At 39.9% G+C, this 57,671-nt stretch carries 49 protein-coding genes and 2 pseudogenes (1 of these 51 only partly in view); 30 read left to right on the forward strand and 21 right to left on the reverse strand.

The genetic code is table 11. The features are described 5' to 3' along the window. From B4U84_RS31120 to B4U84_RS06415, 4 genes are all read left to right on the forward strand, one after another. On the forward strand, nucleotides 1–259 hold a 259-nt coding region (locus B4U84_RS31120), incomplete at its 5' end, for a hypothetical protein (protein ID WP_207390904.1). A gap of 9 nt (nucleotides 260–268) precedes the next feature. Then, nucleotides 269–595: a YbjQ family protein gene (locus tag B4U84_RS06405; protein ID WP_017309178.1), complete on the forward strand. Its 327-nt coding sequence runs from the start codon at nucleotides 269–271 to the stop codon at nucleotides 593–595. A gap of 452 nt (nucleotides 596–1,047) precedes the next feature. Further along, complete coding sequence (locus B4U84_RS06410) at nucleotides 1,048–1,677, forward strand: hypothetical protein (protein WP_017309177.1); 630 nt, start codon at nucleotides 1,048–1,050, stop codon at nucleotides 1,675–1,677. A gap of 187 nt (nucleotides 1,678–1,864) precedes the next feature. Continuing rightward, nucleotides 1,865–3,157 carry a P-loop NTPase fold protein gene (locus B4U84_RS06415; protein ID WP_131116220.1) on the forward strand — a complete coding sequence of 431 codons (1,293 nt, stop codon included), beginning with the start codon at nucleotides 1,865–1,867 and terminating at the stop codon, nucleotides 3,155–3,157. Between the two features lie 134 nt (nucleotides 3,158–3,291). On the opposite strand, the gene B4U84_RS06420 is transcribed toward B4U84_RS06415, so the two are convergent. The 3 genes from B4U84_RS06420 to sufR all read right to left on the reverse strand — a co-directional run bounded on the left by B4U84_RS06420 (nucleotide 3,292) and on the right by sufR (nucleotide 9,106). Further along, nucleotides 3,292–7,962 (reverse strand): WD40 domain-containing protein, encoded by a 4,671-nt coding sequence (locus tag B4U84_RS06420; RefSeq protein ID WP_131116223.1) that lies wholly within the window; start codon nucleotides 7,960–7,962, stop codon nucleotides 3,292–3,294. 101 nt (nucleotides 7,963–8,063) lie between these two features. Beyond that, a complete protein-coding gene (locus tag B4U84_RS06425; RefSeq protein WP_131116226.1) occupies nucleotides 8,064–8,324 on the reverse strand; it encodes an NDH complex assembly factor CRR9 in 261 nt (86 codons plus the stop codon). Between the two features lie 107 nt (nucleotides 8,325–8,431). After that, the gene (gene sufR / locus B4U84_RS06430; protein ID WP_131116229.1) at nucleotides 8,432–9,106 is read right to left on the reverse strand and encodes an iron-sulfur cluster biosynthesis transcriptional regulator SufR; all 675 of its coding nucleotides are present in this window, start codon (nucleotides 9,104–9,106) and stop codon (nucleotides 8,432–8,434) included. 224 nt (nucleotides 9,107–9,330) lie between these two features. Here sufR and sufB point away from each other — a divergent pair, with 224 nt between their 5' ends. The 5 genes from sufB to B4U84_RS06455 all read left to right on the forward strand — a co-directional run bounded on the left by sufB (nucleotide 9,331) and on the right by B4U84_RS06455 (nucleotide 14,847). After that, a complete protein-coding gene (gene sufB, locus B4U84_RS06435) occupies nucleotides 9,331–10,767 on the forward strand; it encodes a Fe-S cluster assembly protein SufB (RefSeq protein WP_017309174.1) in 1,437 nt (478 codons plus the stop codon). Between the two features lie 98 nt (nucleotides 10,768–10,865). After that, on the forward strand, nucleotides 10,866–11,654 hold the full coding sequence (gene sufC / locus B4U84_RS06440) for a Fe-S cluster assembly ATPase SufC (protein WP_131116232.1): 789 nt from the start codon (nucleotides 10,866–10,868) through the stop codon (nucleotides 11,652–11,654). Continuing rightward, the gene (sufD, locus tag B4U84_RS06445; RefSeq protein WP_131116235.1) at nucleotides 11,654–13,012 is read left to right on the forward strand and encodes a Fe-S cluster assembly protein SufD; all 1,359 of its coding nucleotides are present in this window, start codon (nucleotides 11,654–11,656) and stop codon (nucleotides 13,010–13,012) included. The genes sufC and sufD overlap by 1 nt, the downstream gene beginning before the upstream one ends. 159 nt (nucleotides 13,013–13,171) lie before the next feature. Then, the gene (locus B4U84_RS06450; RefSeq protein ID WP_131116237.1) at nucleotides 13,172–14,440 is read left to right on the forward strand and encodes a cysteine desulfurase; all 1,269 of its coding nucleotides are present in this window, start codon (nucleotides 13,172–13,174) and stop codon (nucleotides 14,438–14,440) included. Nucleotides 14,441–14,544: 104 nt separating this feature from the next. Beyond that, nucleotides 14,545–14,847 (forward strand): acylphosphatase, encoded by a 303-nt coding sequence (locus tag B4U84_RS06455; RefSeq protein WP_017309169.1) that lies wholly within the window; start codon nucleotides 14,545–14,547, stop codon nucleotides 14,845–14,847. A gap of 108 nt (nucleotides 14,848–14,955) precedes the next feature. Here the strand turns inward: B4U84_RS06455 and B4U84_RS06460 are convergent, their stop codons facing one another. From B4U84_RS06460 to B4U84_RS06475, 3 genes are all read right to left on the reverse strand, one after another. Beyond that, nucleotides 14,956–16,413: a protein adenylyltransferase SelO gene (locus B4U84_RS06460; RefSeq protein WP_131116240.1), complete on the reverse strand. Its 1,458-nt coding sequence runs from the start codon at nucleotides 16,411–16,413 to the stop codon at nucleotides 14,956–14,958. A gap of 156 nt (nucleotides 16,414–16,569) precedes the next feature. Next, nucleotides 16,570–17,142: a ribosomal protein S5-alanine N-acetyltransferase gene (gene rimJ / locus B4U84_RS06470; RefSeq protein WP_131116243.1), complete on the reverse strand. Its 573-nt coding sequence runs from the start codon at nucleotides 17,140–17,142 to the stop codon at nucleotides 16,570–16,572. 21 nt (nucleotides 17,143–17,163) lie between these two features. Beyond that, nucleotides 17,164–17,895 carry a pentapeptide repeat-containing protein gene (locus B4U84_RS06475; protein ID WP_131116246.1) on the reverse strand — a complete coding sequence of 244 codons (732 nt, stop codon included), beginning with the start codon at nucleotides 17,893–17,895 and terminating at the stop codon, nucleotides 17,164–17,166. Between the two features lie 433 nt (nucleotides 17,896–18,328). Here B4U84_RS06475 and bioB point away from each other — a divergent pair, with 433 nt between their 5' ends. After that, nucleotides 18,329–19,333: a biotin synthase BioB gene (gene bioB / locus B4U84_RS06480; RefSeq protein ID WP_131116250.1), complete on the forward strand. Its 1,005-nt coding sequence runs from the start codon at nucleotides 18,329–18,331 to the stop codon at nucleotides 19,331–19,333. 132 nt (nucleotides 19,334–19,465) lie between these two features. Here bioB and petL read toward each other — a convergent pair whose 3' ends face one another. Beyond that, entirely contained in the window at nucleotides 19,466–19,561 is a 96-nt protein-coding gene (gene petL, locus B4U84_RS06485) for a cytochrome b6-f complex subunit PetL (RefSeq protein ID WP_016862386.1), read from the reverse strand. 379 nt (nucleotides 19,562–19,940) lie between these two features. On the opposite strand from petL, the gene B4U84_RS06490 reads away from it, so the two are divergent. Both B4U84_RS06490 and aroB read left to right on the forward strand, forming a co-directional pair. Beyond that, nucleotides 19,941–20,450: a superoxide dismutase family protein gene (locus B4U84_RS06490; protein WP_044450781.1), complete on the forward strand. Its 510-nt coding sequence runs from the start codon at nucleotides 19,941–19,943 to the stop codon at nucleotides 20,448–20,450. 72 nt (nucleotides 20,451–20,522) lie between these two features. After that, nucleotides 20,523–21,614, forward strand: a complete 1,092-nt coding sequence (gene aroB, locus B4U84_RS06495; RefSeq protein WP_131116252.1) for a 3-dehydroquinate synthase — start codon at nucleotides 20,523–20,525, stop codon at nucleotides 21,612–21,614. A gap of 44 nt (nucleotides 21,615–21,658) precedes the next feature. Here the strand turns inward: aroB and B4U84_RS06500 are convergent, their stop codons facing one another. Continuing rightward, entirely contained in the window at nucleotides 21,659–22,270 is a 612-nt protein-coding gene (locus B4U84_RS06500; protein WP_131116255.1) for a PAP/fibrillin family protein, read from the reverse strand. A 232-nt stretch (nucleotides 22,271–22,502) separates the two neighbouring features. On the opposite strand from B4U84_RS06500, the gene B4U84_RS31900 reads away from it, so the two are divergent. Next, nucleotides 22,503–22,628 carry a hypothetical protein gene (locus tag B4U84_RS31900; protein ID WP_278248302.1) on the forward strand — a complete coding sequence of 42 codons (126 nt, stop codon included), beginning with the start codon at nucleotides 22,503–22,505 and terminating at the stop codon, nucleotides 22,626–22,628. An 81-nt stretch (nucleotides 22,629–22,709) separates the two neighbouring features. Here the strand turns inward: B4U84_RS31900 and B4U84_RS06505 are convergent, their stop codons facing one another. Together B4U84_RS06505 and B4U84_RS06510 are read right to left on the reverse strand one after the other, a co-directional pair. Further along, nucleotides 22,710–23,315 (reverse strand): exopolysaccharide biosynthesis protein, encoded by a 606-nt coding sequence (locus tag B4U84_RS06505; RefSeq protein ID WP_017309161.1) that lies wholly within the window; start codon nucleotides 23,313–23,315, stop codon nucleotides 22,710–22,712. 411 nt (nucleotides 23,316–23,726) lie between these two features. Beyond that, a complete protein-coding gene (locus B4U84_RS06510) occupies nucleotides 23,727–24,221 on the reverse strand; it encodes an ureidoglycolate lyase (protein WP_131116258.1) in 495 nt (164 codons plus the stop codon). 535 nt (nucleotides 24,222–24,756) lie between these two features. Between B4U84_RS06510 and sodB the strand changes: the two genes are divergently transcribed. The 5 genes from sodB to B4U84_RS06535 all read left to right on the forward strand — a co-directional run bounded on the left by sodB (nucleotide 24,757) and on the right by B4U84_RS06535 (nucleotide 29,204). After that, complete coding sequence (gene sodB, locus B4U84_RS06515; protein ID WP_044450643.1) at nucleotides 24,757–25,359, forward strand: superoxide dismutase [Fe]; 603 nt, start codon at nucleotides 24,757–24,759, stop codon at nucleotides 25,357–25,359. Between the two features lie 156 nt (nucleotides 25,360–25,515). After that, on the forward strand, nucleotides 25,516–25,722 hold the full coding sequence (locus B4U84_RS06520) for a hypothetical protein (protein WP_131116261.1): 207 nt from the start codon (nucleotides 25,516–25,518) through the stop codon (nucleotides 25,720–25,722). Between the two features lie 105 nt (nucleotides 25,723–25,827). Next, the gene (purM, locus tag B4U84_RS06525) at nucleotides 25,828–26,856 is read left to right on the forward strand and encodes a phosphoribosylformylglycinamidine cyclo-ligase (RefSeq protein WP_131116264.1); all 1,029 of its coding nucleotides are present in this window, start codon (nucleotides 25,828–25,830) and stop codon (nucleotides 26,854–26,856) included. A gap of 343 nt (nucleotides 26,857–27,199) precedes the next feature. After that, on the forward strand, nucleotides 27,200–27,889 hold the full coding sequence (locus tag B4U84_RS06530) for a PHP domain-containing protein (protein WP_131116268.1): 690 nt from the start codon (nucleotides 27,200–27,202) through the stop codon (nucleotides 27,887–27,889). A gap of 178 nt (nucleotides 27,890–28,067) precedes the next feature. Beyond that, nucleotides 28,068–29,204: an ATP-binding protein gene (locus B4U84_RS06535; RefSeq protein WP_131116271.1), complete on the forward strand. Its 1,137-nt coding sequence runs from the start codon at nucleotides 28,068–28,070 to the stop codon at nucleotides 29,202–29,204. 188 nt (nucleotides 29,205–29,392) lie between these two features. Here the strand turns inward: B4U84_RS06535 and B4U84_RS30400 are convergent, their stop codons facing one another. Beyond that, nucleotides 29,393–29,539 carry a hypothetical protein gene (locus B4U84_RS30400; protein WP_165490252.1) on the reverse strand — a complete coding sequence of 49 codons (147 nt, stop codon included), beginning with the start codon at nucleotides 29,537–29,539 and terminating at the stop codon, nucleotides 29,393–29,395. A 272-nt stretch (nucleotides 29,540–29,811) separates the two neighbouring features. On the opposite strand from B4U84_RS30400, the gene B4U84_RS06540 reads away from it, so the two are divergent. Further along, a complete protein-coding gene (locus B4U84_RS06540) occupies nucleotides 29,812–32,352 on the forward strand; it encodes an AAA family ATPase (protein ID WP_131116274.1) in 2,541 nt (846 codons plus the stop codon). Between the two features lie 11 nt (nucleotides 32,353–32,363). Here B4U84_RS06540 and B4U84_RS06545 read toward each other — a convergent pair whose 3' ends face one another. The 4 genes from B4U84_RS06545 to B4U84_RS06560 all read right to left on the reverse strand — a co-directional run bounded on the left by B4U84_RS06545 (nucleotide 32,364) and on the right by B4U84_RS06560 (nucleotide 36,545). Continuing rightward, entirely contained in the window at nucleotides 32,364–33,563 is a 1,200-nt protein-coding gene (locus B4U84_RS06545; RefSeq protein WP_131116277.1) for an MFS transporter, read from the reverse strand. Between the two features lie 288 nt (nucleotides 33,564–33,851). Continuing rightward, entirely contained in the window at nucleotides 33,852–34,220 is a 369-nt protein-coding gene (locus B4U84_RS06550; RefSeq protein WP_131116280.1) for a hypothetical protein, read from the reverse strand. A 613-nt stretch (nucleotides 34,221–34,833) separates the two neighbouring features. Then, the gene (gene moeB / locus B4U84_RS06555) at nucleotides 34,834–36,006 is read right to left on the reverse strand and encodes a molybdopterin-synthase adenylyltransferase MoeB (RefSeq protein ID WP_017309151.1); all 1,173 of its coding nucleotides are present in this window, start codon (nucleotides 36,004–36,006) and stop codon (nucleotides 34,834–34,836) included. An 80-nt stretch (nucleotides 36,007–36,086) separates the two neighbouring features. Continuing rightward, on the reverse strand, nucleotides 36,087–36,545 hold the full coding sequence (locus B4U84_RS06560) for a M67 family metallopeptidase (protein ID WP_131116283.1): 459 nt from the start codon (nucleotides 36,543–36,545) through the stop codon (nucleotides 36,087–36,089). Nucleotides 36,546–36,743: 198 nt separating this feature from the next. Between B4U84_RS06560 and mnmH the strand changes: the two genes are divergently transcribed. The 3 genes from mnmH to B4U84_RS06575 all read left to right on the forward strand — a co-directional run bounded on the left by mnmH (nucleotide 36,744) and on the right by B4U84_RS06575 (nucleotide 41,641). Then, on the forward strand, nucleotides 36,744–37,793 hold the full coding sequence (gene mnmH / locus B4U84_RS06565; protein ID WP_017309149.1) for a tRNA 2-selenouridine(34) synthase MnmH: 1,050 nt from the start codon (nucleotides 36,744–36,746) through the stop codon (nucleotides 37,791–37,793). A gap of 391 nt (nucleotides 37,794–38,184) precedes the next feature. Continuing rightward, nucleotides 38,185–41,094 (forward strand): zinc-dependent metalloprotease, encoded by a 2,910-nt coding sequence (locus B4U84_RS06570; protein ID WP_026081755.1) that lies wholly within the window; start codon nucleotides 38,185–38,187, stop codon nucleotides 41,092–41,094. Between the two features lie 148 nt (nucleotides 41,095–41,242). Then, nucleotides 41,243–41,641 carry a helix-turn-helix domain-containing protein gene (locus B4U84_RS06575; protein ID WP_131116287.1) on the forward strand — a complete coding sequence of 133 codons (399 nt, stop codon included), beginning with the start codon at nucleotides 41,243–41,245 and terminating at the stop codon, nucleotides 41,639–41,641. Between the two features lie 8 nt (nucleotides 41,642–41,649). Here the strand turns inward: B4U84_RS06575 and dnaG are convergent, their stop codons facing one another. Then, the gene (dnaG, locus tag B4U84_RS06580) at nucleotides 41,650–43,581 is read right to left on the reverse strand and encodes a DNA primase (RefSeq protein ID WP_131116289.1); all 1,932 of its coding nucleotides are present in this window, start codon (nucleotides 43,579–43,581) and stop codon (nucleotides 41,650–41,652) included. A gap of 255 nt (nucleotides 43,582–43,836) precedes the next feature. On the opposite strand from dnaG, the gene tftA reads away from it, so the two are divergent. Further along, on the forward strand, nucleotides 43,837–45,186 hold the full coding sequence (gene tftA / locus B4U84_RS06585; protein WP_044450659.1) for a hormogonium tapered terminus morphoprotein TftA: 1,350 nt from the start codon (nucleotides 43,837–43,839) through the stop codon (nucleotides 45,184–45,186). A 141-nt stretch (nucleotides 45,187–45,327) separates the two neighbouring features. Here the strand turns inward: tftA and B4U84_RS31485 are convergent, their stop codons facing one another. Then, a complete protein-coding gene (locus B4U84_RS31485; RefSeq protein ID WP_017309143.1) occupies nucleotides 45,328–45,642 on the reverse strand; it encodes a hypothetical protein in 315 nt (104 codons plus the stop codon). Nucleotides 45,643–45,952: 310 nt separating this feature from the next. Between B4U84_RS31485 and B4U84_RS06595 the strand changes: the two genes are divergently transcribed. Next, nucleotides 45,953–47,032 (forward strand): WD40 repeat domain-containing protein, encoded by a 1,080-nt coding sequence (locus tag B4U84_RS06595; RefSeq protein ID WP_131116292.1) that lies wholly within the window; start codon nucleotides 45,953–45,955, stop codon nucleotides 47,030–47,032. 83 nt (nucleotides 47,033–47,115) lie between these two features. Beyond that, entirely contained in the window at nucleotides 47,116–47,391 is a 276-nt protein-coding gene (locus tag B4U84_RS06600; protein ID WP_044450662.1) for a hypothetical protein, read from the forward strand. Between the two features lie 263 nt (nucleotides 47,392–47,654). Here the strand turns inward: B4U84_RS06600 and B4U84_RS06605 are convergent. After that, nucleotides 47,655–48,483 (reverse strand): annotated as a pseudogene (locus B4U84_RS06605) (IS982 family transposase). 81 nt (nucleotides 48,484–48,564) lie between these two features. On the opposite strand from B4U84_RS06605, the pseudogene B4U84_RS06610 reads away from it, so the two are divergent. The 4 genes and pseudogenes from B4U84_RS06610 to B4U84_RS06625 all read left to right on the forward strand — a co-directional run. Continuing rightward, a pseudogene (locus B4U84_RS06610) lies at nucleotides 48,565–49,218 on the forward strand (AAA family ATPase); the annotation flags it as partial. Nucleotides 49,219–49,327: 109 nt separating this feature from the next. Continuing rightward, a complete protein-coding gene (locus tag B4U84_RS06615; protein ID WP_044450666.1) occupies nucleotides 49,328–49,990 on the forward strand; it encodes a methyltransferase domain-containing protein in 663 nt (220 codons plus the stop codon). Between the two features lie 33 nt (nucleotides 49,991–50,023). Then, nucleotides 50,024–51,130, forward strand: a complete 1,107-nt coding sequence (locus B4U84_RS06620) for an ABC transporter permease (protein WP_131116295.1) — start codon at nucleotides 50,024–50,026, stop codon at nucleotides 51,128–51,130. A gap of 283 nt (nucleotides 51,131–51,413) precedes the next feature. Continuing rightward, complete coding sequence (locus B4U84_RS06625; RefSeq protein WP_131116298.1) at nucleotides 51,414–52,535, forward strand: ABC transporter permease; 1,122 nt, start codon at nucleotides 51,414–51,416, stop codon at nucleotides 52,533–52,535. Between the two features lie 425 nt (nucleotides 52,536–52,960). Here B4U84_RS06625 and tsf read toward each other — a convergent pair whose 3' ends face one another. From tsf to B4U84_RS06645, 3 genes are all read right to left on the reverse strand, one after another. After that, nucleotides 52,961–53,620 (reverse strand): translation elongation factor Ts, encoded by a 660-nt coding sequence (tsf, locus tag B4U84_RS06630; RefSeq protein ID WP_017309132.1) that lies wholly within the window; start codon nucleotides 53,618–53,620, stop codon nucleotides 52,961–52,963. 94 nt (nucleotides 53,621–53,714) lie between these two features. Then, nucleotides 53,715–54,509: a 30S ribosomal protein S2 gene (gene rpsB / locus B4U84_RS06635; RefSeq protein ID WP_016861450.1), complete on the reverse strand. Its 795-nt coding sequence runs from the start codon at nucleotides 54,507–54,509 to the stop codon at nucleotides 53,715–53,717. Between the two features lie 275 nt (nucleotides 54,510–54,784). Continuing rightward, complete coding sequence (locus B4U84_RS06645; RefSeq protein ID WP_017309131.1) at nucleotides 54,785–55,744, reverse strand: glycosyltransferase family 2 protein; 960 nt, start codon at nucleotides 55,742–55,744, stop codon at nucleotides 54,785–54,787. 396 nt (nucleotides 55,745–56,140) lie between these two features. Here B4U84_RS06645 and B4U84_RS06650 point away from each other — a divergent pair, with 396 nt between their 5' ends. Continuing rightward, nucleotides 56,141–57,671, forward strand: partial view of a polynucleotide kinase-phosphatase gene (locus tag B4U84_RS06650; RefSeq protein WP_131116305.1) — the 5' portion only. 1,151 nt of this gene lie beyond the right edge of the window; only the first 1,531 of its 2,682 coding nucleotides appear in the window; it begins with the start codon at nucleotides 56,141–56,143; the stop codon falls past the right edge of the window.

The raw sequence follows: 57,671 nt of genomic DNA on the forward strand, positions 1-57,671 counted from the left end.
GAACCCAGAAATGATTTCGGCGAACCCAGAAATGATTTCGGTGAACCCAGAAATGATTTCGGTGAACCCAGAAATGATTTCGGCGAACCCAGAAATGATTTCGGCGAACCCAAAAATGATTTCAAACGGTTGCCCAAAAAGCTTGATGCAGACTAAAGTCTGCTACGGCTTCCTCCCACGCCTAAAAGAACGTGGGCTTTCGCCTTCAAACACTGTGAAAGGAAAATTTCTTTTCATTTTTTCTTTTAATTCCTTATGAGGTAGACTTATGATTTTGACTACAACTGACGTGATTCAAGGAGCTGTTATCCAATCATATTTGGGTATTGTGACAGCCGAAATCGTTTACGGAAGCAATTTTATACGAGATTTCTTTGCAGGCTTGCGAGATATTATTGGTGGACGTACTGGTAGCTACGAGCGCTTATTTGAAGAAGGTCAACGCAAAGCACTGGCAGAATTAGAACAACGGGCATTACGTTTAGGTGCAGATGCAGTCATTGGTATTGAAATTGATACAGGGACAATTAATGTTGACCAATCAGGAGTATTACTATTAATCACAGCTACAGGTACTGCTGTAAAAATGCGTTAATAGAAAGTAGAAACATGGATGTGGACTCCCTTTGGAAAGCTAATATAAACAGGACTATGGTCTACTTTGTAGAGTAAATGAAGGCTCAAAAACCACATCTTAAATTTATAACAATATTCTTCCCTTTCTCCTTTCCAAGTTATTTGTGATGGATGCTAGTATACACGCTTGATAACAGCTATATAACTAAAACAGTATATATTAATTTACGTTTTGCAATTAAATTTAATGTATTTTATGTTTTCAAATTTGCTTCCACTTTTGGAGTTTTTCCATAAAAACCTCAAGAATATCACATATATTACCTGTTAAATAAACCTAATACTCAAGGTAGATTTATTAACTCTTTCCGTTGATAGATATGAAAAACTAGAAATAACAATTTAATTTGAAGTTAACTAGCAAAATATTCAGAATAAACCATAAAAAATGAGTTAGGAGAAATTAGTTTTATGTCTTACGTAAATCGTGGTACTGGGGAAGTTATTAATGAACCTGTTGGAGTTACTCCAGTAGTTGATTATCATGATCGTGTTCGCTGGGGACCAATTATTTCTGGGTTACTAATTGCGATCGCCACTCAATTAATTTTAAGCGCGATCGTTGCTGCGCTTGGAGCAAGTACTATTGAAGCTTCTGGTAGACCGAGAACCATAGCACCTAACATTGCTGGTAACGTTGGTATTTGGTCAACTATAGCTTTGTTAATCTCCCTTTTCACTGGTGCTTGGGTGACAGCGCGCGCTTGTGGTCCTATGAACCGCAATACAGCTCTCCTCAACGGTGCAATTCTCTGGGCTACAACCTTAGCAGTTAGTTCTTGGTTAGTAGCAAGCGGTGTGTCAGGCGCTTTTGGTGTTGCAGCTTCTAATGCTGGAGAAGTGATTAATCAACTGCAACAGCAAGGTGGTGTAAATGTGCCACAAAGTAACGTCACTGCTCAACAAGCTCGTGAAATTGCGGCAAATATACGTTCTGGCTTATGGTGGTTTGTTTTTGGCTCTTTACTAGGTTTAATTGCTGCCATGATTGGAGCGGTTGTTGGCGCTCGTAATCCTCGTAATCAAGCAACCTACAGGTAAAACTTAGTTAAAAAAATAAAATTCCACTACTTAGTATATGCACCTTTTGAAGGTGCTTTTTTTCAGAGCAACCCGATTTTAAACAAAGACAACAACTATCGCAATCCTAAATTCCGAAATCATGGCTTTTTCATCTGTAGAATAACTGAAAAAGCAGTAATTCTGCACTGTTTTCGTGTTATTTGTCATGAAACTCGATTTAGGAAGATTTTTTAAAGCTTGTAATCCCAGTAAGACACTCGTTATAGGTAAACCTGAGGATCGCCAGTATTATATTGATTTTGCCAAAGTACGTGGTGGTAAAATTATCGAGGAATTGGGGCGAACCATTTCGCGATTGTCTCCTGATGAACCCACCTGTCAACTGTTTACAGGACACATTGGCTGTGGTAAATCTACTGAATTACTGCGGCTAAAAGCAGAGTTAGAAGAGCAGGAATTTCATGTAGTGTATTTCGAGTCCAGCCAAAGTCTGGATATGGCAGATGTAGATGTTACAGATATTTTACTGGCGATCGCTCGCGAGGTGAGTCAAAGCCTAGAAGCGATTCAAATTAAACTTAAACCAGGCTATTTTCAAAATCTGTTTACAGAAATTGTTGAATTTCTCAATACACCAATAGAATTATCCGCGGAAGCAGAGTTATCTGTAGGTATTGGCAAGATTACAGCTAAAACTAAAGATAGTCCCAAGCTTCGCAATCAGCTTAGACAATATTTAGAGCCACGTACAAATGGTATTTTAGAATCAATTAATCAAGAGTTATTAAAACCTGCTATAGAAAAACTCAAGCATAAAGGTAAAAAAGGACTAGTAGTTATTATCGATAATCTTGATCGAGTAGATAATTCTGTCAAACCATCGGGTTATTATCAGCCAGAATATTTATTTGTAGAACGTGGTGAACAATTAAATCAGCTTCATTGTCACGTTGTCTATACAGTTCCGCTGATATTACTTTTTTCCAACGCTTTAGGAAGGCTGACAAATCGCTTTGGCGTAGACCCCAAAGTGTTACCAATGGTTCCTGTGCAGTTACGAGATGGTTCTGAATGTCAAGAAGGAATGCTCAAACTGCAACAACTAGTGATGGCGAGAGCTTTTCCTGGTGTCAGTTGGGAAGTGAGCCAAAATTTGATTACCCAGGTTTTTGATAGTTCTGAGACATTAGAACGGTTATGTCGAGTTAGCGGTGGTCATGCGCGAAACTTACTCATGTTACTTTACCGTTGTTTACAAAGAGAAGATCCGCCCCTTTCCCGTGAATGTCTCGAAAGCGTAATTAAACAAAGACGCAATGAATTAGCTTTGGCAATTACTCCCGATGAATGGGAATTACTTGATGAGGTGGTTGCACACAAAAGCTTAAGAGGAGAGGACAATTATCAACTTTTGATTCGCAGTATGTTTGTATTTGAATATCGAGATCAAGATGGTTCTTGGTTTGATATCAATCCTATTTTAGGGGATAGGGGATAGGGGATCGGGGATCGGGGATAGGGGAGATGGGGGAGATGGGGGAGACGCGGGGACGCGGAGAAAAACCAATGCCCAATGCCCAATGCCCAATGCCCAATGCCCAATGACTCTGGCTTGCTCACGATATCTTCCTTCTACCTTTGACCTCGATTAATCTCATCACAGAGATGGCGATCGTCATCACTCAAATTAACATTGGGATTCTTCAGATAATATTGGAGCCAATTACAACCCCGCACCAGTAACTCATCTAAACTTTCCACAGGCCACAAGCGCACTGTACGGTCAACTGATGCGGTGGCTATGTACTTACCATCAGGGCTAAAACTCACATTATTAACTATGCTCCGATGCCCTTTGAATTTGGCAATTTGTTGCCCGTTGAGATTCCACAAGCACACTGTACGGTCAACTGAGGCGGTGGCTATGTACTTACTATCAGGGCTAAAACTTACGCTATTGACTATGCTTTGATGCCCTTTGAATTCATTAATTTGCTGTCCTTTGAGATTCCACAAGCACACTGTACGATCAGATGATGCGGTTGCAATATAGTTGCCATCGGGGCTAAAACTCACACTCTTGACACTGCCGAGATGCCCTTTAAATTCAATGATTTGCTGTCCTTTGAGATTCCACAAGCACACTGTACGATCAGATGATGCGGTTGCAATATAGTTGCCATCGGGGCTGAAACTCACACTCGTGACACTGCCGAGATGACCTTTAAATTCATTAATTAATTTTCCTCTGATGTTCCACAACCGCGCTGTACCGTCATCAGATGCAGTAGCAATAATTTTACCATCAGGGCTAAAACTCACACTCGTGACACTGCCAAGATGCCCTTTAAATTCAATGATTTGCTGTCCTTCGAGATTCCACAAGCACACTGTACGATCAGATGATGCGGTTGCAATATGGTTGCCATTGGGGCTGAAACTCACACTCGTGACACTGCCGAGATGCCCTTTAAATTCAGTGATTTGCTGCTCTTTGAGATTCCACAACCGCGCTGTACCGTCATCAGATGCAGTAGCAATAATTTTACCATCAGGGCTAAAACTCACACTCGTGACAATGTCTTGATGACCTTTAAATTCATTAATTAATTTTCCTCTGATGTTCCACAACCGCGCTGTACCGTCATCAGATGCAGTGGCAATAGTTTTACCATCGAGGCTGAAACTCACACTCGTGACAATGTCCTGATGCCCTTTAAATTCAGTGATTTGTTGCCCGTCGAGGTTCCATAATCGCGCCGTACCATCAATTGATGCAGTGACAATATTTTTGCCATCAGGGCTAAAACTCAAGCTAGTGACAATTTCCTCATGCCCTTTAAACTCAGTGATTTGCTGCCCGTTAATATTCCATAACTGGGCTGTACCGTCAAGCGATGCAGTGACAATATTTTTGCCGTCGGGGCTGAAACTTACACTATATATACTTCCTTGATACCCGTTGAATCTGGTGATTTGCTGCCCATTGAGGTTCCACAACCGTGCTGTGCCATCAAGTGATGCAGTGACAATATTTTTACCGTCGGGGCTAAAACTCACACTCATGACACTGCCAAGATGCCCTATAAATTCAGTGATTTGCTGCCCGTTAATATTCCATAACTGGGCTGTACCGTCAAGCGATGCAGTGACAATATTTTTACCGTCGGGGCTAAAACTCACACTCATGACACTGCCAAGATGCCCTATAAATTCAGTGATTTGCTGCCCATTGAGGTTCCACAACCGTGCTGTACCGTCAAGCGATGCAGTGACAATATTTTTACCGTCGGGGCTGAAATTCACACTTGTGACACTGCCGAGATGTCCTATGAATTCAGTGATTTGCTGTCCGTTGAGGTTCCACAATCGTGCTGTTGTGTCATTAGATGTAGTAGCAATATTTTTACCGTCGGGGCTGAAACTCACACTTTTGACAATGTCTTGATGCCCTTGTATCTGGTTACGTTCTTGGATATTGTCGAGAATAGTTTGCAAAGCAAACAAAGGGCTGATAGCTGGATAATCTTCTAAAGGACGACCATCTTTGACTAAAACTTGCAAAGCTTTCCCACACCGTATTGCTGATATTAAAGCGTCTAACTGGGCAAACTCAAATTGTCTTAAGGCACTTACCCCCTCTCGTTCATATTTCATGCCTTCCTGAGCTTCTTTGAGAGCCGTTCGTTTTTTTTCTACTTCCTCACTGATTTTTTTAAGTTCTGCTTCTTTTGTTTTCAGTTCATTTTCAATACACTTTAAATTCTCTTCCGCTAGTTGACGCTGTTCTCTTTCCCTCGCCAATTCTGCTAACAACTCATCACTCTGTTGACGACGAATAAAATCCACCAGATAATCATGCACCAATTGATATAAATCAGCCGGCTTCTCTGGAATTAAAACCACTAAACCTGACTTGACAACAATCTCTAACACCAAATCTAATTTCTCAACTTCCGCAACTAAGTCATCTGCTAACTGAGCGCGAGTCTTCAGGGGACGAGTGCCATTTTCATCAGTGAGTAAATATAAAACCAGTCGAGCGCAGCGTTCATTCTCAACCCCACAATCTTGAATCACTGCTTCCAAAAATCTTTCTACCAGTTTTTCCTTCGTCCCCACCTCCTGATATTGCTCAATCGTATGAATCTTTTCTGTTTGCAATTGGGCGCCGACAATTTGCAACTCAATCGGGCGTACTTCCCCCAAATCCCCCGCTAAATCTGCCACTAATTGCTCAATCAACGCAGGTTCTAAACCAAACTGGGTGCGTTCCGTTAAACTTTGCACAACTTTCTGAGCATCTGCTGGCAAAAAATTACCCAAATAATAGCGAATGTTCTTATCTAAAATATTATTGTTAATAACAGTCAAATTAAATAAACGGTCTAACTCTAATAAATAATGTAAATAATCTTCCCGTAAAGACAGAATCACTTTGGTGAATGGAATATCTAGACATTGACGCAGAAAATCATAAAAAGCTCGTCTGTTAATTTTCTCAGAATAAACAAAGAAAAACTCTTCAAACTGATCAAAAACCAAAACAGTTAATAAATTTCTCTCACCATTTCTGCGTAATTGCTCAATAATTCCGCCACCATCAACCGGGGTAGATAATTTCTGACCTCTAATTTCCTCATAACCTACTACCAAACAGCGCCCCAACATCCCCACCCAATCTGTATACACTCGTAACAACACAGGTAAAACATCACGAGCATCAATTGCTTGTTGTTGCAATGCTGGAATTAAACCCGCCTGCAAAATCGAACTTTTCCCGACTCCCGATTGTCCATGAATCACAATTAATTTGTGTTGAGTACTGCTAATTCTTTCAATTAATCTCCTGACATCTTCTTCTCTACCAGAAGCAGCAATCTCTTGAGCCACTATAGCATGTTTTTCAGCTTGTACTAAATCAGGATTAATACTGTAACGTTGCGGCTGTAAATAATTTGCTCCAATAAAAGCCCGCAAACCATATTGATATTCCAGAGCCATTTGCTCTTGCTTAATCCGAAAAGCTGCAAGATAATTTTTCTGCTCATAATAGAGTAAACGCAAAGTTTCCAAAATCTGAATATAAAGCTTTGGCTCATATTGCGGATTACTTTCTTCTCTAGCTATTTCTAAATTATTAATTGCTGCTGCAACTTCACCTAAATATTGTTGAGAACGAGCTAACAAAAATCGTAACCAACCTCGCTCATGTAATTCCTGGCTAGATTCTGCTGAGAAAATTTCCAAAGCTTGTTGAGCAAAATTATTAGCTTCTCGCCAGCGTGATTTTTCTAAAGCCACTTCTGCCAAAAAACCGTAATCCTCAGCCAATTGTAGCGGCAAATCATAATTTTGATGCAGCGTCAATGAAGATTCAGCCAAGCTTTGCAACTCATACCATTGTTTTAATTGGCGCAACACCTCACCCAATTTATTAATATATTCAGCAACTAAATCTTCCCTTTCTGCTTGTCTAAAAATCTCAAAACTCTGCTGAAAATAATCTTTTGCTGCTTCCCAATTCTCTTGATTTTGTAAATGATATTTTTCCGCAAGGCGATAATCAGCCAGTGCAATATGCAGTAATAATTTCCCTCGCCTTTCTAAAGGAAGTTGGGGGGTGTTAATTCCCTGCCAAAAATTTAAACTCTGCTGATAATGCTCTAAAGCCGAATTTATTTGATCTCGCTGGTAATCATGCAAACCCAACACAAACTCAATACAACCTTTAATTTCCGATGATAAAACTTGACCACGAGATTCTAAATCATCTTTAGCAGCTGCTAATTCCCAGCAAACTTGTAAATTGGGAATGACATCACCAGCAAAAACCTCAGCAATTTTTTGCTCTAAAAACTTGATTAAATCATCAGTCTTTTTTTTTAATTCAACTGTTGTCGCCCAACTTTCTAAATCTGTTGCTAACCTAATAAACTGTTGTAAAACTTGGTCATTCACCCACAACAATATTGGAAATTGAAAATTCTTTCTAAACTCTTCCCGCACTTGATTAGCTGAAGTCAAAACTGTGTCGAGATTTTTCACCGACTCCAAACCAAACACCATCAAAGCGGGTGGTTGTTCATCTCCCAATAGTTCACTGATAGCCGTGTAAAGAGTTTTGACTGATGCAGACAAAGTAATTTCGTGAATATTTACAGGCGAAACTTCCCGCAAACGTTGTACCATTGTCTCTTGCAGAGAAGCATAATTACACCGCACCAATATCAGCGAAAATTGCCCTTGTGAAAGAGTAATTGCTCTGATCAGAGTTTGTAAAGAACTTTCGTTGTTTGTCATTGGTCATTTGTCATTCTGCTAACGATGATAGAACATCGCAATCTTTGTGATGATGTCAAATAGAGGATTGGAAAACAGCACCACTAACCAACAACCAAGACTTACCATTTTAAATAAGCCGCTTCAATTCCCTGCTCTCGCCTCACTTTACCATCTTTCTCAAACCAAGCGATTATTTGCTGTGTTGTCAAATCTTCAATAGAAACATTGTACTCTTGGGCAATATGCTTCAAAAGCTTTAATGATGAAATAGTCAATCTTGTTAAAAATTTTTCCGGTGAAGATAATAAAGCCGCATCTACTTTTGCTGACTCTTCCAATGATAAAAATTGTTCGGATGGTGGCTGGGGCAAAATATCCATAATGACTATACACAACGAAATGAAATGGGTGATTTCTAATCTGTAAAACAAATTACTAATTACCCATTATCTCTGACATAAACTAAAAATGAATAGCTACATTATTCCTATGCTCTAACTTTTCTCGCTTGCACTAAATAGCCACAACGATGTTCACCGTTAATAATCCAGTGGGTACGTTCGATTGTACAATCTGGTAAAACAGCAGCAAACATTTCTAACTCATGACCGCAAATACTGGGGAAAGACTCTGCAAGATTAGAAATGGCACAGTTATGCTCCATTAAAATAAAGCGATCGCCACTTGCGGACTCACTTGAGTCTATGGGGTGGTACTCCGCCATGTAACCTTCAGATTTCCTCAGTTCTACCAAATTTTCAACCCTTTGATGTAAAGAGCCATCACCTAAGCGATCGCGATATTCTTGGGCTTTGCGTTCCCATTGTTTTTTTAGAATACTGCTGACTTGGTCGTGTCCAACGGTTTGAGCCACAGTATCTAATAAGGAAACGGCAAAATCTCCATAGGTATCAGCCGTTTCTCTTCGCAGGCGATCGCGTCCTTTGTTGCTTAACTTATAAACGTGCTGCGGTCGCCCCATCCCCGCTTGCACCGACGAATAGACAATCAAATCCTCCGCCTCTAAATCCTTGAGATGGCGACGAATCGCCTGGGGGCTAATATCTAAGGCTGCGGCTAGATCAACTGCCGTAGCTTCCACGTGTTTGACCAGATATTCTAGAATATCCTGCTTGGTTGAGGACTGCTGGGTAGTCACCATCGTCGTCCCAAAAAATCATGATTAAATTTCACTTTGACAACAATATTGTTGTTAATCTAGCGTAAAATGAAGATGTGTTAAACAACATCGCTGTTGTTTTAGTAGTTATCCTTATTGTAACAGTCGTGTGACCATTCGGTAACACCTGATGGGAATTGGTTATCGATAAATCCCGCTCCCATCCTTAAAGAGTATAGAGTTGTGAACACAAGAGAAAATCACTGATGAGTGCCACTGTTAAAACCTTAGTCAATCAACCCTATAAGTACGGCTTCATTACCAACATTGAAGCAGACACGATTCCCCGTGGACTAAACGAGGATATCGTCCGCATGATTTCTGCCAAGAAAAACGAGCCAGAATTTATGCTGGAGTTTCGCCTCAGAGCTTACCGCCAGTGGCAAAAAATGACAGAACCAACCTGGCCAAGCGTTAAATACCCACCTATTGACTATCAAAATATTATTTACTACTCAGCCCCCAAGCAACAAGCGAAAAAGAAAAGCTTGGAAGAAGTAGATCCAACCCTGCTCGAAACCTTTGAAAAATTGGGTATCCCTCTATCAGAACAAAAGCGCCTAGCGAATGTCGCCGTAGACGCAATTTTTGATAGCGTTTCTGTCGCCACCACCTTTAAAGAAAAACTGGCGAAAGAAGGGGTTATCTTCTGCTCGATTTCCGAAGCATTGCAGGAACACCCAGAATTAGTGAAAAAATACCTGGGTAGCGTCGTTCCCATTGCTGATAATTATTTTGCTGCTCTCAATTCAGCAGTATTTAGCGATGGTTCCTTCGTCTACATTCCCAAAGGCGTGAAATGTCCGATGGAACTGTCTACCTACTTCCGGATTAACAACGGCGACACCGGACAGTTTGAGCGGACATTAATTGTTGCTGAAGATGACAGCTATGTTTCCTACCTCGAAGGCTGTACAGCACCAATGTACGACAGCAACCAGCTACACGCTGCGGTTGTGGAACTTGTCGCGCTTGATAATGCTGAAATTAAATACTCCACCGTGCAGAACTGGTACGCTGGTGATGAAAAAGGCAAAGGTGGTATTTACAACTTCGTCACTAAGCGCGGTTTATGTCAAGGTGTAAATTCCAAGATTTCTTGGACACAGGTAGAAACTGGTTCTGCAATTACTTGGAAGTATCCTAGTTGCGTGCTGGTGGGTGATAACTCTGTGGGTGAGTTTTACTCGGTGGCGCTAACTAATAATATGCAGCAAGCTGACACCGGCACTAAAATGATTCACATCGGGAAAAATACCCGCAGTACGATTATTTCTAAGGGGATCTCTGCTGGTAATTCTAGTAACAGCTATCGAGGTTTGGTAAAAATTAACCCGAAGGCACAAGGAGCTAGAAACTACTCCCAGTGCGACTCGATGTTGATTGGGGATAATGCACATGCCAATACTTTTCCTTATATTCAGGTACAAAATAATACTGGTAAGGTAGAGCATGAAGCTTCTACTTCTAAGATTGGGGAAGACCAGTTATTTTATTTTGCTCAACGGGGAATTTCTGCTGAAGATGCTGTGACGATGATGATTAGCGGCTTCTGTAAGGATGTGTTTAACAATCTGCCGATGGAATTTGCGGTGGAAGCTGATAAACTGTTGAGTCTGAAGTTGGAAGGTAGTGTTGGGTAATTTCGTGTCTTTGTGCCTTGGTGGTTAAGAAATACTATTGAACCGCGAAGGCGCGAAGGACGCGAAGGAGGAAGAGAAAGAATTAAAAGAGAGAGAACATGATTATTGAAAATAGTGAAGTTGTGCTGTCGGTAAGAGACTTGACGGCTGAAATTGATGGGACACCGATTCTTAAGGGTGTGAATCTGGAGGTGCGTTCTGGGGAAATTCATGCGATTATGGGACCGAATGGTTCTGGAAAGAGTACTTTTTCTAAGGTGTTGGCTGGACATCCGGCCTATGAGGTGACTGGCGGTGAGGTGATTTTCCAGGGACAAAATTTGCTGGAAATGGAACCGGAGGAACGGGCTAGGAGTGGTGTGTTTTTGGCGTTCCAATATCCTTTTGAGATTCCGGGTGTTAGCAATTTAGATTTTTTACGCTTGGCGTATAATTCTAAGCGGAAGGCTCAGGGATTGGAAGAAATTGATGCTTTTGATTTTGATGATTTGGTGGAGGAAAAGCTGGAAGTTGTGAAAATGGATTCGGCTTTTCTTAACCGGAGTGTGAATGAGGGTTTCTCTGGTGGTGAGAAAAAGCGCAATGAGATTTTGCAAATGGCGCTACTGGAACCAAAGCTGGCGATTCTGGATGAAACAGATTCAGGTTTGGATATTGATGCGCTCAAAATTGTGGCGAATGGGGTAAATCGGTTGACTAGCCCTGAGAATGCCACGATTATGATTACTCACTATCAGCGGCTACTCAATTACATTGTGCCGGACTATGTGCATGTCATGGCTAGAGGACGGATTCTCACTTCTGGTGGTAAGGAGTTGGCGTTGGAGTTGGAATCTCGTGGTTATGACTGGTTGTTGGATGAATTTGCGACTGAGGTGGGTGTGTAATGACTATCCAAGTTTCTCCCAGTCCAATTCCTAATTCAGATGCAGCTAGTTTGAGTGCGACTCTGTTGGATAGGGATGGTTATTTAACTGAGTTATTAAATCAGATTACGGCGTCGAAGTCAGAGGGTTGGTTGCAAGTTCTGCGCGATCGCGCGGCCAATTGGGTACGTCATTCGACTTTTCCTACTACCCGCGATGAGGAATGGCGGTTTACTGATTTGTCTGCTTTACGACAGACGCGATTAATCGCATCTCTACAAAATATTGCTCCACAAAATTTCGCGTCTCTACAAGATATTAATATTTTGCCGGAGGCTGCTAATTCTCGCTTGGTTTTTGTGAATGGTGTTTATGCACCAAGTTTATCATCGGTGGCTGGGTTGCCAAATGGGGTGGTGGTCGGTAATTTGGGTGTGTCAAGTCAGCCGAGTTTAGAGAAATATTTGGCACAATCGGAAGGAGCGCTGGAAGTTTTTACGGCTCTCAATACTGCTGGAATTCAAGATTTGGCGGTGGTTTGGGTTCCGAAGAATGTGGTGGTAGAAACACTGATTCATTTGGTGTTTGTTAGTGCTGGTCAAGAGCCGAGTATTTCTCAACCCCGTTGTTTGGTGGTGGCGGAAGGTGGTTCGCAGGTGAGTTTGGTGGAAGAGTATAGAAACCGCCATGACGCCAAGAACGCCAAGGAGGTTTACTTGACTAATGCTGTGACTGAGATTTGCTTGGAAGATAATGCTCAGGTAAATCACACGCGGGTTGAGTGGGGTAGTACGGAGGCTTTTCACGTTGGTAAAACTGCTGTCACTCAAGGACGTTACAGTCGGTATACTTGTAATGCAATTAGTCTGGGTGGGAAGGTGTCACGCCACAATTTAGAGGTTTTGCAAACTGGTGAGCAAACGGAAACGACTCTCAATGGGTTGACGGTGATTGGTGGGAATCAGTTAGCGGATACTCACAGTGCGATCGCTCTCAATTATCCTTATGGTAAGAGTCAGCAGTTACACAAAACTATTGTAGGCGATCGCGCTCATGCGGTGTTTAATGGTAAGGTTTTTGTTCCTAAACCCGCGCAGTTGACGGACGCAGCGCAATTGAATCGCAATTTGTTGTTATCATCTAAAGCCAGAGTTGATACTAAACCCCAACTGGAAATTACCGCCGATAATGTCAAATGCTCTCACGGTGCGACTGTCAGTCAGTTAGAAGACGATGAAATTTTCTATCTGCAAAGTCGGGGTATTGATGAAGAAAGCGCGCGCCATTTATTAGTTCATGCTTTTGCTGCGGAAATTATCAACTACATCCCCATTCCCTCTTTGCGTGAAAAACTCACACAAACAGTCAACCAATTTTAGATTTTAGATTTTGGATTTTAGATTGTGTAGTGTTTTTGTTTATTGAATGTTGTTTGGAATAACTATCAACTAACAACCAATCCATTACTTATTACCCAATCCCTAATCCAAAATCATAAATCCCTAATCCAAAATCCAAAATCCAAAATCCAAAATTCTATGACTTTTACCCAAGAAAGAACCCTTGCTGATCAAGTCCGTCTTGACTTCCCGATTTTACACCAGGAAGTCAATGGCAAACCTTTAGTTTATTTTGACAACGCAGCGACTTCTCAAAAGCCTCTGTTTGTACTTAATACCCTCCGGGATTATTACGAACAGTACAATTCTAATGTCCATCGCGGTGTCCATACCCTGAGTGCGAAAGCGACTGATGCTTATGAAGGGGCACGAGATAAAGTTGCTGCGTTTGTCAATGCGAAATCGCGTCAAGAAATTGTCTTCACTCGTAACGCAACTGAAGCGATTAACTTAGTTGCTTACAGTTGGGGAATGAATAATTTGCAGCCAGGAGATGAGATTATTCTGTCGGTGATGGAACACCACAGTAATATTGTTCCTTGGCAATTTGTTGCTGCGAAAACTGGTGCAGTGTTGAAATATGTAGAACTAACATCAGCAGAAACTTTGGATTTAGAACATTTCCAAACACTGCTTTCGGAAAAAACAAAATTGGTGTCGCTGGTACATGTTTCTAACACTTTGGGTTGCATTAACCCAGTGACAGAAATTTGCACTTTAGTACACAAATATGGAGCCAAGGTATTAATTGATGCTTGTCAAAGTGTACCGCACATGCCAGTTGATGTACAGCAAATTGGCTGCGACTGGTTGGTAGCTTCTGGTCATAAAATGTGCGCCCCGACTGGGATTGGCTTTTTGTATGGCAAGTTGGAATTGCTGCAAGCAATGCCCCCATTTTTTGGTGGTGGTGAAATGATTGCGGAGGTTTTTTTAGACTATTCTACCTACGCAGATTTACCACATAAATTTGAAGCTGGGACACCTGCAATTGGGGAAGCGATCGCTCTGGGTGCAGCTGTAGACTATCTTACTAAAATTGGTATGGACAAAATCCACGCCTATGAAGCAGAATTAACTGCTTACCTATTTGAACAATTAGAGAAAATTCCCCAAATTAAAATATACGGGCCGAAACCAAATGCTCAAGGTGAAGGTAGAGCTGCTTTAGCTGCATTTACTGTCACTGGAGTTCACGCCAACGACTTATCTACATTATTAGATGGGGAAGGTGTTGCTATCCGTTCTGGACACCACTGCACCCAACCATTACACCGCTATCTCAATATTCCGGCGACTGCACGCGCTAGTCTATCTTTCTATAATACTCGTGAAGAAATTGATGTATTCATCAAAGCACTGAAGGAAACAATTGACTTTTTTAGCGGATTGTTTGGTGAACAGTGATCCAAAAACCAACTGACAATTGTACAGACGCGATGTTCCTCGCGTCTCTAGCTGATCACTCTCAAAACCATGTAGACTGGAAATTGTAAAGAATATGCCGGTCAATGCAAAATCCTACACAGATGTCGCAGTCAATCCGCGCCCATTTATTTATTTCTGGTAGAGTTCAAGGCGTAGGTTATCGTTTTGCTACCGTCGATACAGCTAGTCAGCTGGGATTAAGTGGTTGGGTGCGAAATCTCCCTGATGGTCGCGTAGAAGCTGTTTTTGAAGGTGTGCAGGAAGTTGTAGAAGACATGATTCGCTGGTGTCATCAAGGTCCACCAGCAGCTATGGTTAAAGATGTGGTTGTGGAGTATGAAGAACCAGAAGGTTTACGGAGATTTGAAGTCAGGCGTGTTGAGTAAAAACAACCCAGTAGTGAGATTTACTACGAATAGTAAACTTTCTCTATCTTTCCAAATCAATGGTGCTTGAGATGTGCTCACCCTGAGTTGAAAATATCTATAAATAAATTAAATCTGAAATTGAATTTGATTCAGGAGTGTATAAAAAGGTTGCCAATTGTCTTCTTGAGTAATTGGTTCCCAGATTGATTCTATCACTGGTCTTAAAATCACAGTTTGAGGATTATAACAAACTAAAGTTTGAGCTACTTTCTCTATCTCTTCCGGTGTCAAATTGGTTAAAATTCTGTGATATATCCCCGACCAATTTAAAAATAATTCTGACCTACCTAAAGATTGTCCAATTTCTGAATTGCTGAGAATACTACTAGCATCATCTCTCCATTTGCTAGAAAAATTAGTAGCTAAATCTGCAAAAAAGTGATGATAACTGACTGGATAATGCTTTAAAAAATTAATAGTTGCTTTTAAAAGTTCTTCAGCTTCTGGATTAGACAAATTCTCAAAACCTAATTTTCTTAGCATTAAACAACGATATTCAGCCAAATAAAAATCATCGAATTGTGCTAAACCAGCTTCCATTTCAGTTTGAGGAATCACAGCTTTTAAGGCTTCTTGGAGTGCTTCCAGATTCCACTTACAAATTTCTGGTTGATTGATGTAACAATAGCGTTTGTAATAATCAAAATATGCCGCAGTGAAAAACGGGTCATAATTAGGAATAAAAGCATAGGGGCCATAATCAAAACTTTCCCCTGTAATCGACATATTGTCAGTATTGAGAACCGCATGACAAAAACCAACTGCCATCCATTGTGCAACTAATTCTGCTGTTCTTTGGACTAATTCTGCATAAAATAAAGCATACTTATCTTGTTGGTCATCTAAATGTTGATAGTATTCTTTAATTACATGATCTAATAGCTTTTTGATTAAATCTGGACGGCGAAAATATTGTAACCGTTCAAAAGTACCAAAGCGAATGTGTGATTTACTCACCCGTATCATTACGGAAGAACGAGTAGGAGAAGGTTCATCACCTCGCCACAGAGATAAACCTGTTTCAATCATACTCAGACATCGGGAAGTACGTACACCCATTCTATGTAACATTTCCCCAGCCAAAACTTCACGGACGCCTCCCTTTAATGTCAGCATACCGTCACCACCACGAGAATAGGGCGTTCTACCAGAACCTTTTGTACCGAAGTCGTAAAGTTCACCATCAATACCACGCACTTGTCCGTAGAGAAAACCTCTTCCATCACCTAATTGAGGGTTATATTCACCAAATTGATAACCGTGGTATCGCAGTGCTAATAAAGGTTTGCGTTCTTCAAATTTGCCAAAAGCGGTGATAAAATCTTCGTCTGTAACTGCTGGAGGATTTAGTCCCAGCTTTAGTAACAACGCATCATTACGCCAGCGCAGAATGTGTTGAGGAAATTCCGCAGCTGCAACTTCATCGTAATAGTCGTCGCCTAAAGATTCTAAGGCAGGTTCGTAGTTAAGACCAAAAAAAGGATTTTTAGAATTAGTGTCGTCGGAAGTTTTAACCAGAGTCATTATGAGTACAACTTAGTTCACCTTCTCTTCATCATAGTCGCAGATTGGAGGGAGGGACAGGGGAAGGGAAGGGAGACAAGGAAGTGTGGGGAGTGTGGGGAGAATAACCAATGCCCAATGCCCGATGCCCGATGCCCATTGACAAATGACCATAATTTACCTCGGTTGCCAATCGGGATTAGTTAAGCTTGTTAAAATATGATCTTGCCATTGTCCATTAATTAATAGGTAATTGCGGGCGTATCCTTCTACGACAAAGCCTAATCTTTTCAACAAATTACCACTACGCTGATTATGAGGCATGTAGTTTGCCATGATGCGATGCATATTTAGCTCTCTAAATATATATGCGATCGCAGCTTGCAAACCTTCTGTCATATAACCTTTACTTTGTTCAGCCTCTGCAAGACCGTAGCCAACATTACAGTATTGTGCAACTCCTCGGACAAAGTTACTAAAATTTATAGTTCCAATGATTTTTTTCGGATTTTCTTTGACAAACATAAATAATCGTAAAGAAAAATCATTGGCAAGCTCATGTAAATTTATTTCTAGTTGCAATTGCCAATATTCTTCTGTGAAAAAACTATTACCCCAAAGAGGATAAAAGGGAGTAAAATAGGCTTTATTTTCAGTAAAATACTGGATAATTTCTGGTATATCCTCTTGGTTAGCCATTCGTAATAGCAGGCGTTCAGTGACAATTCTTGGTGGTTCAACTTTCTTCATCTCAATTTATTGTTAATGTGATTAACTTGAATAACATTTTTTAGTATCTAAAACTTCTTTCATCCCAACCGCAGTTGGTATAAACCCTTTATTAAATAAAGTCAATTTGTTGTAACAAGCATTTGTCAAAATCGCATTCTTGAAATTAGCTCCTCGTAAATCCGCACCCCGCAAATCTACACCAGTTAAATTTGTGCCTTGAAAATTGGCATTTTTTAAATCTAAACCTTGGAGTTTAGCTCCTGTAATAGATGCTCCAAAAAGTAATGGCAATTGTTTTTTTGATGATTTTTTTAGTAAATTTATTTCAGACAAAAACATCACCACATAACGCCGACGTTCTGGATCTAATTCCTGTAATGTAGCCTGAGTCATAGCTCGAATCATTGCTGAATGTTCTGGCTTGGATTGGGATTTTTCTGTTAAAACTATATTCCCTATTGTTTTGATGTAATCAGATAAAATAACGTGACTTTGGTAATCAACTGTCGATTCAGTATTTATATAAAATTCTTTAAACTGAGATGTTTGTTGATTTAAAGTATTGCTGAGATTGCCTATAATCAACAATAGTCCTAATATTAATAGAATTAGCGTAGTTACAATTGCCCCGAATGCCTCTCTAGGTATATTGATAGTACTAATGCTGAATTTTAATGTTTCGACAGTTCTATCAATATAAGTACTTAAGGTAGAAGTTGTAGCAGCAGAAACTTCATTTAGTTTAACAATTTTATTAGTTTCTTTACTCATGGACTTAGGTATAAAAACGAAAAAATGTGACGCAGTTGACAAAATTGTAGCTAGTAATTACTCTTCTTGCTAATTTAGCAGTGAATATGAAAAAAGCAACTGCAAATTTCAGGATTTTGATAATTTAAAATTGCTTATATAGTTATCCGATTTGATTCCTGCGCGTTGCTGAATCAGTAGTAGAAACAAGCAACAGGGAAGAAAAAATAAACTTATACTGAGTTTTGTTCCCAAATCAAATAGGACTCCTATATTTTGAAATAGTAATTTACTCAAGAAAATATAGAATTTGACGATTTTTATTATTTCTTTATAAATAAAGTTCTAATAGCATTGTGGATGAGATTGCTTAGTACTCAAAAACCATATAACCTGATTTCTGAGCCAAAATCACAAGTGCGATAGAAAATTCATCAACAAGGTAGGCAAAGCCGTGGAAATACGCTACGATTGGCAAAAATCAGAAATCAGATCAATTTACGATACACCATTTTTAGAGCTGATATACCAGGCGGCTAGTGTGCATCGTCAATATCACAACTCTAAACAAATTCAAGTTTGTAAGCTCATTTCTATTAAAACAGGAGCTTGTCCTGAAGACTGTAGCTATTGCGCTCAATCTTCTCGCTACAAAACAGAAGTTAAACCACAAGCACTTTTAGACAAACAAACAGTAGTTAACATTGCCCAAGAAGCAAAAAATAGTGGTGTCAGTCGCGTTTGTATGGGTGCGGCTTGGCGAGAAGTGCGGGATAATTCTCAATTTGACCAAGTTTTAGATATGGTCAAAGAAGTTACAGCATTAGGATTAGAAGTATGTTGCACTCTGGGAATGCTGACTGAAAAGCAAGCCAAGCAATTAGAAGCAGCAGGACTTTACGCTTATAACCATAACCTAGATACATCCCCGGAATACTATAGCACGATTATTACTACCAGAACTTATAGCGATCGCCTAGACACAATTAACAATGTCCGTCAGACTAACGTCACCGTCTGCTCCGGTGGTATTCTGGGTTTGGGCGAAAATGTCGAAGACCGCGTTTCAATGCTGCACACTCTAGCTAATTTGCATCCTCATCCAGAGTCTGTACCAATTAATATTCTTTCCAAAGTCCAAGGTACACCCTTAGAAAATCAACCAGATGTTCCCATTTGGGATGTCGTGCGGATGATAGCGACAGCACGTCTGATTATGCCAGCTTCTGATGTGCGCTTGAGCGCAGGTAGAGCCAAACTTTCTCAAGTTGAACAAGCTTTATGCTTCTTAGCAGGAGCCAATTCTATCTTTTCCAGTGATAACGGTCACATGTTGACCGTCACCACACCTTGTCCTGGCTATGATGCAGACCAAGAAATGCTAAATTTGCTTGGTTTGGAAATGCGTCCGTCGTTCGTTGGTAAACAGAAGGCGACAACAGAAGTTGTGGTTGGATAGTAGAGGATAGGACGCGGGAAGGGAAGGGGGACAACTTCTCAGTTATCAGTTATCAGTTATCAAATTAAACTGGTAACTGTTAACTGTTAACTGTTAACTGTTAACTGATAACTGATAACTGATTCATGCCCATTAAAGAATCTTAGCGGCGCGCAGACCAAACAGTAAACCGACTGCAATGCCAAAAAAGATTGCCAAGAAGACGATATAAGATACTACGGCTAACATTTACGTTTCTCCACAATTATTTACTCTTAAATCTATTGAATCATTTGTTAGTGGTTAGTGGTTGAAAAGAGGGCAAAGGGAAAGACCTTGATAGTTTGCAGTACCCTTTCGATGAATCGACTACAACCGACCGTATTGCTACTTAACTGAGATATTTACCGAAATGTCGAACTCATGTAGTGTAGATATACATAACTTTAACCGTGTGATTCCCCAGGTGCATTTTTTAAAAAACTTACAATCACGCTAAATATTTTTTGTCTAAATACTCAATTTAAGTTATTCATCACCACTGCCGGAGGTTATGTTGAGAAAGCTTTCACGATTAAAATATTTGTTGCTCTTTGGAATTTCCATCTGCTTGATGCTATTTACTAGAATGACATTGGCACAAGCGTTTTATCCAGCTAATGTCCTGCAAGCGCAAGTGCAAATTACAGGTGCAGACATTAATGGCACACTCTTTTTGACACAGCGAGAGAATGAGGCGGTACGGATTCGGGGTAAAATTCAAGGCAACCCGACTAAACTGACTCCTGGTCTACATGGACTTCATATTCATTCTGTGGGTGTGTGTGAACCTGATGCTAGTCCTGCTTATAGTACGAGTGGTGGACATTTTGACCCAGGGCCTTTTAGTTCGGAAACTCCTGTACAGGATAACCATCCGTATCATCTAGGTGATTTGCCAAATTTGGAAGTAGATCAACAGGGACGGGCAAAATATGATGCGATCACCAGTCGAATTAGCCTCAGTGAAGGCCCTGTCAGTGTGTTTGACGGTAATGGTAGCGCCATCATCATTCATTTGTTACCAGATCAACAAAAAGCTGAGGGTACGGCGGCGGATGCAGGTGGAGGACGTATAGCCTGTGGAGTGATATTATAATCGCTATCCAACGGTGAAGCTAGTACAGCATTGCGGTAGAATATTCGACACGGACTTGCAAAGGGGGTAGTAATGGCTTCCGTAATTAAAGTAAATCTACCGCAGCAGTCTTATGAGATTGCGATCGCACCAGGTAGCCTAGATCAATTAGGCGAATACATGGCTAATTTACAGTTAGGTAAGAAAGTTTTGCTAGTTTCTAACCCGACTGTTTTTCAATTTTATGGGGAAAGAGCGATCGCATCACTTCAAGCTGCCAATTTTGAAGTTGCAAGCCATATTTTACCTGATGGCGAAAATTATAAAACCTTGGCATCGGTAGAAAAATTATACAACACAGCACTGGAGAACCGCTTAGAACGCTCTGCCACAATGGTAGCTTTGGGAGGGGGCGTCATCGGCGATATGACGGGTTTTGCAGCGGCGACTTGGTTACGAGGCATTAATTTTATACAAGTCCCTACAACCCTTTTAGCCATGGTAGATGCAGCCATTGGTGGGAAAACAGGCGTCAACCATCCCCAAGGTAAAAACTTAATTGGCGCATTCCATCAACCGCGATTAGTATTACTTGATCCTGATGTGCTGAAAACCCTACCCGCACGAGAATTTGGTGCAGGGATGGCAGAGGTGATCAAGTATGCTGTTATTTGGAATGCCCAGTTATTTGCTGAATTAGAAGCAAGTCTGCGTTTGGATGAAATGAGATATATTCAGCCAGAATTAATAGACATCATATTAACTCGTTCCTGTCAAGCTAAAGCTGATGTTGTCAGCAAAGATGAGAAAGAAGCCGGACTACGGGCGATACTCAACTACGGACATACCATCGGTCATGCAGTGGAAAGCTTGACAGGTTATACACAAATACTGCATGGGGAAGGAGTTGCGATCGGGATGGTAGCAGCAGGACAGATCGCTGTAGAACTGGGAATGTGGAGTCAGGCTGAAGCAAAACGGCAAGATGCTTTAATAGAAAAAGCAGGTTTACCAACTAAATTACCATCTGGGTTGGATATTGCAGCGATTATTGAAGCATTACAGATTGATAAAAAGGTAAAAGCGGGTAAAGTCCGGTTTGTATTACCAACCCAAATTGGTGCAGTGACGGTGACAGATCAAGTCCCAGCAGATATTATTCGACAGGTGTTGCAGAATATGTAATTTACGAAATAGGGGTGTAGGGGAATTGATTGGCTACAAACACCTTATTCCTCTCGCAACAAGACATACAAATTCTTCTGATTCCCACGCATCAGGCGAAAATTTTCATCTAAATAGGTAATATCTGTCCAACCACTAAATGAAAGCTGTGATTCAACAGGAGATTCATCATCTACTCCTAAAGCTTCTCGAAAGGCGAAATCACTTAAATCGCTATTTGCACTTTTGACGAATGTTTCTAGAAAATCTATATTTAGACGCCGGGAATCTTCTATTGTGTAACGTCCTCTGACAACAGTAACTGCTCTAACTCCAGAACTTGCTGTACACTCAATCAAGTTATTATATTGCTGATCAATTAGATAAATTTCTTGAAAAATACCACTAACGCTTACATTCACATTCGGTAGCTTTCCAAAAGAAAGACGTTGCAGAGTCGTTTCTCGTTCTAAACCAAATGTACTGTATAACAGCTGCCACCGCCCTTGTACCAATTCCATCTGCTTTGTAGGTTGGCTATTGGGATTGAAAACCTCAATTTTTTCTGCCAAACTCTCGATTTCCTGCTTTACTTCTGGGGTGCAGTTAAATCCCATATCAGCAGAATCTGCGATCGCAATCAGTTTTTGTTTGAGATTTCTTAGTTCATTATTCATAAATCACCAATTTTTGCCCATGAATAATCCAACAATCCCAAAATCAAAAGCGGGGATCGCGATCTGTAAATTCTTCCGGATGCATTCATTAGTCAGACGGATAAAGAAATGGTAGATGCACCCGAGTTTGTAGCCTTCAGCCTCTGGCTGGGGGCTTTATTATAGCACGTTTAAATATATTAAAACTTCTGCCTTGGTAGGGATTGAAAATATTTGTTCTTCGTTAATTTTTATGGATGCTGCTGTTAGCATCATGGATATAAAAGTAGTAGATGCACCTGGCGTTGCTGAATTTGGTCATTGTCGTTCGATACGAAATTCTTGTAGAGACGTAGCAATGCTACGTCTCTCTACATAAGCCTGAATGATAAATTCATATCTTGATTCAGCAACGCTATAAAAGTTTCTAATTTTAAATAAAAAATCAATTGCTTATTTATTAACGTAGGAGTTCTGGTAGTAAAGTAGGAGCTGCAAAAAATAAATAACCAATCAGGGTAAACAATAGAGTAGTTAAAACAGTAAATATGTAGCCAATACACATCAATAAACCATCAGATTCTATTGTTGCCACTGTTAATAGTAAAATACCTATAGTTGGGATAGGATTCGTAAGAGGAACAGGTGATATTAGCAACAATGCTAACCAAGAAATACAAAACCCATTAAACCGCCAAATGTAAGGATGACCAGCTATTTTTGACAACCGAGGGCGAGCAATTTTTTCTATAATTCTGGTAATGCGTCGCAAATTTTGCAATAGGATATTAGCAAAAGCACGAGGAAATTTGTATGTAGCTATTTTCCTAGGTAGCCAGGGCGATCGCCTACCCAAAACCATTTGCACTGACAAGATCAAGCAAGCGCCACCAAATGGCCCTGTTAATCCTGGTGGCATTGGAAACAAAAATGGTAAAACTAACAATGCAATCACCAAATTAAAACCTCGTTCCGAAGTTTCTGCCAGGATATCTCCAAGTGACAACGGTTTTTCAGCTAACCGTTGTAACAGTAACTTGATATCTTGAGAAAATTTTAGATGCATCTGTTCTGAGGTGATGTGAGTCTTCACAATACCGAGTCTTACTAAGTTATCTAAATTAAATTAGAGATCAATACAAATATTTTTACATTAATTCCGAAAATAGTAGATTGACATCTGTCAATAGTTAGTTATTAGTTATAGTTTATTAGTAGTTAGTTAAGAAGCTATATTTTATCTATGTGCCTACCGTTCTAGTAGACACACAGACACTTAATGGCTTGATGCAGGTAGCCGAAGAAGACACGTCTATAGCAATCCTATATGATTTGTCAAAATCGCAGAGCTTAGATCCCGACTTCTTTTAAGAAATCGGGGATCTTGTTTCTCACGAATGATTTAGGAATGCTATATGTGTTGAAAAAATAATGATTGAAACACCAAGACACTTAGACACTAAGAAATTTTGGTGAGCTATACAATCTCAAACTCTATCTGCTGACTGTGCAAAAAATCATGAGTAAAATGATCTACTACATTCGTATCACTCAATTCTAAATTATAAAAATCTACGTTATCATGCTCAAAATATGGGCCTGCGTGCCAAGTTCCTACATCTAATTTGATAAAACAATTTCCAGGAATACGGAACGCAGAAATATTTACTAAATCTGGTTGTTTGACTTCATTATTAGGAGGACAAACTGCAATTAACCAGTCTTTACCTTCTAATGAACCTAGACATTGAGTGCATTGGATGTGGCGAGTAATTTTGTGAAATTTTCGTCCGCGACGCTCCAAATGCATAATATAGAAACGGGGTGTACCTTTATCTAGTTTTAATTGAGCATCTTCTGTATCAAAGGTTTTCCCGTCTTTACTTGGAAAAATTACCTGTCCATAACGGGCAAAGTTTTCTGGTGTCAGCAATTGAGCTTCTAATTGTTTGACTGTCTTTGCTGTATGCATATTTATGATTATGTATATTAATGAATCTTGAGGGCGATCGCTATCTATGACTCTGCTCTTTTTTGATGTTAAAACAAGTTACTTGGACTGAGTTAAATGCATATATTTCTTCTGGTGTCAAGTTTAAATACTTAAAAGTTTCATGTTAAATTGATTACATTAGACTGTAATAAGGTTTTTTGGGTTATGATTTACAAATGAGTTATAAAAATAACTAATACATTTAATAGCGAAGCTCTGTGTTCATGAGATTTACATTTGCTGAGTTTGCTTGATCATATTTGCTCTGAGTTTAAAATCAAACCTACGATAGATGTTTTAGTATTAATACTCAAATAAAAGTTTTTTGGTAACATTTTTGTGGTTCTATACCTTGAGATTGACGCTTCTAGTACCACATTTGCTAGTAAGATCGAGTTGTTAAGTTTTATTGCTAGTGTTAAGCAACTTAAACTGCTAAACACTTAGTTATTTATTTTCCGAAGCTTCAGCAGAAGCTCTAAACTGGAAAACTGTAAAGAGAGGATTTCACAAAATGGCATTTACACAGCCCCCCCTTCCTTTTGCATTTGATGCTTTAGAAGCATACGGTATGAAAGCTGAAACTTTCGAGTACCACTATGGCAAGCATCACAAAGCTTACGTAGACAATTTGAACAAACTTACAGAGGGAACAGAGCTTGCTAATAAGCCATTGGAAGAAGTGATCCAAATTGCTTTTAAAGATTCCTCTAAGACAGGTGTTTTTAACAATGCTGCCCAAGTTTGGAACCACACTTTCTTCTGGAACTGTCTGAAGCCAGCAGGTGGCGGTACACCTACAGGTGATTTGGCTACCAAAATTGAAAAAGATTTTGGCAGCTTTGATAAATTCAAAGATGAGTTTTCTAATGCCGCAGCAACTCAGTTTGGTAGCGGTTGGGCTTGGTTAATTGATGATGGTGGTACCTTAAAGGTGATGAAGACACCCAATGCTGAAAACCCTGTTGCTCATGGTAAGAAGGCACTCCTAACCTTAGATGTTTGGGAACACGCCTACTACATCGATTTCCGCAATGCTCGTCCAGCATTTATCAAAAATTTCATGGATCAGTTGGTGAACTGGGATTTTGTCGCTGAACAATACGCTGCGGCTTAATTCAGTGAACAGTTATCAGTGAACAGTGATCAAAAACTGATAACTGGTTACTTGATTCATTCAAACTTCAGACAGTCACGATGCTAGTCGTGACTGTTTTTGATTCATCATTGTATTAGAGCAACTTATAGATCCAACAATTGAGAAATAAAAAACATGGATAGCAAAGACTTAGCCCAATACATGGAAGCAACTGACAGCATTGCCAAGCCTTGGTTGATGGTACAACTGCGACTGAAGAAATTGGAAGAATTGCGTGAAGCACTTTCAGAAACCGAATACGCTGATACTTTGGCTGATATTCACCAAGATTTAATGAATTTGGGTGAATGGTGGTGTGGTCAAGAAGATGAGGTGTTTTAACTTTAGTCATTGGTTATTGGTCATTGGTCATTGGTCATTGGTTATTGGTCATTGATTATTGGTGATAATCTAGGTGGTTGGGGCGTTGATCACGGTGTTTAAGTAATGGATTATAAAGACGCAGGAGTTGATGTTGAGGCTGGTCGAGCTTTTGTAACCCAGATTCGGAATTTGGTTCATAGCACTTTTAGACCGGAAGTGTTAGGCGGATTGGGAGGCTTTAGTGGCTATTTTCAGTTACCAACTGGTTTGCAGGAACCAGTGCTAGTTTCTGGTACTGATGGTGTAGGTACAAAGCTGAAAATTGCTCACACTCTCAACATCCATGACACCGTTGGGGTTGATTTGGTGGCGATGTGTGTTAATGATGTGTTGACATCTGGCGCGGAACCATTATTTTTTTTGGATTACCTAGCAACTGGTAAGTTAGAGAAAGAGCAATTAACTCAAGTTGTGGCGGGTATTACTTCTGGTTGCAAACAAGCGGGTTGCGCTTTGTTGGGGGGAGAAACAGCAGAAATGCCTGGTTTCTACCAAACTGGTGAGTATGATTTAGCTGGTTTTTGTGTGGGAGTTGTAGAAAAAAGTCAGCTACTCGATGGTTCGCAAGTACAAGTCGGAGATGTGGCGATCGCTCTCAGTAGCACAGGTGTTCACAGTAACGGCTATAGTTTAGTTAGGAAAATTATCTCTGATCACGGGTTTGCTTGGGATCAACGCCCAGAATTACTTGGTGGTAAAACTTTAGGAGAAACTTTCCTCACACCTACTCGTATCTATGTCAAACCTGTCCTCGCTGCACGCCAAGCAGGTTTAGAAATTCACGGTATGGCTCATATTACTGGTGGTGGCTTACCAGAAAATTTACCCCGATGTTTAGGACAAGGGCAAGCAATTAAAATTGATACTGACAGTTGGTCTATTCCACCTGTATTTCAATGGTTAGCTGAGACTGGTTCGGTGAGTCCCCAGGCGATGTATAATACTTTTAATATGGGGATTGGTTTTGTCTTACTTGTACCTCCACAACAAGTACAGCTAGCAGTTGATCATTTTGAGTCACAAAATATTGCAACTTATGTAATTGGTGAAGTGATTACTGGCTCCGGCGAATTATTAGGATTACCGGAATAAATGACAAATTGAATACATCTGATGAGGTTGATTTTTTTCTTAATCAAGTGGATTTTGTACTCGAATCATCAGTATTATAGCCGTTATTTCCATATCGATGATTGGTGGAAATAACGGATATTTTTGGCAAAATTGATTACTTTTGTTGAGGTTTGCAATTGAAAATACTCATGACCAATTGCATTTAAATTTGCTAACGTAGTCTTAACATATTGAAAAATATTACCAACCAAGCTTAAAAAAAAGCCACCAACACTATACATAAAGTGTAGATAAGTTCCGAGCTATGAATAGGTTGTGTTGGAGTGTTAACTATCACTCATTCACAAGAAAAGAGGGGGTTATGACTGTCAATTGTATTCGGACTGCTTTTGCCTCTAGAGAATTATTAGAAGAAGTATTTCAAAACATCGATGCTCAAAGTTGTCCGAAGTGCTTCAACTTTCACATGCACACCACTTACTCTGATGGTAAATTACAGCCTAGTGGATTAATGGAACAAGCGATCGCGATCGGTTTAGAAGGACTCGCAATCACCGATCATCATAGTATATCTGGCTACCAAGTAGCACAAAAATGGCTGGAAGATTGGCGATGGAATAACCCAGGTGTAAGTGTTCCTCACCTGTGGAGTGGTGTAGAAATTAATGCCGATCTACTAGGGATAGAAGTTCACATTTTGGCTTATGCTTTCGATCCTACACACCCAAGTATCAAGCCATACATCCAAAGAAGAATTACTACAGGAGAAGAATATCGAGCAGTTAACGTCATTGCTGCGATTCAAAAAGCTGGCGGGTTGGCGGTACTTGCTCACCCAGCACGTTACAGAAAATCCCATTTAGAATTAATTCCTGCTGCTGCGGAACTTGGTATTAATGGTGTGGAAACTTTCTACGCCTACAACAATCCAAAACCTTGGAAACCCAGTGCAACAGAATCACAACAAGTCCAACAGTTAGCTGTTGAATACGGACTTTATAACACCTGTGGAACTGATACTCACGGTTTAAGTTTATTGCAGCGATTGTAAGGATCAAGGATGAAGTAATTTTTGATAGTCTTGTACTCTCTTAATTCTCTCACTTTCTCTGTGTTCTTATTGACTCAGTGTGCGAGTTCAGCATACCAGCACACAAAAACTACATCAACCAAAGCATGAAGCACTCTACAATTAAGTTGAGTTGCTATATTTATAAAGATAAAGAGTGATGGCGCGATCGCTCAAAGTTGCCCCAAGATATATTGAAAAGGTTAAGTCTGCCGTTCAACGCAATGGTTATCCCAGCCAGCAAGTTTTAGCAAGTGAAGTTGGGCTATCTTTATCGACTGTTAAAAACTTTCTCAATAGTAAACCAGTTGATTACCTCAATTTTCTTGAACTTTCCAAAAAACTGGGGCTAGACTGGCAAAAAATTGCATATCAAGAACCAAGTGTTCAAGCTGATAGCGAAACAATAATTGAATTAATCGAGGAACATTCACCTTTTATTACTGGTACACCCATCACTCACCCCCACCAATTTTTTGGTCGGGAGAAAGAAATAAAACGCATTTTCAACTTACTTAAACGCCATCCCCTGCAAAACGCTGTCATAATTGGTAAACAACGTATTGGAAAAACTTCTCTACTCCATTATCTAAAAAATATTACAACTACTTCATCAGCACAATTACGTCCAACTCAAAAATCTGATTGGTTACCAAATCCAGAAACATACAAATGGATTTTTGTAGACTTTCAAGATGTACGAATGCAAAGCAGAGAAGGATTGTTGGGTTACATTCTTGAATCTCTCAATTTAATGTCAAACATTCCGAGACGTGATAGTAGTTTTCAGCAGGACAACTCGGAATCTATAGATTTAGATTTATTTATGGATGCGGTTAGCCATAACTTACACAATCCCACAGTGATTTTATTAGATGAAATTGGTGTAGGGTTGCAACGTTGTCCAGAATTAAATGATGAATTTTGGGAAAGTTTGCGTTCTCTGGCGACCAACCATACAAATGGGAACTTAGCGTTTATTTTAGCTACTAATCAATCACCTATTGAACTAGCACATAAAAACGGACATAGTTCACCATTCTTCAATATTTTCGGCTATACAGCATATCTGGGATCACTGACAGAAATAGAAGCACGAGAATTAATAGCAAGTTCGCCCATAGCTTTTTCTCAGGAGGATGTAGAGTGGATTTTACATCAAAGCCGTTGTTTACCACTTCTATTACAAATTTTATGTCGAGAAAGATTATTTAGCCTTGAGGAAGTCCCTAATAACTCTTCATGGCGCGAGGAAGCACTCAAACAAATTGAGCCATTTCAAGAGCTAATTTTTTGAACATTTCTATAAGTCAGCCATAACTCACACCATAAGCCAACCATAGCTAAGTTTAAATAGATATGTAGGCGAGTTCATTGGAAAAATGGTTGCCTTAAGTATAAAAAACTGGATGAGTCGTCACCTCAGCCAGTTTTTGCTAAAGTAGCAAAAAATTTGCTACACACTTGTGCTAATCAACGTTACTGTTATTCGTCGTCATTTTTGGATTGATCGATGCTCTCAATGATTTCCAGGATAACTGGAATAAGAACAGCGTCGTTTAACTGGATATCTCCAGAAACAACACCACCAAAAAGCAGAACGACAATTAACAGTCGGCAAAAGGTAGCCATAGGAACTCTCCCTGAAATTCAAAAGTTTGCTAGACTTCTGAACTCAGCCGTTAAGGAGAAGGTTCAGAGGCAGTTAGAGTGCCCACCCTTTAATGTATTGGGCACTTTATACTGTTTGCCTAAATTTAAAAATAACATGTAATTATTCAAAGTCAACTACTTCTCAGCTATTTGTTACCCTTTTGTTGACTTATGACTTAGTAACTTGTGATTGTTTTAGTCTAAATCGATGAGTTACGAAAAGTAGTAATTTAAAGTATTGTGCAGATAAAGTGGTAATTATTCCACGCAACGCCTACACTCACGCACCCGAACAGCACCCTAATTTGATACTGGGTAGCCTGCAAATATTATTCTGGCTTATTTTTCGTCCTACTGCTTTCCGCAATCACCTCAAGCGCATTGACCCTGCTTTAGATTTAGAGCATCACCATGAAAGCCCTATAAGATGGCGAAATCCCAGTCTGTGGCGGCTATTTTTACAAATACACCTAATATTACCCCTTTTCATTAACTTGATAGTTGGTTTGGTGCAATGGGTATTAAGTCAACCTGTAGAAAATATTGCACTTCGCCTAGTGTTGAGTTCCATGCTGAGTGTGATTTTGAGCTTAGTGTCATTTGGTGTGGGGAAATTACCAATATTGAGCGTATTTTTGGGTTTCATACTAAGTGCAGTGTCAATATTTGCTTCGCTTCCTTCATATATAAGCTTTTTGCTAGGCGCGATGTTAGGTTTCGCATTTAATGTGTCATCTACTGTTCTATTGTTTGGCGCAAGCACAGGTGTAATTTTTAGTTCTATTTTATGCGTAATAATATTAGGTCAGATAGGTTCAAGTTTAGAAGAAAAAATACTATCAGTCGTATTTGGTCTAGGATATTTATGTTTGTTCCAGTTGTTATCACTATCGTGGTTCGGTAGATTTCAATGGACATGGTTTTTCGGAATTATATTTCCAGCTGCATTCTTGATTAACATCTTGTTAACAAATCTATTGTTGAGTAATGATTCTCTAAAAACAGAAAAAATCTTAAACGCTATTCGAGAAATATTAAAGGTAACAAATATAACTTTAATGTCTGGAATAGTAATTATTGCAGGAATCACAATAATTTCTTTTTGGCGACATCTTGTACTTTTTCCATTTGAAATAGTATGGAATGCTCTGCTTTATCAATTAGAAAAAAGACGTACTTCCGAAAAACCCAGCTTATTAAGTATCAATAGTGCCTTTTGGGATGAATGGCAGTTTATACCTCTAACAAATTTAGAACGACATATTATTTTAGTTGCAAAACGCAAACCAACTGAAGCAGAGGCCGCTTTCAAATATTTGCTAAATACCCCTCAAAGCTGGGCATTAAAAGCTGCACAATTTGAACTGTATGCACCTCTTTTAGAAAATTGCACCAATATAGAAACTATCAGTAACTTGTACCACAATCTGGTGAGTAGTGACTTAAAGGATGAAGTCAGCCAGAGATTACGTATATTTAGAACTATTAGTGAAGATGTAGATGCAGCTCTTAATCAAGAAAGTAAATACAATCAACGTCTTGTACTCAAAGAGATTACAAAGCGTTTAAATTTTTTACATTTGCAAGAATCAACCCGTGGTGAAAAAAATTATTCCCCTCGCTTCTCCTTGATCGCGCAAAACTGGGGCGATATCATTACTAAGTATTTAGAAGAATTAGCAGAAGAAACCGAACTTTACCAAGAATTAGATTCTCCATACATTATCGGTATCCCTTTAACACCACAACAAGAGATCTTTATCGGACGCGATGATATAGGTACACGTATTGAGCAATTAATTCTTGATCGCCGTCGCCCACCTTTGCTACTCTACGGTCAGCGACGTATGGGTAAAACTTCCCTACTCAACAACTTGGGAAAACTACTACCCAATAACATCATTCCCATGTTTGTAGACTTGCAAGGCGCACCCTCATCAGCGAGTAACTATGCAGGTTTTCTCTACAATCTCGCCAGAGGAATGATCGCTTCAGCCAAAAAGCAAGCTGTTAATTTACCAAATTTAACCCGTGAAACCCTAGCAAATGATCCCTTCACCGACTTTGATGAATGGTTAGATCAGGTAGAACGAGCATTAGAACAAAATACGGCGTTGTTAATGCTAGATGAATTTGAAGTGATAGACAGCGCCATCACTAAAGGACGTTTTGATGAACAAGATATTTTGGGAATGCTGCGTCACCTCATCCAACATCGTCCCCGCTTCAAGCTGATGCTAGCTGGTTCCCATACTATCGAAGAGTATCAGCGTTGGGCTAGCTATCTGATTAATGTACAAGTTGTGCAAATTAGCTACTTGAAGGAAAACGAAGCTAGGCAATTAATTGAGCGCCCTGTCAAAGATTTTACTCTGCGTTATGAACCTGATGCTGTCGAGCGAGTTCTACAACTTACCCGTTGTCACCCGTTCTTAGTACAACTGCTGTGTAGTGAAATTGTTGCTTATAAAAATGAGCAAGATCCCTCTGTGCGCCGATTAGCAAAATTAGCAGATGTGGAAGCAGCAGTTCCAGAAGCTTTGAAAAGTGGCAGTTTTTTCTTTGCTGATATTCAAAATAACCAAGTAAATGCAACGGGACGAGATATTTTGCGCTTGATAGCAGCCCAAGGAGAAGGGGTTGTGGTGAGTCACAAAAGTATATTGCAAATTAATAATGTAACAACTAGTACTATTAATTTATTATTGCAACGGGAGTTGATTGAGGAAGTTGGTGAAGGTTATCGCTTCCAAGTCGAGATGATTCGGCAGTGGTTTGCTCAGATTAAGTAACAAATTACTCTTCATAATTCTTCGCTTGGTGTGCGACTTGAGGCGACACATATACCCGCAAATACAAATGCGATCGCACTCACCCAAACCCCAATCTCTGGTGTAATTAATTGCGGTTGGGGAAATACTACCGGAAATAAACCTCCCACCAACCCAAAACCCGCAAAATACATTCCCACTGCTAACCCAGCCCAACGAGGACTTACTAGGGAAAAGGAAAAGGGAATACCACCGTTGACTATTAAACAAAAGCCACATATACCTAGTAAAATTACAGGTATATATGTGCCTATATATAAACTCATCATTAAATATATACTAATTACACCAACACCAATCAGCATAGCTAGGCGATTACCAATTTTGACAGCCAATGCGCCTGCTGGTAGAAATGCGACCGCTATGACAAGATTGATAATTAACATTATGACGTCAACATTGTCAGTATTTAAATTTACCTTCAGCAATTTACTCAAAGCATCCATCATTAACCGCGAACCCAAAGCAATACCGACACCAGTACCCAAAATCAAAGCTAATGAGCGGAGAAATTGTCCTGGGTTTGTTGATGTTTGTACCTCCTCTACAAATGGATTGGGGGGATGAAATAATCGCAGTGTCGCCGCTGCACCTAGAAGAATAAACGAACCAATAGCAAAGGTAAAAATTGGCCCTAAACCAAGAATAAAATTACTAGCTACTCCTCTAAAAGCACCAGCAACTCCACCTACAAGAATGATGACGCTGAGTGCTGAAGGTAATTGTGGTGGAAGTGCGTAGTATACCAATAATGCAAAAATTGGGCTGCGAAACACCGTCATTGCTAAGGCCCATGCTACCAGCATTAAAGGTAATAGCCATTTTGTTATATCTGAAGGTGTGACAAAAGTGACAATTGAAGGGATAGCAATAAACAAAGCCGAAGATAAAATCACTCCCAAGGTGATAAAAGAAAAGCGACTTCCCACCCGATACTTGGCTTGATCAGAAAGCGCCCCCATCAGCGGTTCCATCAACACCGCCAAGATATTTTCTAAGATTACGACTCCAACTGCTAACGATTCAGGAAAGCCAAACCCAACCAAAAGTTTAGGCAAGTACAGATTATAAATTAGCCAGCAGATAACAATGGCTGCCTGTACTCCTGCTAAACTCCAAACTTGCAACCACAAAATTTTTGGCTGAGTGATGATTCCTGTATCTTTTTCCATTATCTATACATTCTGTGTTGTTTCACACAGGTAGATTCACATTGCTGAAATTGCTTTCCATAATTCTACATAGCTGAAGTCCTATATTTTGCTCAAAAAATTTTATGAAGTCGTCTGAAGACGACTTATGCTATCAGCTAAGGGTTTAAATCCTTATACCATTTCACGTTAATCGCGATACATATAAATTTTGTACCAGACGCGATATATCGCGTCTCTACGGATCTGTATTTGTATCAGATTTTTTGTGAAATGGTATTAGCTGATAGGAATAGCAAAGATAAACAATCATTCCACAGATACCGTCGGTTTCTTGGTCACAGAACGTGTTGTTCGTCGTTTTGACCTGCGCTTTCCACCAGCCATTTCATACTGATGACTATCTTTACCATAGCGACACGCAACACCCAGTAGCATATGCTCAGAATAACTGTTTAACACAACTTCTGCTTCTTTTAATGCATTTTTCGCCATCTCCATCATTACTCGTGCTTGATTATAGGCGTTTAGCTTTTCTCGTAACTCATTAATCATGCTTTTGTAGGTAATGATTGACAAACGATTACCCAAATCTAAATTAGGATCAATCGCTTGCAATCCTGCAACTCGTCTTTCAGCTTTACTTAGTGCAACTGAGTTTCGTTTCCGTTGTGCCATAAAGTTTTCCTTTTGATGAATTTAATCTAGATAACTCTGATTGTGTTTCACACGGAGTTTGCTACATATCATCAAAATACGTAAGAAAAGATGCATTAACCTGAGTGAAGCTACAGAACTTTTAGAAGATTCAAATTAGTGCAAAGAATAAATATAAGTAGATTTGCTGAAATTCGAGAGGGTAAGTTGTGTGGGAGCGGAGATATTCAGAGGTGTGGCGCTCCGCGTCTTTGCGTCTTCTTGGTCACAATGTCAGTTGAAATTGAGTTGTGGTTTTGAATATTTATTGAGCTATAGAAAAGATTCAAACGTTTGTTAAAAATGCTTTAACGTTTCTTATAAAGACTCATTGATATATAGAAAAGATTCAAACGTTTGTTAAAAATGCTTGAATTTTTCTTATGAAGATGAAAAATTTTTCACAAAGGTGATAATTTTCGTCAATAGACATAGGCGTGAAAAAGAATGTAGAGACGTGTTCGCTTTTAGCGTTCCCGCAGGGTAATTTCGCGTCTCTACAAGGATTCTGGCTTTTGAATTTTGAATTTTGAATTGTTTGGGTCACCCCTGATTTGCCAGCTGTCTCCTCTAAAAAATCGAGGATCTATTATATTTAGTATGTGGGTACAGATGGATCAATTTCCTTACTCCAAGCCAGAATACCACCCTTGACGTTTGTTCCGTCAATTCCTGCTTGCTTGAGAATTCCCAAAGCTTTTGCAGAACGCATACCCGACTTACAATGGACAATTAAGCGATGACCGTTGACTAATTCCTGAACTTTGTCTACACCACTACCATTTTCGATATCGGGTAAAGGTATTAATACAGAACCAGGAATCTTAGCAATTTCATATTCATGTGGGTTGCGGACATCCAGCAGTACAAAATTGTCACTACCGCTATCCAACAACTGCTTCAATTCTTGCACAGTCATTTCGGAAAGTTCCATTTGCTGTTTCGCCTCCTCTGCTTGCGCTTGTGGAATACCGCAGAATTGTTCGTAATCTATCAACTTTTCAATTACTGGACGTATCGGGTTGGGACGCAATTTCAATTCGCGGAATTTCATTTCTAAGGCATTGTACAGCAGTAAGCGTCCACTTAAAGTATTGCCTTGACCCATAATAATTTTAACGGTTTCGGTTGCCTGGATGACACCAATCATTCCCGGTAAAATTCCCAAGACACCACCTTCTGCACAAGAGGGAACCATTCCTGGTGGTGGGGGTTCTGGATACAAATCACGGTAATTAGGTCCACCCTCGTAGTTAAATACCGTTGCTTGACCTTCAAAACGGAAAATCGAACCGTAGACGTTGGGTTTATCTAACAATACACAAGCATCGTTGACAAGATATCGCGTTGGAAAATTATCAGTTCCATCAACGACAACATCATAAGGTTTAACAATATCGAGGGCGTTTTCGGAACTCAGACGAGTTTCGTAAAGATCAACCTGACAATAGGGGTTAATTTCGAGAATGCGATTCTTGGCTGATGCAATCTTGGGTTTACCCACCCAAGAAGTACCGTGAATCACCTGACGTTGGAGGTTGGAAGTATCAACAACATCGAAATCAACAATACCGATGCGTCCAATACCCGCCGCTGCTAGATATAAAAGTAACGGTGAACCTAGTCCACCTGTACCAATACACAATACACTAGCAGCTTTGAGACGCTTTTGACCTTCTAATCCTACTTCCGGCAAAATTAAATGTCGAGAGTAGCGTTCGTAATCGTCTTTCGTCAGCTGGATTTCATCCAAATTCGGATTTAGCATAGCAGTTTAGATGAGGAAGCGCGGACTTTTTATCCTACCCAAAAACGATACCCTTTGTGTGTTTGTATCTTCAGTGGTTTTTAAAATAACTTTTCAATTGTTTCTGGTTGGAATTGGTGGTGATCATCAAGACACCAGCTGTTGATCTCAGCAGCTTTGCCATTCTGCACAGAAACAATAATGTATGAGTATTCTTGCCAAGCACACTGTCGGTCAAATTCTGAGGGAATTGCTGGATAATCAGGATGAGAATGATAAATACCTATTATATCGATAGAACGTGTCCGTGCTGCTTTTTGTGCTTGTAACATGACTTGGGGTGCGATCGCATACCTGCGCTTCTTCTCATATATGATTTGATCATCAGGAAAATCCAGTGCTGCTTCAGCACTCCAAACATTTTCTGTGGGCTTAATTTCTATTACAGTTTTACCATCATCGCCACGATGACCAAAAATAATTCCACAGCACTCTTCTGGATAAGTAGTTTCAGCGTGACTGTAGATGGTTTGTAAATTTTGGGGAGTAAGTTTAATCATACTGTACGGGCGTAGACGTTTACCAAAAATTCGGTGACCCGCTCACAATCCCCATCTTAGGAATACCTTGAAGATCGGGACTTCCGCCACACGTGGACTCAATAACTACGTTAAGGTGTTTATGAGATCTGACGCTATTTATTACAATCAGGAGAATAAACCTTATTTTCAAGCAATTATTTATAATATCTTAATCACATGCCACCTTTACCTACATACACTCAACAACCTCAGACAGAAACCTACACTGAAATTATTGATGTTCGCTCTCCCAGAGAATTTAGCGAAGATCACATTCCTGGTGCAATCAATTTACCTGTACTAAATAATTCCGAACGCACAGAAATAGGAACTATATACAAACAAATAAACACATTTCAAGCCAGAAAAATTGGTGCAGCTTTGGTAACCAAAAATATCTCTGAGCATATCACTCAACATTTTGCCAAGAAAGAAAAAAGCTATCATCCTCTTGTGTATTGCTGGCGCGGTGGACAGCCTTCTTTAAGTATGGCTTTAGTACTTGGTCAAATTGGTTGGCGCGTAACCTTACTTGAAGGTGGCTACAAAACTTATCGTGCTTATGTGCGACAACAAATAGAAGAATTACCCAAAAAATTTACCTACAAAATACTGTGTGGTTTAACTGGTAGTGGTAAAACTTATATTTTAAGGCAAATGCGTGAGCGCGGCACTCAAGTATTAGATTTAGAAAATTTGGCTCAACATCGTGGTTCTGTTTTTGGTGAAGAATGGCAAGATAAACTTTCACCCCAGCCTACCCAAAAGTACTTTGAATCCCTACTATTGCAACAACTTCAAAGCTTTAATCCTAAGGAGCCAGTTTGGATAGAATCAGAAAGTAGAAAAATAGGTAAAGTCTATTTACCGAAGTCTTTGTGGGAGAAAATGAAACAGGCTTGTTGTGTAGATATTCAACTACCACTCACAGCCAGAGTCAAATTTCTTTTACAAAAGTATTCCCACTTTGTAGAATATCCTGAAATCTTAAAAGCAAAATTGGAAAAACTCAAAGACCGCTATGGCTGGGAAAAAGTAAATCAATGGTATCAATTAATAGATGCTGAAAAATGGGAATTATTGATCAGAGATATTTTATCTAATCACTACGATCCAACCTATCGTAAGTCTATTCAACGAAATTTTAGTAATTTCAAAGAAATGCGATATCTCTACGATTTATCTGATGAGAGTATACACGCATTGTTAGATTTAAGCTTGTGGTAGTCTACGATTGAAATCGCAATTTTATTTTATAGCTGCGCTTTGGGAAGATCCCCGGCTTTTCTAAAAAATCGGGGATATTTTGCCTGATAAAAAACGTGAGTTGGATGGATTGAATTCGCCCAATACCTAGCCCTCAAATAAATAGCTGGCTCATAGCAAAAACCCACTTCAAGTAGGTTGAAGAGGTTATTGATTCAGTCTACTTTTAGTAGACTTAGCTTATGAGCCGTGCAGTTGACTTGCGGGCGGTTAAATAGTACTAAATAGCAAAGGCTAAGTTTTCACTGGAGAATATTTTTTATAGACCGTAGCAAGTCAGCCAATAGTAGTAAGGACATTTTGCCTTGCAAGTATTAAAACTGAGATTATGAACGAAGCCAGGAACTTTTGGATGAAGAGACTAATTTATTATGTTGTTGCTTTACCTAGCTTGTTTTTAGGAATAATCATCGTTAGCGCCAAGACACTAGCTGTGGAAGCGGAAAATCAGGAGAGAGAGAAAATCTCTGTATCTGGTAAAATTGCTATGCCAATGTCTTCTGGTTTACCTTTATCCAAGGTATGGGTGATCCAAAACAATCAACAATCACAGCGTCAATCTTTCATTTGGGTAAAAAATACTCATAAAATTGAGCAGCAGCCTTTTTTACTGCTCGCGAAAGAATCACAGAACTCTGGTAAAGATAAGCCAGATGAAAAACCCGATTCTACTTCCAAACCATCAAAAAAAGAAGAATTGGAAGACTTTAACACAGTCATCAAGAATACTCGAAAACAGCAAGGTTTATTTACTATTTACCGCAACAAAGAAGACAATAAGATATATCTAGAGATTAAACCAGAGCAACTAAAGAAAAATTTTATCGCCACAGCAACCTTAGAATCAGGTATTGGTGAAGCTGGTATCTACAGTGGTATGCCTTTGCAAGATTTTTTGTTTTATTTCGATCGCGTCAATGATAAATTAAACTTTGTTGTCCGCAACGTCAATTTTCGTACTCGTGAAGGAGATCCCCAAGCGCGATCGCTAGCACGGTCATTTAGTGACTCGGTTCTCTATTCTCTAGACATCAAAAGCATTCATCCCCAAAGCAAATCAATTTTAATCGACCTCAGTGATTTGCTACTGACAGATATAGCGGGGTTAACCTCAAGTTTGGGATTACCAGGAAGTGCAGATGAATCTTATTTTGGTAACGCCAAAGCTTTCCCGGAAAATGTCGAAATCGAATCTGTAATGAATTTTTCTGGTAGTAGCGAGGATGACGAAGATGAAGAAACACAAAGCTTCATTACCGTACCAGATAGCCGTGGCTTTACCTTACGGGTTCACTACAGTCTTTCTCAACTCCCAAATAATAATTACCAACCCCGCCTAGCAGACGATCGCATCGGTTATTTTCTCACCGCTTACCAAGACTTATCCAACGATGAACGCAAAGAACCGTTTGTCCGCTACATTAACCGTTGGCATTTAGAAAAACAAGACCCCAACGCCTCTATTTCTCCCCCCAAAGAACCAATAGTCTTTTGGATTGATAACGCCGTACCCCTAGAATACCGCACCGCCATTACTGAAGGCGTCTTGATGTGGAACAAAGCCTTTGAAGCAGCTGGATTTAAAGATGCTATTCAAGTCAAACAAATGCCCGATAATGCCAAATGGGACGCTGCGGATATCCGTTACAACACAATTCGCTGGATTAACACCGTAGATGGATATTTTGCCATGGGACCTTCCCGCGTCAATCCACTCACAGGAGAAATATTAAACGCCACAATTTTAGTAGATGCGAGTTTTGTCCGCGCCTTGAAAAACGAGTATCGTCAAATTATCCAACCCAACGAACAACAAAATAGAACTTCCTTAACAGCATTAATGCAAAATCGCTTGCTTTGTACCAATGGTTTAGAAGCAAACAAAAACCCAATCAAATCAAAGCTATTTGCCAAACACTTATCGAAACTAGCTGGAGAGTATGACCTTTGTTACGGTATGGAAGCTGCTAACCAATTTGCTTTTGGTTCTATAGCAATGTCACTTCTCCAAGAAACACCTCCTACTACTGACCAAGTGAAAAATTATATCCATCAATATTTAAGGTTAATTATTGCTCACGAAGTCGGACATACTCTGGGGTTACGGCACAATTTCCGTGGTAGCACGATGCTGACACCAGAACAACTGAACAATACAGATATCACCCGCAACAAAGGGCTAGTTTCATCTGTAATGGATTATATACCCCCAAATATTGCTCCCAAAGGTCAAAAACAAGGAGATTATTTTCCTAACATGGTCGGGCCTTATGATGATTGGGCAATTCAATACGGCTACACTCAATTTTCAGCAGCAACCCCCACAGCTGAAAAACCCTTTTTGAATGAAATTGCCGAAAAATCAAACCAGCCAGAATTGACCTATGCTACAGATGAAGATATGTACGATTTAGATCCGACTGCTGACGCTTGGGATAACAGCAACAATGTCTTAGTTTATTCTCAATGGCAGTTAGAAAATGCTCGGATTATGTGGGATCGTCTCAATCAGCGTGGTCCTGTCAATGGTGATAGCTATAGCGATGTCAGAGAACAGTTTGGTACAGTATTGGGAAATTATTTCCAAAATATTTTCTACACAACAAAATATATTGGTGGACAGTCATTTTATCGAGTTCATCCTGATGATAAACAAAGAAAACTACCCTTTCAAGCAGTACCATTAGAAAAACAACGGCAAGCATTAGCGCTTTTACAAAAGTATGTCTTTGCCGAAAATGCTTTTAACTTCTCATCAGATTTGTTGAATAAATTAGCCCCATCCCGTTGGCGACATTGGGGTAGTAGTCCCCGTATCGGTCGCTTAGACTATCCGATTCATGACTGGGTATTGTTCATGCAAAGTCTGGTATTGTGGGACTTGCTTTCAGGCGATCGCCTCTCCCGCCTCAAAGACATGGAATACAAAAATAAAACCGAAAATTCCCTGAGCTTACCTGAATTATTTAATACTCTACAAAATGGGATTTGGACAGAAGTATTAAAACCCCAAGGCAAAACCATCGAGATTTCTAGCTTACGTCGAGGCTTACAGCGCCGATACGTGGAAACTCTCAATGAAATGGTGTTGCGAAAACAAGAAGTTCCAGAAGATGCTAGGACTTTAGCTTGGTATAAGCTGAAACAACTATCTGAAAAACTAGATAACGTGCGTGGTGGTGACGAATATACCAAAGCACATTTACTAGAGACACGCGATCGCATCAAGAAAGTTTTGGATGCACCTTTGCAGGGAAATTAGAAAGCCATATTTGCTCTTAGTGTCTTTGTGTTTTAATAATTATTTTTTAACCACAAAGACACAAAGACACCAAGAAAAATACATTGTTGTGTGTTGTGCGATCGCGACAAAATAACACACGCTGATTACGATAAAGGTAAATGGAAAAATGACCCTTACTTTTGATCAAAATGCTTATCGCAATCTCTTGGCGGAGGTTACTCCTACAGCAATTGAGACAGAACAAGAGTACGAACGTGTTTTGCAAGTAGTAGAACGGCTAACTTTTAAGAAGAATCGCACGATTGAAGAGCAAATCTTACACAAGTTACTAGTAATATTGGTTGAAGCATATGAAACGCAAAATTATCCGATGGATGAATCTGCGCCTCATGAAATTCTCCAACACATTATGGAAGCCAGTGAAACTCGTCAAGTTGATTTAGTAGGTATTATTGGCTCAAGTGGTGTAGTGTCGGAAGTTGTGAATGGTAAACGTTCGATCAGTAAGGCACAAGCCAAAGCCCTTGGTGATTATTTCAAAGTATCACCTAGCCTATTCATCTAAGTACAACATTACAACAAATCAGTTAAAGAAAACTGCCGTTGTTTATCTAATTCCTTAAGTAGTAGCTCTTCAGCTTGAAAAGCTTCACCATAGAATTTATATTTATCAGGTTCGATCTCTTGATCTGTTTGCAGCCACATTTCCTTAAAATGACGAGAGCGTTTTTCACGCATTACCTTCTCCATACAAGCAGTAGTTGCTTGAACGACATGGGGAGTACGTAATATTTCTTTCTCATTTTTTTCATTGAGTTGAAATAGATGGGAAACTAACGTCATTTCTTCAGAAAATTCCAAGCATTTGTCTTGTACCGTTGAGATTAAATCATCTTCTAAGTTATCAGATGCAAGTTCTAAAATTTGTCGCCACAAAAACCGATGGTGAGAAAGACTAAATTGCAAATCTCGTTCTTCTAAAGCATCGTTGATGGCTTGGCGTTGTTCGGGACAATGGAGATATATTCGCAGTAATAATGCTTCTGCTTGTTCTAGTAGAGTTTTTTCTGAAGTGACAGAAGTTTTTTTATTTGTTTGTGTTGATAAATCTTGGTTTTGTCTGTAGTGCGATCGCGCTATACTTCTGATATTATTTTGCGGCGCAACTTGAGTCAAAAGATTTTCGACTCGCAAGGGTACTAGTCTGGCGTCTCCTAAAGCTAAAATTTCTGCACAATAAGAAACATAATAATTAAGCGTATCAATATTAGTAATATTTTTGAGTAATTTAACTAATTGCTGCGAGACTTGCTGAAAATCTGTAGCTTGTTTTAAGTCCCGATCTTTGGTGATTTGCTGAATTTGCCAATTTAACCACAAAGGTGCATTCGCTAACAGTTGTTGATAATCTGCGGATGTATGGGTATGTAAATATTCATCGGCGTCTTTACCATCGGGTAAATTGAGAATTTTTAGTTGTACTTCGCCCTTGTACGCCAGTTGTGCAATTTCTCCAATCGCTCTTTCGGCGGCGATATTACCAGCTTTATCGGCGTCAAAGTTGAGTATGAGTTGTTTCGAGTCGGTGTAGCGTAATAATAACCGTACTTGGTCTATACTGAGGGCAGTACCCAAAGAAGCAACAGCGTGATTAATTCCCGCCGCATGAAGAGCGATCGCATCAAAATATCCTTCCACCACCACAGCTTGATCAATTTGGGAAATCCCAGCTTTGGCTTTGTCAAGAGCAAATAAAGTTTTACCCTTACTAAATAATTCAGTTTCTGGTGAATTAAGATACTTCGGTTGTTCATCTCCCAGAGTTCTACCGCCAAAAGCAATCACCCGCCCCATAACATCGTGAATCGGAATCATGAGGCGATCGCGAAACACATCATAATACCCACTGCTTTCTTTGCGGGGTTTAATTAATCCGGCTTTCTCCACCAACTGTACCGGATAGCGTTTATCTTCCACTAAATAACGATAGAGAGTTTCCCAAGCCGCAGGAGCATAACCCAAGTTAAATTGTACAATTGTCTCGTCTTGCAATTGGCGTTTTTGTTGCAGATACTCAAGGGCGACTTGTCCTTGGGGTTGTCTAAGGGCATGTTGATAAAATTGGGCAGTAGAAGCGAGAATTTCGTAAAGTTGCGATCGTTCTGATAATTGTCTTTGTAATTCCTGTCTTTGCTCTGGTTCCAGAGTTTGCACAGGAACTTGGTAACGTCGCGCCAAATCCAGTACCACTTCTGCAAAAGAATGCTTATGCAAGTCCATGAGAAACTTGATTGCATTCCCCCCCGCTTGACAGCCAAAACAGTAATATATTTGCTTTGTAGGACTGACGGTAAAACTGGGGGATTTTTCATCGTGGAAAGGACATAAACCCACAAAATCTTTACCACGCCTGCGTAGAACAACGTGTTCCGAAATGACATCATAAATGTCAGCCCGTTGTTTAATTTCCTCTATAGTATCTGGGTGTAGGCGGGGAGTGTACATATTGGGGATCGGGGAAAGGGGAAAGGGGAAAGGGGATCGGGGAAAGGGGAAAGGGCTAGACAAATCAAAAATCAAAAGTCAAAAAATTCTTAATTTTGTAGGCGCAAGTCTTCCCGTGGGGTATTTTGAATTGTTTTGTCCCCGATCCCCGATCCCCAATCCCCAATCCCTGATCGCTATTATATTCTTGTTCCCAAGCCAATAATGATGTATTCAATTACTTATACTGAGATTTTATAAGAGGAAATACTGAAAATGGGACGTGTTTTTCTTTCCGCAGCTCACGGAGGCAAAGAAACGGCTGGAATTGATCCAGGTTCGATGGCTGGAGGTACAACAGAAGCCAGAGAAATGATTTTGTTGCGTGATTTAATTTTGACAGAATTAAGGTCACGCAGTTTTGAAGTGTTATCAGTTCCTGATGACTTGAGTGCCAAGCAAACTATAGACTGGATCAATTCTCGTGTTCGTCGTGGTGATGTCGCTTTGGAAATTCACGCTGACGCTGCTAGTAGTCCTTCTGTGCGTGGGGCTAGTGTTTTTTATATTGCCAACAATAATGAACGCAAAAGCAATGCAGAATTAGTATTAATGGGGTTACTACGCCGCGTTACGCAATTACCTAACCGAGGAGTAAAACCAGATACAAATTCGGGTATGGGTAGTTTAGCATTTTGTCGCCAGACACAAGCGCCTGCTTTGTTAATGCAAGTTGGTTTTTTAAGTAATCCAGAAGATCGTGGTTTACTACAAAACCGCCGTCGTGATTTTGCTGTGGGTATAGCTGATGGAGTCGCTGCTTGGAGTCGTACTGTTGACCCTGGTTCAGAAACCGGTGAACCAACTTATTCAGCAATTAATATTAACATTAATGGACAAAAATATTCTGAACAAGGAATACTCGTTGATGGTAATGCTTACATCCCAATTGACTTAGCAGATCGCTTACAAATTGATCTCTCAAAATCACCCAATGTCCGCCGGATTACCTATCGTCGAGTTGTTTATGTTAAAGCTATTGAATTACGAGAATTTCATATTTCTATCAATTGGGATAGTACCAGTCGTACCGTCACTTTACGTTCCAACTTAGTAATTTGCTCCGGTCAAGTTGACAAAATCATGTCTCATGGTAATGCTTCAGAAGTGCAGCTACAAATATTTCTCAAAAATAACAATGAAAATGCCTTAGTCAAGTTTCCTGATATCGGCAAACTCTATCGGGAAGAAGCCGCAATCGAAGGGGTTAACTATGATATTGCTTTCTGCCAAATGTGTGTAGAAACAGGTTTTTTACGCTTTGGTGGTGATATTAAATTAGAACAAAATAACTTTGCAGGTTTAGGGACAATTGGCGGAGGTAGCGAGGCTGCAAGTTTTGAAAGTGCCAGAATAGGTGTGAGAGCGCATATTCAACACTTGAAAGCTTACGCTAGTTTAGAACCTCTGGTACAGGATGTAGTAGACCCAAGATTTCGTTTTGTCACCCGTGGAATTGCTCCCTTACTAGGTCAATTATCAGGGCGATGGTCAGCAGATTTAAATTATGGTGACAAGATAATAGCGATGCTCAAACGTTTGTATGAATCAGCAGGATTGATGTAAGTAAGTCGGCACAAATAAAGTTAATTAGTTGGGATAGTTATTTGTTATTTGTCATTGGTTATTGGTAGGATTTTCAGGTATGTTTACTTTTCGTGTTTCACGCTATATTTATTTTCATTGACTTAACTAGAAGAAAATTATTTAGCTTTTATTTTGAAAATATCTACAGATCAATCTACCAGGATCAACATCATTAAATGGCACAATAGTTCCATCTTCTTCAACTTTATTTTGATCACGGCAGTTGTAAACTTCTAGGGGTCTTTTGATTCCATTTACACTGACAATTGCCCTGTATTCCCAATAATTCTTAGCACTACGTTTAATACTAATAATACAAATTTGGTGTCCCTGCAAATTTCGACAGACGGAAGCTTGAACAGGAGATGTGACAGAGAAAAAAAGTATTAGTATTAGACCAAAAATGATCCAAACTGATAAATATTTAATTTGCATGATGATAAGTATAATTTAAGTATAAATAAATTTTTTAGGGTGGTATTACTCATCCTAGAAAATTTTTCAAAATCAAATGATTGTTATAAGTAAGTGGGTACACATAAAGCTAACTAGTTGAGATTGTCATTTGTCATTGGTAGCGATTAACCGCGTCTGTACTTTTAGATATGTTTACTTTTCCTAACTCAGTTATGTTTATTAAGACTGACTTACTTATCTTAACTGAGCTTAAGATTTGTAGTGATTTTCAACTCAATCAATTACAAAACCTCACCTCTATTACCAATTCCTCATTCAGAACTTTACTATGAAACCCTCAACTGTCGATTCCAAAGAATTTGACCAAAACTTTTCTGGGACGCTTTCAGATTATGTAACTGCGATCGCTTGGTCGCCTCAAGGTACAATACTTGCTGTGGCTTCTGCTGCTGGAGAAGTCGCACTTTGGCAAGATGACGAGTTAACAAGTTTGCAAACTGGCAATGATAGTTCTGTTGACTGCCTTGCTTTTTCTCATGATGGGCAATTTTTAGCTGCTGCTGGACAAGATGGTCAAGTAAAAATCTGGCAAGGAACTGAATTAATTGCTACTTTAGAAAATGCTCCGGCTTGGGTTGATCAACTAGCTTGGAGTCCCAAGACTCACCATTTAGCTTTTAGCTTGGGGCGGCGTGTGCAAATATGGAATGCTGATACTCGTGAGATTGTTGTCATTCTCAATTTTGAGTCTTCATCAACATTGGGTATTGATTGGCGTAGTGACGGAAAATACTTAGCTATCGGTGGTCATCAGGGTATAAAAATATGGGATTGCCGAGATTGGAATCAAGAACCATACAGCCTAGAAATACCTTCTGTCAGTCTTGCTATGGCATGGTCGCCTGATGGCAAATATCTGGCTTCTGGTAACATGGATCGGACGATCACTGTAGTTGAAAGTCAGTTATTAGTTTCTGGTAATGATCCTCAGCCTTGGGTGATGCGGGGTTTTCCTGGTAAAATTCGTGAAATTGCTTGGTCTAGTGTTGGCGATCAAAATGGTGTACCGATATTGGCTTGCTGTAGTGTTGATGGTATTGTCGTTTGGCAAAAGTCCCTGGATGAGTCTTTAGGTTGGGAAGCCACTGTATTAACTAATCATGTAGATATCATTAATGCGATCGCCTTTGCACCAAAAAGTTTTCTTCTCGCCTCTGCGGGATCTGATGGCTGGGTTTGTCTGTGGAAAAAAGCCAAACAAGTATCGCAAATTCTCACAGGTGCATCCAATGGCTTTTCATGTTTAGCTTGGCATCCCCAAGGTAAGCTATTAGCTGCTGGTGGTAAAGAAGGTGAATTATTTATTTGGGCAAAAACATCACGCGGTCAAGGTTTTGGACGAGATTAACACCAAATTAGGACCATCATTATTCATGATAAGTCAGTAAAGGCTAGGTATGTTATATTTTTATAGGGTTTTTTTATCAATTTATGAACATAATCAAACTAATTTTACTTGCTTTTCCTGTAGTTTTTGCTTCTATGCTGGTGGTAGTAAATCCAGCGGCTGCATCTCCTCTCCAGGCTGCACCTGCTATCACACAACAGATCACATTGCTATCTGCACAACCTGTTCACCAATTGGTTGCACCCAACTCATCTACTGATTCTCAATCGATCATTGATCAACTTGGTTGCAGTTGTGCTACCTGTGTGCAAGCTAAACTTCAGATGGAAGGCAAACTTTCACTAGCTGATCTACTGTAAGTTTTTTAAAAGCACTATTAAGTATTGTCAAACAGCCTGGGGAGTTATGAATCGGTTCATAACTCCTTATTTTTTGTCGTGCCAACACCAGACTCATTAAACTATTAACCCAAGTTGCGGGTTATCAAAATCCGGGTGCTTCTGATCCAGAAATTAGTGCGATCGCCAATGACAAATTGGCGGTTGCGCTACGCGCAACCACGATTTCGAGCAATCATTACAAGCAGTGTAATGAAGCGGTTTCAGGTATTAATAATTGCTTACTATAGAAATGCTTGTTTCAGGGTAAATGCAAAAATAAATGCTTCCAACTTAAGTATAAACCCTTGCCAAGTACATACGTGGATTGATTTTGGAAACACACAAGTGATGCTACTAAACACTGTTTCAATGTAATGCCTAATATGTTGCTTGATATACTGATTCCACGGTTCATCTTGACGCTTGGAATTTTTTTTCCTCATGACTTTCAAGGATATTTTGCTAGTTTCTTCGAGGTCATCTTCGGCAGTATAATCAGTGTATGCAGCATCAGTATATACTTCGCTGCCTGGTGGTAAATTTAACGGTAAGGCGTTCAATGCTCGCACATCAGAAGCACTACCAGGCATAAAAACAAATTCCACTGGAATACCAGTTTTGGTCGTTAATAACTGAACTCTAACTCCATAAAAATAACGTTTTTTCGATGCAATATAGCCTCTGTACTCTTCAGATTTAATTAACTTGACATTAAAGATCCGAATATTATCACAGATGGGTACAGGAAAAGAGTCTAAAAGATATTCAGTACAATCACTCATTTCTTTCAGTATCATTCCCACTTGATGAAACATATCATTCATCAACATTGATATACTGTGTAATCGTCGGTTGAAGCGTGACTTTTCTAACATATATATGTGGTATCAAGTTGTGGTCTTTCATATAACCGCAAGCTTGACTATGATTACCGTTAAAGAACATCGCGGCGATTATTACCGTTGTAATAATTTCTGCATCACTCATATTTCGACGGCAGCCTTCGTCATGCCCAATCGCCTTTAATAAGTCGTCAATGATAGCATAGACAGCAATTGTTTCATTTAGCATATACCCCTCCCATATTTGTCTCTGGAGGGGATTTTATTGCTTTAAGTGCTTTTAGCGATCGCCTGTTTGAATAACTAGCAACTTGGGTTAATAGAAAACCTAGAATTTTACAGTGGCGTTTATGGCGTTCCTCACAAATTGCGCCGAGAAAAAATAGATTGGGTAATTGCTACCTGTGGGCTAAAGGGACAGGAAAAAATGCTGACTGGACAGTTACCAGGTGGTTGGAAGCAACGGGTTGCTTTCGGTGCATCAGTGATGCACGAACCTGATATTTTATTTTTGGATGAGCCGACATCGGGAGTAGACCCACTTGCACGTCGTCAATTTTGGAAACTAATTAACGACTTTGCCCGCAATGGTACAGCTATATTAGTTACAACCCATTATTTAGAAGAAGCTGAACAATGTAACCGCATGAGTTTTATGGTAGCGGGTGAAACTGTAACGGAAGGTTCTCCAAGTTCAATCAAAGCTTCTCAACCTGGACAATTAATAGAAATTGTTGTGAATAATAATCAATCCGCCTCCAAGTTACTCAAACAACACTTAGATTCTTGGCGGGTTTCTATTTTTGCCAATGGTTTGCATATAGTTCTTGATCACCCTGACGCAGAACTAACCAAAATCCGTCAACTTCTCCACTCTGCCAACTTGAGTATAAAATCCCTTCGCCCGATTCCTTTCTCATTAGAAGATGCATTTATTGGGATTGTGCAACGAGCGCAGATTTGATGCGAGCCATCAGTTAATAAATTCTTAACTTGCAGTTACCAATCACATATTAGCATTGTTAAAATAAGAGTCAAATATGTTACTAATTTTTAGATCTCACTAAATAATAATGCTGTTAACTGTACAACTAAAGACACTTGTCAAAACAGTCCTCCCAAAACCCCTATCTTACAAGATTCAAAGTTTACTTTATAAAATTTCAGTGAGTCGGATACGGGGGTTTAGTTTACATTTAAACACCCCTGACCGCTATGTACTAGAAGAGAGTATCATCCCTTATTTTGTTGCCCACAGAGAATTTCATAAAATCCTTTTCGTTGGTTGTGATTGGTTTACTAAACCTTACAATGGCTACTTTAAGAATAAAGAATACTGGACTATAGAAATTGATGAATCTAGAAAAAAATATGGGTCTAAAAATCATATAGTTGATTCGTTTTTAAATCTAAGCAATCATTTTCCTAATGATTATTTTGATGTGATCGTTTATAACGGGGTTTTCGGATGGGGTATTAATAGCAGAGAAGATACTGAAAATTCATTCCAGCAATGTTTTCAATGCTTACGCCCAGGAGGAATTTTAGTATTTGGATGGAATGATATTCCTGCTCACAAGCCTTTTCCTGTCATCGAAGAATGTCAAAGTTTACAACAGTTTGAACCTTACCTTTTCAGCCCGCTATCTACTGTACAATATTCAGTACCTGATAAATCAGACAAACAGAAATTTGGACATGTATTTAACTTTTACATCAAGCCTTTACCTGATTGAGCAGGTTTGTTGAAATGTTTTTTGCGATCCATAATGAAAAGAATTTTCGCTCAATGTATTAAAGAATTAGTTCAATTTCGTCGCGATCGCCTAACTTTAGCGTTAGCATTTTTACTACCATTCCTCACGCTGTTGATTTTTGGATTTGCAATTCGCTTGGAAAGTAAGGATATTCCCTTAGTTGTTCAGGATTTTGACCATACTCATCTTAGTAACAGCTATATTGAGCGGTTGTATGCCACAAATCAGTTTATACCCCACAAATGGTCTGGTACTGATCCGGTACAGGATGCAATTGATCGGGGTATAGCTAAAGCAGCGGTGATTATTCCTCCCGAATTTAGTCGAGATATTCAAGGCAGTAAAAATACTCAAATTCAAGTATTAATCGATGCTACTGATGTCAACAATGCTCGTGTAATCAAAAATAGCATTGAACAAGTAACCAATTTTTTCATACGCGATCAAGGATTGCTACCCGCAACTAGTAGCATCACTCCCAAAATGCGCCTCTGGTTTAATCCTGGTCGATTGGAATCATTGTATATTGTGCCAGGAACTTATGCAGTTGTATTGTGGATTTTTCCCTCTTTGCTAAGTGCGATCGCCATGGTGCGAGAAAAGGAAAAAGGTACAATCTTGCAAGTCTATACTTCTAGTATTAGCGCCACTGAATTACTACTTGGTAAAGGACTAGCATACCTGTTGATTGGCATCACTGAAGCATTAATCGCAATGATACTTGGTTCAATTATTTTTCAAGTTGGCTTAGTCAGCGATCCTACAACTTTAATCATTGGCTCTATTATATTTATTGCCGATAGTGTATTGTTTGGTTTGTTATTAGGAGTACGTAGCAGTAATCAAAATGCAGCTGTCCAAGGTGTTTCTTTAATTGGATTTATTACTGCTTTATTACTCTCTGGTTTTATCTATCCACTCAATAATATTCCTTTTCCACTTTCCCTAGTTCCTAATATTGTTCCGGCTCGTTATTATATTGGTATCACTCGTGATGCTTTTGTACGCGGGACAGGATGGGCTGGTGTTTGGTTCGATTTAGTTATGCTGACTATATTGGGATTAATATTTTTTAACGTCGCCCGTCGAATTTTAAGTCGAATGCAATTATCAGATTAATATCACTAGTGGTTCATCGCATTCCAGGGTGAGAGGTTATAGATACCCAACTTGTTTAAGAAGTCGGGGATATGAATACCCGCGACTGCTCAAAATTAACGTGAAGGCTAAAATCTCCAATCAAACCTATCAGCAACTATAGCAATCCTAAATCATTCGTGAGAGGCAAGATCCCCGACAACTCATGCGAAGTCAGGGATCTGGGATTCCGTATTTTCTCACAATTCAATTAGGATTGCTATATAAATATTTTCTCTAAAAAAACTCAATTTTTGATTTTGATATGAAATTTATTCTTAGATTATTTGAAACTCCTTTTTGGGCATTAGTACGTAAAGAGTTTTGGCAAATTCTGCGTAATAAACAGTTAATTATATTGTTAATTGTACCTCCAACCGTGCAATTGTTACTCTATGGTACAGCGCTTGATCCTGAAGTTCATAATTTACGGTTGGGTGTGATTGATTACGCCAATGTGGAAGCAAGTCGAGAATTAGTCACAGCTATGACTTCCAATCGTGTTTTTATCTTAGAATCAGTTCCCAAAAGTGAAAAAGAATTAGATCGTCAAGTAGAAGAAGGAAAATTAGACGTCGGTGTAATTATTCCACCAGAATTCCCGCGTCAGTTAGCAAATAAATCAGCCAATATTCAAGTTTTTATTGATGGAGTAAATGCCAATACAGCAGGGATTGCTGGCAATTCTATTAATCAAATTATTCAACAATACAATCGCCGATTAGTAAATGCTCAAGCCAGTCTAGTTGTGTCACCCCAAGTAGTGTTTCTCTACAATCCTGGGTTAACAAGTAGCTGGTTTTTTGTTCCTGGAGTTATGGGTTTAGTGTTGACATTAATCGGGACATTGGTATCAGCAACAACAGTAATTAGAGAGAAAGATACAGGAACTTTAGAACAATTGTTGATGACACCTGCGGGAAACTGGGAAATTTTAATCGCAAAAATTGTCCCTTTGGTGGTTTTGATGATGGCAGATGTTTTACTAGCTTTGACGTTAGGATTAGTAGTTTTTAATTTGCCATTTCGTGGTAATTTGTTGCTGTTTTTTGCCTTATCCGCTGTGTATGTATTTGTAGGGATTAGTTTGGGAATGATGTTAGCAACGATCTCGCGATCGCAACAGCAAGTGTTACTCACATCCTTTTTTATCAATATGCCATTAGTACAAACTTCCGGTGCGATCGCTCCCATCGAAGCAATGCCACCTTTTTTTCAATACCTATCTTTACTCAACCCTTTACGTCATTACATTACCATTGTTCGAGGAATTTTACTCAAAGGAGTAGGTTTTGATGTCCTCTGGATGAATGTTTTAGCATTAGTTGGTTTTGCTGTGGTGTTGATGACAATCAGTGTAAAGAGATTTCGCAGTCAGTTAAGTTAGTTGGTACAAATGTTCCAGACGTGCCATGGTACGTCTGGTACTCGTTGGGGTCGTCATTGGTCATTGGTCATTGGTCATTGGTAAGGATTTTAGGGTTATTTACTTTCTGTAATATAGTTCAATACGGTTCGGATAAGACAAATTGATCAACATTTAAACCCTGTAGAGACGCGTTCGCTTTTAGCGTTCCCGCAGGGTAATTTCGCGTCTCACCAAAATTATGACGAAAAATCCTTAACCGAACCGTATTGTAATATAGTTAGGTTTATTCCTGCCGACTTACTTGCGGGGTTACTCACATTAAATTACAACAAAAACAGGTCAACTATACTTAAGTTGACCTGTCCTAAAATTAGAATTAATCGTTGGTAGTCAGCTGTTGATAGTCACCAGTCTATTAAACCGTCAACAAACAACAACTAAAATTACTTACCACCCGTTTGAGCGGCTACTTCATCTGCAAAGCTTATTTCTTGCTTTTCAATACCTTCACCCAGAACAAAGCGAACGAAGCGACGCACTTGGATATTTTCACCAATTTGAGCGATCGCTTGTTTTACTAGTTCTTCTACTGTGATGCTTTGATCACGAATGTAAGGCTGATCAAGCAAGGTCATTTCTTTCAGGCGCTTATCAATGCGTCCCTGAACGATTTTTTCTTTGACGTTATCAGGCTTGTTAGAAATGTCATCGCGTCCCATCTCAATATCTTTTTCCTTTTGGACGATATCAGCTGGAATGTCTGACACTTTCACATACTCTACGTTTGGACAAGCCGCAATTTGCATAGCGATGTTCCGCACGAGGGTTTGAAATTCTTCGCGGCGAGCAACAAAGTCAGTCTCGCAGTTAACTTCTACAAGTACACCGACTCTACCACCAGTGTGGATATAGCTGCCCACGAGTCCTTCGGCCGCCACCCGGTCAGCTTTGGCTCCGGCTTTAGCAATACCCTTTTTCCGCAGCCATTCTTCGGCTTTTGCTAAATCACCATCGTTTTCTTTTAGCGCCTTTTTGCAGTCCATCATGCCGGCGCCCGTTTTTTGACGTAGCTCTTGGACGAGTTTTGCAGATATTTCCGCCATTTTGCCTCAATTTCTACTTAGACTGACATTTCAGTGAACAGTTATCAGTTATCAGTTATCAACTAGTAACTGTTCACTGGTAACTGATAAGTGATTATTCTTCCTCTTCTTCGTCGGGAATGAACGAGTCAGAAAAATCGCTTTCTTCGTAATCGTATTCTTCCTCGGCGCCTTCGTAGTCTTCGTATTCCTCTTCTACATCCAACTGACCATGACGACCTTCATAAATCGCGTCCGCCAATTTACCAACAATCAGTTTAATTGAGCGGATGGCGTCATCATTGGCTGGGATGGGAATATCTACTACATCTGGGTCACAGTTTGTGTCCAGCATAGACACAATGGGAATTCCGAGCTTAATGCATTCTTGAACTGCGTTATATTCCCGGCGTTGGTCTACAATTACCACAACATCGGGGACTTTCCGCATAGTTTTAATGCCGCCCAGATATTTCTGAAGCTTCGCCAACTCACGGCGTAGCATTGAGGCTTCTTTTTTTGGCAATAAATCAAGAGCGCCGCTTTCTTCCCGACGTTCCAAATCTTTGAGACGGTCTACCCGCGTTTTGATCGTCGCCCAGTTAGTGAGCATCCCGCCCAACCAGCGCTGGTTAATGTAGTGAGCGCCACAACGGGAAGCTTCTTGAGCAATAATACCTGCTGCTTGTCGCTTAGTGCCAACAAAAAGGAATTTTTTGCCTTGTTCGGCTTGCGATCGCATATAAGTATACGCCTCTTCCATCAACTGGGCTGTTTGCACCAAGTCAATGATATGTACTCCGTTGCGGGCGGTATAGATGTATGGAGACATCTTTGGGTTCCATCTACGGGTCTGATGACCAAAATGAACCCCCGACTCCATCATCTGAGCCAAAGAAACTACTGGCATATTTGTACTCCTATTCGGGTTAAACCTCCACCCAGGTGGATCTCCTTATCGGAAACACCCGAACGCCTGGATGTGCGGAATTTTAAAGAACCATAATAGGGTAGCATATTTTGGCAGCCGGGAAAGGGGATCGGGGAAAGGGGATCAGGGATCGGGGAAAGGGGATCGGGTACTATTTATTGCTTCCTTCTCTAGTCTCCCTTTCAATCCTTTTTCCCTGCTCCCCAATCCCCTTTCCCGATCCCCTTTCCCCTTTCCCCGATCCCCGACCCCGCTCACCTCACTTCTGCATACGCTTCATACACACCCTTGACGTTGTACCAATTGAGGAAAATTCGAGCAATTTCTAAAGCCAATTGGGGCTTACCTCTATTGATCAGCCATTGCAACAAAGGAGCCATTGTTTGTTCATTTAAAGCACCATTTAAGGAAAGAATTCCCCACAGTAAGCGATGTAACCAAGTCATTTGAATCATCATTCGTACTTCCCAAGTCGGGTGCTTTTGATAAAACAAAACCCCCATTTTTCCTCGCTGAATTTCTTTGTCAATCAAGCTCTTAATTTGGTCTAAGCTAAAGGGTGGATGCCAATGGTAGCCTACTGCCTGTGGGCATTTAATTAGTGTTAAACCTAGTTTTTTTAGCCTCACGCCTAATTCTAAATCTTCCCAACCATAAAGTTGGAAACTCGTATCAAATAATCCAGCTTTCTCTAACCAATGTTTAGGAATAGCAACATTACCTGTAGCAAAAAAAGCGGCAGAAAAATCTGTGATTTTGTATGGTTCAGAGGTGGGATTGTCAAAATTGCAAGTGTTAATGACTGCACCATAGCTAAAGGCGCGATCGCTTCCCAATTTTGAGTGTCCCTCTGCTAGTGCATCTGCATGAGCTTGCAGAAAATTCTCTGTCACCACTAAATCGCTATCTATAAAGATAATAGTGTCTCCCTGCGCTTTCTCTACACCCAAATTCCGTGCTACAGCAGGGCCTTGATGATTTTGCTGAAAGGTTCGCACATGGGGAAACTCACTTTTGTGTGTCTCCAACCATTCCAATGTGCCATCAGTAGAACCATCATCCACCAAGATAATTTCGTAACCAGCGATTGAACTAGATGTACTCAATTGCTGTATTTCTAAAGCTCTGAGGCACTTTGACAAAATCGGCTGGCGATTGTATGTCGGAATCACAACGCTAAAAAACACAGTATCACTCACCACACTACTACCCATCTTTTAAGATAGGACAACTCACACACAAACACTGTTCCTTGTTTGTTTTGGACAGAATTTTAAAGCAATTTATCCAATTAACATCAGAATAAAGCATTTAACTGCATAAATTGGTTTGCTTACACCCATATCAAATTTGGAGAGTAGTTTTCAGACAAATAACTGTCTTGGAAATGGGTGTAGGGATGTAGGGGTGTAAGAAGAGTTATATTTTGATGCTTTATTTGTGTAATAAACTACAAAATTAATGCGTATAAATACAGTACTCAGTAGCCCCCATGGGATTAGGGGAAAAGAAGAAGCAAGAGTGGAGGTCAAGGTAAAGGAAAACCACAAACAACTGTACGAGTCCTAATTTTGGCGATCGTACTAACTATTAGTAACCAAGCACTAATTATGAAACTAACTATTCCCGAACTTTCTTTAGTTGTTCTGATCGGTGCTTCTGGCGCCGGTAAATCAACCTTTGCACGTAGACTTTTTCAACCTTTTGAGATTTTATCCTCAGATTTCTTTCGGGGATTGGTATCAGATGATGAGAGTAATCAATTTGCTACCAGAGATGCTTTTGATGTACTACAGCTGATCACTGCCAAACGACTCACAGCAGGAAAGCTGACCGTTATTGATGCGACCAATATCCAGCCAGAAGAGCGGAAAATCTTTGTGCAGTTAGCACGAAGATACCATTTTTTCCCAGTGGCGATCGCTCTTAATCTACCTGAAGAAGTTTGTCATCAACGTAACCAACAACGCCCAAACCGTCAGTTTGCTTCCCATGTGGTACGGCGTCACACCCAATTTTTACGGCGTTCTCTACGCGGATTAGAGAAAGAAGGTTTTCGCTACGTATATATCCTTGATTCCATAGCAGAAATTGATACCGTAGAAATTGAACGTCAGCCTCTGTGGAATAACCGCAAATACGAACACGGCCCCTTTGACATCATTGGTGATATTCACGGTTGTTGTGATGAATTAGAAGCTTTATTGGAAAAATTAGGCTACGTCAAAAGAGGAGTTGGGGAAGTTGGAGGACAAGGAGGACAAGGAGGACAAGGAGGACAGGGGGGAGTTGGAGGCAATTTTTCCTCCGTATCTCCCTTGTCTCCCGTGTCTTTTTTGTCTCCCTTGTCTCCCGTGTCTCCCTTGTCTCCCCCCCCTCCAAGCACACCTCCCTCCCTATGGAATGCTCCTACCTACTACCATCCCCAAGGACGCAAAGCTGTTTTTTTGGGTGATTTGATAGACCGGGGACCACGTATTCTCGATACGGTGAAATTGGTACGAAATATGGTGGTGGCTGGAACAGGCCTATGTGTCCCTGGTAATCATGAAAACAAATTTTTGCAAAAATTACGGGGTAAAACTGTCAAGATTAACCATGGTCTAGAGAAAACTTTGGCTGAAATAGAGGTTTTACCACCAGAATGGCGCGAACACCATACCAAAGAGTTGAAAGCATTTTTAAATACTTTAGTGACTCATTACGTCCTTGATGATGGTCGGTTAGTGGTTGCTCACGCTGGGATGAAGCAGGAATATCAAGGAAGAGGTTCGGCTCAAATCCGAGAATTTGCTTTATATGGTGAAACAACAGGAGAAATAGACGAATTTGGCTTGCCTATCCGTTACAATTGGGCAGAAAAGTACCAAGGTAAAGCAACGGTCGTCTATGGACATACGCCCGTACTCTCAGCAGAATGGCTGAATAACACTATTAATATTGACACAGGTTGTGTTTTTGGAGGCGAACTTACAGCCCTGCGTTATCCAGAAAAGGAATTAGTCAGTGTTCCTGCTGCTCGTGCTTATAGTCAACCAGCCAAACCGATGGATGGCGTTGTGACAGAAGCAATAACAGACCAGGATCAACACAATGATGTGCGACACCTTGATGACGTACTGGGTAAGGGAATTATTCATA

It is taken from the genome of Westiellopsis prolifica IICB1 (assembly GCF_004323185.1).
GTDB classification, from domain to species: Bacteria; Cyanobacteriota; Cyanobacteriia; order Cyanobacteriales; family Nostocaceae; genus Pelatocladus; species Pelatocladus prolificus_A.

What these genes read in the sequence shown, in the direction of transcription:
- B4U84_RS06455 (WP_017309169.1), top strand. Translation starts at nt 14,545, where the DNA reads ATGCAAAATCCTACACAGATGTCGCAGTCAATCCGCGCCCATTTATTT.
- sufB (WP_017309174.1), top strand. Translation starts at nt 9,331, where the DNA reads ATGAGTGCCACTGTTAAAACCTTAGTCAATCAACCCTATAAGTACGGC.
- sufD (WP_131116235.1), top strand. Translation starts at nt 11,654, where the DNA reads ATGACTATCCAAGTTTCTCCCAGTCCAATTCCTAATTCAGATGCAGCT.
- B4U84_RS06535 (WP_131116271.1), top strand. Translation starts at nt 28,068, where the DNA reads ATGGCGCGATCGCTCAAAGTTGCCCCAAGATATATTGAAAAGGTTAAG.
- B4U84_RS06475 (WP_131116246.1), bottom strand. Translation starts at nt 17,895, where the DNA reads ATGAGTAAAGAAACTAATAAAATTGTTAAACTAAATGAAGTTTCTGCT.
- B4U84_RS06490 (WP_044450781.1), top strand. Translation starts at nt 19,941, where the DNA reads ATGACATTGGCACAAGCGTTTTATCCAGCTAATGTCCTGCAAGCGCAA.
- B4U84_RS06420 (WP_131116223.1), bottom strand. Translation starts at nt 7,962, where the DNA reads ATGACAAACAACGAAAGTTCTTTACAAACTCTGATCAGAGCAATTACT.
- sufC (WP_131116232.1), top strand. Translation starts at nt 10,866, where the DNA reads ATGATTATTGAAAATAGTGAAGTTGTGCTGTCGGTAAGAGACTTGACG.
- B4U84_RS06550 (WP_131116280.1), bottom strand. Translation starts at nt 34,220, where the DNA reads ATGGCACAACGGAAACGAAACTCAGTTGCACTAAGTAAAGCTGAAAGA.
- B4U84_RS06460 (WP_131116240.1), bottom strand. Translation starts at nt 16,413, where the DNA reads ATGACTCTGGTTAAAACTTCCGACGACACTAATTCTAAAAATCCTTTT.
- sufR (WP_131116229.1), bottom strand. Translation starts at nt 9,106, where the DNA reads ATGGTGACTACCCAGCAGTCCTCAACCAAGCAGGATATTCTAGAATAT.
- petL (WP_016862386.1), bottom strand. Translation starts at nt 19,561, where the DNA reads ATGTTAGCCGTAGTATCTTATATCGTCTTCTTGGCAATCTTTTTTGGC.
- B4U84_RS06560 (WP_131116283.1), bottom strand. Translation starts at nt 36,545, where the DNA reads ATGATTAAACTTACTCCCCAAAATTTACAAACCATCTACAGTCACGCT.
- B4U84_RS06500 (WP_131116255.1), bottom strand. Translation starts at nt 22,270, where the DNA reads ATGAATAATGAACTAAGAAATCTCAAACAAAAACTGATTGCGATCGCA.
- B4U84_RS06530 (WP_131116268.1), top strand. Translation starts at nt 27,200, where the DNA reads ATGACTGTCAATTGTATTCGGACTGCTTTTGCCTCTAGAGAATTATTA.
- moeB (WP_017309151.1), bottom strand. Translation starts at nt 36,006, where the DNA reads ATGCTAAATCCGAATTTGGATGAAATCCAGCTGACGAAAGACGATTAC.
- dnaG (WP_131116289.1), bottom strand. Translation starts at nt 43,581, where the DNA reads ATGTACACTCCCCGCCTACACCCAGATACTATAGAGGAAATTAAACAA.
- aroB (WP_131116252.1), top strand. Translation starts at nt 20,523, where the DNA reads ATGGCTTCCGTAATTAAAGTAAATCTACCGCAGCAGTCTTATGAGATT.
- B4U84_RS31900 (WP_278248302.1), top strand. Translation starts at nt 22,503, where the DNA reads ATGGATGCTGCTGTTAGCATCATGGATATAAAAGTAGTAGATGCACCT.
- B4U84_RS06510 (WP_131116258.1), bottom strand. Translation starts at nt 24,221, where the DNA reads ATGCATACAGCAAAGACAGTCAAACAATTAGAAGCTCAATTGCTGACA.
- B4U84_RS06405 (WP_017309178.1), top strand. Translation starts at nt 269, where the DNA reads ATGATTTTGACTACAACTGACGTGATTCAAGGAGCTGTTATCCAATCA.
- B4U84_RS06625 (WP_131116298.1), top strand. Translation starts at nt 51,414, where the DNA reads ATGAAATTTATTCTTAGATTATTTGAAACTCCTTTTTGGGCATTAGTA.
- rpsB (WP_016861450.1), bottom strand. Translation starts at nt 54,509, where the DNA reads ATGCCAGTAGTTTCTTTGGCTCAGATGATGGAGTCGGGGGTTCATTTT.
- rimJ (WP_131116243.1), bottom strand. Translation starts at nt 17,142, where the DNA reads ATGAAGAAAGTTGAACCACCAAGAATTGTCACTGAACGCCTGCTATTA.
- tftA (WP_044450659.1), top strand. Translation starts at nt 43,837, where the DNA reads ATGGGACGTGTTTTTCTTTCCGCAGCTCACGGAGGCAAAGAAACGGCT.
- B4U84_RS06545 (WP_131116277.1), bottom strand. Translation starts at nt 33,563, where the DNA reads ATGGAAAAAGATACAGGAATCATCACTCAGCCAAAAATTTTGTGGTTG.
- B4U84_RS06425 (WP_131116226.1), bottom strand. Translation starts at nt 8,324, where the DNA reads ATGGATATTTTGCCCCAGCCACCATCCGAACAATTTTTATCATTGGAA.
- B4U84_RS06600 (WP_044450662.1), top strand. Translation starts at nt 47,116, where the DNA reads ATGAACATAATCAAACTAATTTTACTTGCTTTTCCTGTAGTTTTTGCT.
- mnmH (WP_017309149.1), top strand. Translation starts at nt 36,744, where the DNA reads ATGCCACCTTTACCTACATACACTCAACAACCTCAGACAGAAACCTAC.
- B4U84_RS06505 (WP_017309161.1), bottom strand. Translation starts at nt 23,315, where the DNA reads ATGCATCTAAAATTTTCTCAAGATATCAAGTTACTGTTACAACGGTTA.
- B4U84_RS06645 (WP_017309131.1), bottom strand. Translation starts at nt 55,744, where the DNA reads ATGGGTAGTAGTGTGGTGAGTGATACTGTGTTTTTTAGCGTTGTGATT.
- B4U84_RS06570 (WP_026081755.1), top strand. Translation starts at nt 38,185, where the DNA reads ATGAAGAGACTAATTTATTATGTTGTTGCTTTACCTAGCTTGTTTTTA.
- sodB (WP_044450643.1), top strand. Translation starts at nt 24,757, where the DNA reads ATGGCATTTACACAGCCCCCCCTTCCTTTTGCATTTGATGCTTTAGAA.
- B4U84_RS06620 (WP_131116295.1), top strand. Translation starts at nt 50,024, where the DNA reads ATGAAAAGAATTTTCGCTCAATGTATTAAAGAATTAGTTCAATTTCGT.
- B4U84_RS06450 (WP_131116237.1), top strand. Translation starts at nt 13,172, where the DNA reads ATGACTTTTACCCAAGAAAGAACCCTTGCTGATCAAGTCCGTCTTGAC.
- B4U84_RS31485 (WP_017309143.1), bottom strand. Translation starts at nt 45,642, where the DNA reads ATGCAAATTAAATATTTATCAGTTTGGATCATTTTTGGTCTAATACTA.
- B4U84_RS30400 (WP_165490252.1), bottom strand. Translation starts at nt 29,539, where the DNA reads ATGGCTACCTTTTGCCGACTGTTAATTGTCGTTCTGCTTTTTGGTGGT.
- B4U84_RS06520 (WP_131116261.1), top strand. Translation starts at nt 25,516, where the DNA reads ATGGATAGCAAAGACTTAGCCCAATACATGGAAGCAACTGACAGCATT.
- tsf (WP_017309132.1), bottom strand. Translation starts at nt 53,620, where the DNA reads ATGGCGGAAATATCTGCAAAACTCGTCCAAGAGCTACGTCAAAAAACG.
- B4U84_RS06615 (WP_044450666.1), top strand. Translation starts at nt 49,328, where the DNA reads ATGCTGTTAACTGTACAACTAAAGACACTTGTCAAAACAGTCCTCCCA.
- purM (WP_131116264.1), top strand. Translation starts at nt 25,828, where the DNA reads ATGGATTATAAAGACGCAGGAGTTGATGTTGAGGCTGGTCGAGCTTTT.
- B4U84_RS06595 (WP_131116292.1), top strand. Translation starts at nt 45,953, where the DNA reads ATGAAACCCTCAACTGTCGATTCCAAAGAATTTGACCAAAACTTTTCT.
- B4U84_RS06575 (WP_131116287.1), top strand. Translation starts at nt 41,243, where the DNA reads ATGACCCTTACTTTTGATCAAAATGCTTATCGCAATCTCTTGGCGGAG.
- B4U84_RS06415 (WP_131116220.1), top strand. Translation starts at nt 1,865, where the DNA reads ATGAAACTCGATTTAGGAAGATTTTTTAAAGCTTGTAATCCCAGTAAG.
- B4U84_RS06410 (WP_017309177.1), top strand. Translation starts at nt 1,048, where the DNA reads ATGTCTTACGTAAATCGTGGTACTGGGGAAGTTATTAATGAACCTGTT.